Origin of the sequence: Actinomycetospora straminea (genome assembly GCF_028737255.1) — a bacterium.
GTDB lineage: Bacteria > Actinomycetota > Actinomycetes > Mycobacteriales > Pseudonocardiaceae > Actinomycetospora > Actinomycetospora straminea.
In genome coordinates this window covers 1-57,671 of the sequence record NZ_JAQZAN010000009.1, presented here as the reverse complement: position 1 = coordinate 57,671, position 57,671 = coordinate 1, and the positions used below count along the sequence as shown (strand labels likewise).

The 57,671-nt window shown below is 74.8% G+C and carries 49 protein-coding genes and 2 pseudogenes (1 of these 51 running past the window's edge); 32 read left to right on the top strand and 19 right to left on the bottom strand.

The window, feature by feature from the left end; all coding sequences use genetic code 11:
- The 3 genes in view from PH190_RS14080 to PH190_RS14070 are tightly spaced (each overlapping or abutting the next) and all read right to left on the bottom strand, a layout consistent with a single transcriptional unit that may run on beyond the window.
- On the bottom strand, positions 1-979 hold the 5' end (the start) of the coding sequence (locus PH190_RS14080) for a xanthine dehydrogenase family protein molybdopterin-binding subunit (RefSeq protein WP_274232151.1). It extends 1,448 nt beyond the left edge of the window; the window shows 979 of its 2,427 coding nt (coding positions 1-979); it begins with the start codon at positions 977-979; its stop codon lies off the left edge, out of view.
- Positions 976-1,485, bottom strand: a complete 510-nt coding sequence (locus tag PH190_RS14075) for a (2Fe-2S)-binding protein (RefSeq protein WP_274232150.1) — start codon at positions 1,483-1,485, stop codon at positions 976-978. Before PH190_RS14075 ends, PH190_RS14080 begins: the two co-directional genes overlap by 4 nt.
- Positions 1,478-2,377, bottom strand: coding sequence for an FAD binding domain-containing protein (locus tag PH190_RS14070; protein ID WP_274232149.1), 900 nt, complete (start codon positions 2,375-2,377; stop codon positions 1,478-1,480). The genes PH190_RS14075 and PH190_RS14070 overlap by 8 nt, the downstream gene beginning before the upstream one ends.
- Before the next feature lie 307 nt (positions 2,378-2,684).
- Between PH190_RS14070 and kce the strand changes: the two genes are divergently transcribed.
- The 3 genes and pseudogenes from kce to PH190_RS14055 form a co-directional block, all read left to right on the top strand.
- A complete protein-coding gene (gene kce / locus PH190_RS14065) occupies positions 2,685-3,617 on the top strand; it encodes a 3,5-dioxohexanoate:acetyl-CoA acetone transferase (RefSeq protein ID WP_274232148.1) in 933 nt (310 codons plus the stop codon).
- A 15-nt stretch (positions 3,618-3,632) separates the two neighbouring features.
- Positions 3,633-4,259: pseudogene (locus tag PH190_RS30795) on the top strand (LacI family DNA-binding transcriptional regulator); the annotation flags it as partial.
- Between the two features lie 35 nt (positions 4,260-4,294).
- Positions 4,295-4,720, top strand: a pseudogene (locus PH190_RS14055) (substrate-binding domain-containing protein); the annotation flags it as partial.
- Here PH190_RS14055 and PH190_RS14050 read toward each other — a convergent pair.
- The gene (locus PH190_RS14050; RefSeq protein ID WP_274232146.1) at positions 4,680-6,404 is read right to left on the bottom strand and encodes a helix-turn-helix domain-containing protein; all 1,725 of its coding nucleotides are present in this window, start codon (positions 6,402-6,404) and stop codon (positions 4,680-4,682) included. The pseudogene PH190_RS14055 and the gene PH190_RS14050 sit on opposite strands and share 41 nt — an antisense overlap.
- 99 nt (positions 6,405-6,503) lie before the next feature.
- Here PH190_RS14050 and PH190_RS14045 point away from each other — a divergent pair, with 99 nt between their 5' ends.
- Genes PH190_RS14045 through PH190_RS14035 form a run of 3 tightly spaced genes read left to right on the top strand, consistent with a single transcriptional unit; the run spans position 6,504 to position 10,719 of the window.
- Positions 6,504-8,540, top strand: a complete 2,037-nt coding sequence (locus tag PH190_RS14045; RefSeq protein WP_274232145.1) for a hydantoinase/oxoprolinase family protein — start codon at positions 6,504-6,506, stop codon at positions 8,538-8,540.
- On the top strand, positions 8,537-10,486 hold the full coding sequence (locus PH190_RS14040; RefSeq protein WP_274232144.1) for a hydantoinase B/oxoprolinase family protein: 1,950 nt from the start codon (positions 8,537-8,539) through the stop codon (positions 10,484-10,486). Before PH190_RS14045 ends, PH190_RS14040 begins: the two co-directional genes overlap by 4 nt.
- Complete coding sequence (locus PH190_RS14035) at positions 10,483-10,719, top strand: hypothetical protein (RefSeq protein ID WP_274232143.1); 237 nt, start codon at positions 10,483-10,485, stop codon at positions 10,717-10,719. The genes PH190_RS14040 and PH190_RS14035 overlap by 4 nt, the downstream gene beginning before the upstream one ends.
- A 20-nt stretch (positions 10,720-10,739) precedes the next feature.
- Here the strand turns inward: PH190_RS14035 and PH190_RS14030 are convergent, their stop codons facing one another.
- Genes PH190_RS14030 through PH190_RS14010 form a run of 5 tightly spaced genes read right to left on the bottom strand, consistent with a single transcriptional unit; the run spans position 10,740 to position 17,549 of the window.
- Entirely contained in the window at positions 10,740-11,927 is a 1,188-nt protein-coding gene (locus tag PH190_RS14030; protein ID WP_274232142.1) for a xanthine dehydrogenase family Fe-S subunit, read from the bottom strand.
- Entirely contained in the window at positions 11,924-12,757 is an 834-nt protein-coding gene (locus tag PH190_RS14025) for an FAD binding domain-containing protein (RefSeq protein ID WP_274232141.1), read from the bottom strand. The genes PH190_RS14030 and PH190_RS14025 overlap by 4 nt, the downstream gene beginning before the upstream one ends.
- A 7-nt stretch (positions 12,758-12,764) precedes the next feature.
- Entirely contained in the window at positions 12,765-13,544 is a 780-nt protein-coding gene (locus tag PH190_RS14020) for an enoyl-CoA hydratase/isomerase family protein (protein WP_274232140.1), read from the bottom strand.
- Between the two features lie 58 nt (positions 13,545-13,602).
- A complete protein-coding gene (locus PH190_RS14015) occupies positions 13,603-15,984 on the bottom strand; it encodes a xanthine dehydrogenase family protein molybdopterin-binding subunit (RefSeq protein WP_274232139.1) in 2,382 nt (793 codons plus the stop codon).
- Positions 15,981-17,549, bottom strand: coding sequence for a class I adenylate-forming enzyme family protein (locus tag PH190_RS14010; protein ID WP_274232138.1), 1,569 nt, complete (start codon positions 17,547-17,549; stop codon positions 15,981-15,983). Before PH190_RS14010 ends, PH190_RS14015 begins: the two co-directional genes overlap by 4 nt.
- Positions 17,550-17,645: 96 nt before the next feature.
- Here PH190_RS14010 and PH190_RS14005 point away from each other — a divergent pair, with 96 nt between their 5' ends.
- On the top strand, positions 17,646-18,221 hold the full coding sequence (locus PH190_RS14005; protein ID WP_274232137.1) for a PadR family transcriptional regulator: 576 nt from the start codon (positions 17,646-17,648) through the stop codon (positions 18,219-18,221).
- On the opposite strand, the gene PH190_RS14000 is transcribed toward PH190_RS14005, so the two are convergent.
- Together PH190_RS14000 and PH190_RS13995 are read right to left on the bottom strand one after the other, a co-directional pair.
- Positions 18,188-19,414 (bottom strand): acyl-CoA dehydrogenase family protein, encoded by a 1,227-nt coding sequence (locus tag PH190_RS14000; RefSeq protein WP_274232136.1) that lies wholly within the window; start codon positions 19,412-19,414, stop codon positions 18,188-18,190. The two genes, PH190_RS14005 and PH190_RS14000, sit on opposite strands and share 34 nt — an antisense overlap.
- Positions 19,415-19,511: 97 nt before the next feature.
- Complete coding sequence (locus PH190_RS13995) at positions 19,512-20,429, bottom strand: helix-turn-helix domain-containing protein (protein WP_274232135.1); 918 nt, start codon at positions 20,427-20,429, stop codon at positions 19,512-19,514.
- A gap of 119 nt (positions 20,430-20,548) precedes the next feature.
- On the opposite strand from PH190_RS13995, the gene PH190_RS13990 reads away from it, so the two are divergent.
- On the top strand, positions 20,549-20,833 hold the full coding sequence (locus PH190_RS13990; protein WP_274232134.1) for a hypothetical protein: 285 nt from the start codon (positions 20,549-20,551) through the stop codon (positions 20,831-20,833).
- Positions 20,834-20,849: 16 nt separating this feature from the next.
- Here PH190_RS13990 and rpmG read toward each other — a convergent pair whose 3' ends face one another.
- Positions 20,850-21,014 (bottom strand): 50S ribosomal protein L33, encoded by a 165-nt coding sequence (rpmG, locus tag PH190_RS13985; protein WP_274203511.1) that lies wholly within the window; start codon positions 21,012-21,014, stop codon positions 20,850-20,852.
- 60 nt (positions 21,015-21,074) lie between these two features.
- Here rpmG and mrf point away from each other — a divergent pair, with 60 nt between their 5' ends.
- From mrf to PH190_RS13970, 3 genes are read left to right on the top strand one after another with little or no spacing between them, the layout of a single operon-like run.
- On the top strand, positions 21,075-22,361 hold the full coding sequence (mrf, locus tag PH190_RS13980) for a ribosome hibernation factor-recruiting GTPase MRF (RefSeq protein ID WP_274232133.1): 1,287 nt from the start codon (positions 21,075-21,077) through the stop codon (positions 22,359-22,361).
- Positions 22,358-22,729, top strand: a complete 372-nt coding sequence (locus PH190_RS13975; protein ID WP_274232132.1) for a hypothetical protein — start codon at positions 22,358-22,360, stop codon at positions 22,727-22,729. The genes mrf and PH190_RS13975 overlap by 4 nt, the downstream gene beginning before the upstream one ends.
- 20 nt (positions 22,730-22,749) lie before the next feature.
- Positions 22,750-23,637 (top strand): EamA family transporter, encoded by an 888-nt coding sequence (locus PH190_RS13970; RefSeq protein WP_274232131.1) that lies wholly within the window; start codon positions 22,750-22,752, stop codon positions 23,635-23,637.
- 4 nt (positions 23,638-23,641) lie between these two features.
- On the opposite strand, the gene PH190_RS13965 is transcribed toward PH190_RS13970, so the two are convergent.
- The 3 genes from PH190_RS13965 to PH190_RS13955 all read right to left on the bottom strand — a co-directional run bounded on the left by PH190_RS13965 (position 23,642) and on the right by PH190_RS13955 (position 28,383).
- Complete coding sequence (locus PH190_RS13965; protein ID WP_274232130.1) at positions 23,642-26,887, bottom strand: acetyl-CoA carboxylase family protein; 3,246 nt, start codon at positions 26,885-26,887, stop codon at positions 23,642-23,644.
- Positions 26,888-26,936: 49 nt separating this feature from the next.
- Positions 26,937-27,440, bottom strand: coding sequence for a pyridoxamine 5'-phosphate oxidase family protein (locus PH190_RS13960; protein WP_274232129.1), 504 nt, complete (start codon positions 27,438-27,440; stop codon positions 26,937-26,939).
- Positions 27,441-27,510: 70 nt separating this feature from the next.
- The gene (locus tag PH190_RS13955; protein WP_274232128.1) at positions 27,511-28,383 is read right to left on the bottom strand and encodes a 3-methyladenine DNA glycosylase; all 873 of its coding nucleotides are present in this window, start codon (positions 28,381-28,383) and stop codon (positions 27,511-27,513) included.
- Positions 28,384-28,559: 176 nt separating this feature from the next.
- Here PH190_RS13955 and PH190_RS13950 point away from each other — a divergent pair, with 176 nt between their 5' ends.
- The 7 genes from PH190_RS13950 to PH190_RS13920 all read left to right on the top strand — a co-directional run bounded on the left by PH190_RS13950 (position 28,560) and on the right by PH190_RS13920 (position 36,588).
- Complete coding sequence (locus PH190_RS13950; protein WP_274232127.1) at positions 28,560-28,721, top strand: hypothetical protein; 162 nt, start codon at positions 28,560-28,562, stop codon at positions 28,719-28,721.
- Positions 28,722-28,857: 136 nt separating this feature from the next.
- Positions 28,858-29,943, top strand: a complete 1,086-nt coding sequence (locus tag PH190_RS13945; protein ID WP_420791654.1) for a methionine synthase — start codon at positions 28,858-28,860, stop codon at positions 29,941-29,943.
- Between the two features lie 36 nt (positions 29,944-29,979).
- On the top strand, positions 29,980-30,927 hold the full coding sequence (locus tag PH190_RS13940) for an NAD(P)-dependent oxidoreductase (protein ID WP_274232126.1): 948 nt from the start codon (positions 29,980-29,982) through the stop codon (positions 30,925-30,927).
- 90 nt (positions 30,928-31,017) lie between these two features.
- Positions 31,018-31,764, top strand: a complete 747-nt coding sequence (locus tag PH190_RS13935; protein ID WP_274232125.1) for a hypothetical protein — start codon at positions 31,018-31,020, stop codon at positions 31,762-31,764.
- Positions 31,765-31,774: 10 nt separating this feature from the next.
- Positions 31,775-33,922, top strand: a complete 2,148-nt coding sequence (gene ligA / locus PH190_RS13930) for an NAD-dependent DNA ligase LigA (protein ID WP_274232124.1) — start codon at positions 31,775-31,777, stop codon at positions 33,920-33,922.
- A gap of 259 nt (positions 33,923-34,181) precedes the next feature.
- Positions 34,182-35,003, top strand: coding sequence for a 3-keto-5-aminohexanoate cleavage protein (locus tag PH190_RS13925; protein ID WP_274232123.1), 822 nt, complete (start codon positions 34,182-34,184; stop codon positions 35,001-35,003).
- Between the two features lie 187 nt (positions 35,004-35,190).
- Positions 35,191-36,588 carry an FAD-binding oxidoreductase gene (locus tag PH190_RS13920; RefSeq protein WP_274232122.1) on the top strand — a complete coding sequence of 466 codons (1,398 nt, stop codon included), beginning with the start codon at positions 35,191-35,193 and terminating at the stop codon, positions 36,586-36,588.
- Positions 36,589-36,821: 233 nt separating this feature from the next.
- Here PH190_RS13920 and PH190_RS13915 read toward each other — a convergent pair whose 3' ends face one another.
- Complete coding sequence (locus tag PH190_RS13915) at positions 36,822-37,481, bottom strand: ACT domain-containing protein (protein WP_274232121.1); 660 nt, start codon at positions 37,479-37,481, stop codon at positions 36,822-36,824.
- A gap of 182 nt (positions 37,482-37,663) precedes the next feature.
- Here PH190_RS13915 and gatC point away from each other — a divergent pair, with 182 nt between their 5' ends.
- The 4 genes from gatC to PH190_RS13895 all read left to right on the top strand — a co-directional run bounded on the left by gatC (position 37,664) and on the right by PH190_RS13895 (position 41,655).
- Positions 37,664-37,960 (top strand): Asp-tRNA(Asn)/Glu-tRNA(Gln) amidotransferase subunit GatC, encoded by a 297-nt coding sequence (gene gatC / locus PH190_RS13910; protein WP_274232120.1) that lies wholly within the window; start codon positions 37,664-37,666, stop codon positions 37,958-37,960.
- A complete protein-coding gene (gatA, locus tag PH190_RS13905) occupies positions 37,957-39,477 on the top strand; it encodes an Asp-tRNA(Asn)/Glu-tRNA(Gln) amidotransferase subunit GatA (protein ID WP_274232119.1) in 1,521 nt (506 codons plus the stop codon). The genes gatC and gatA overlap by 4 nt, the downstream gene beginning before the upstream one ends.
- Positions 39,474-40,982: an Asp-tRNA(Asn)/Glu-tRNA(Gln) amidotransferase subunit GatB gene (gatB, locus tag PH190_RS13900; RefSeq protein WP_274232118.1), complete on the top strand. Its 1,509-nt coding sequence runs from the start codon at positions 39,474-39,476 to the stop codon at positions 40,980-40,982. The genes gatA and gatB overlap by 4 nt, the downstream gene beginning before the upstream one ends.
- Positions 40,983-41,166: 184 nt before the next feature.
- Positions 41,167-41,655: a hypothetical protein gene (locus PH190_RS13895; RefSeq protein WP_274232117.1), complete on the top strand. Its 489-nt coding sequence runs from the start codon at positions 41,167-41,169 to the stop codon at positions 41,653-41,655.
- A 165-nt stretch (positions 41,656-41,820) separates the two neighbouring features.
- On the opposite strand, the gene PH190_RS13890 is transcribed toward PH190_RS13895, so the two are convergent.
- A complete protein-coding gene (locus PH190_RS13890) occupies positions 41,821-42,999 on the bottom strand; it encodes a PQQ-dependent sugar dehydrogenase (protein ID WP_337993811.1) in 1,179 nt (392 codons plus the stop codon).
- Positions 43,000-43,076: 77 nt separating this feature from the next.
- Between PH190_RS13890 and PH190_RS13885 the strand changes: the two genes are divergently transcribed.
- Complete coding sequence (locus tag PH190_RS13885; protein WP_274232116.1) at positions 43,077-44,006, top strand: 2-hydroxyacid dehydrogenase; 930 nt, start codon at positions 43,077-43,079, stop codon at positions 44,004-44,006.
- A 37-nt stretch (positions 44,007-44,043) separates the two neighbouring features.
- On the opposite strand, the gene ilvD is transcribed toward PH190_RS13885, so the two are convergent.
- Together ilvD and PH190_RS13875 are read right to left on the bottom strand one after the other, a co-directional pair.
- Positions 44,044-45,885: a dihydroxy-acid dehydratase gene (gene ilvD / locus PH190_RS13880; protein ID WP_274232115.1), complete on the bottom strand. Its 1,842-nt coding sequence runs from the start codon at positions 45,883-45,885 to the stop codon at positions 44,044-44,046.
- Between the two features lie 44 nt (positions 45,886-45,929).
- A complete protein-coding gene (locus tag PH190_RS13875) occupies positions 45,930-46,523 on the bottom strand; it encodes a PH domain-containing protein (RefSeq protein WP_274232114.1) in 594 nt (197 codons plus the stop codon).
- Positions 46,524-46,770: 247 nt separating this feature from the next.
- On the opposite strand from PH190_RS13875, the gene PH190_RS13870 reads away from it, so the two are divergent.
- The 9 genes from PH190_RS13870 to PH190_RS13830 all read left to right on the top strand — a co-directional run bounded on the left by PH190_RS13870 (position 46,771) and on the right by PH190_RS13830 (position 57,598).
- Entirely contained in the window at positions 46,771-48,747 is a 1,977-nt protein-coding gene (locus PH190_RS13870) for an acetolactate synthase large subunit (RefSeq protein ID WP_274232113.1), read from the top strand.
- Positions 48,744-49,250 (top strand): acetolactate synthase small subunit, encoded by a 507-nt coding sequence (ilvN, locus tag PH190_RS13865; protein WP_274232112.1) that lies wholly within the window; start codon positions 48,744-48,746, stop codon positions 49,248-49,250. The genes PH190_RS13870 and ilvN overlap by 4 nt, the downstream gene beginning before the upstream one ends.
- A 44-nt stretch (positions 49,251-49,294) precedes the next feature.
- Positions 49,295-50,317, top strand: a complete 1,023-nt coding sequence (ilvC, locus tag PH190_RS13860) for a ketol-acid reductoisomerase (protein ID WP_274232111.1) — start codon at positions 49,295-49,297, stop codon at positions 50,315-50,317.
- Between the two features lie 269 nt (positions 50,318-50,586).
- A complete protein-coding gene (serA, locus tag PH190_RS13855; protein ID WP_274232273.1) occupies positions 50,587-52,149 on the top strand; it encodes a phosphoglycerate dehydrogenase in 1,563 nt (520 codons plus the stop codon).
- Positions 52,150-52,377: 228 nt separating this feature from the next.
- Positions 52,378-53,424, top strand: coding sequence for a 3-isopropylmalate dehydrogenase (locus PH190_RS13850; protein ID WP_274232110.1), 1,047 nt, complete (start codon positions 52,378-52,380; stop codon positions 53,422-53,424).
- A 404-nt stretch (positions 53,425-53,828) separates the two neighbouring features.
- Entirely contained in the window at positions 53,829-54,203 is a 375-nt protein-coding gene (locus PH190_RS13845) for a hypothetical protein (protein ID WP_274232109.1), read from the top strand.
- A 28-nt stretch (positions 54,204-54,231) separates the two neighbouring features.
- Complete coding sequence (locus PH190_RS13840; RefSeq protein WP_274232108.1) at positions 54,232-55,023, top strand: fumarylacetoacetate hydrolase family protein; 792 nt, start codon at positions 54,232-54,234, stop codon at positions 55,021-55,023.
- 47 nt (positions 55,024-55,070) lie between these two features.
- On the top strand, positions 55,071-56,723 hold the full coding sequence (gene lysS / locus PH190_RS13835) for a lysine--tRNA ligase (protein WP_274232107.1): 1,653 nt from the start codon (positions 55,071-55,073) through the stop codon (positions 56,721-56,723).
- A gap of 152 nt (positions 56,724-56,875) precedes the next feature.
- Positions 56,876-57,598: a thermonuclease family protein gene (locus tag PH190_RS13830; RefSeq protein ID WP_274232106.1), complete on the top strand. Its 723-nt coding sequence runs from the start codon at positions 56,876-56,878 to the stop codon at positions 57,596-57,598.
- Positions 57,599-57,671 lie beyond the last annotated feature (73 nt).

Here is a 57,671-nt window from a genome sequence, read left to right as displayed (position 1 = left end):
GGAAGTAGGCGCCGTAGTCGTCGATGATCCGCAGGACGAGGCCGAGCATCTCGCCGTCCTCGGCCAGCGCGAGCTCGGCGTCGTAGATCCGGTCGCAGCCGACGTTGTCGTTCGCCGCGACGTTGTCGGTGCGGTCCTCGAGGTACTGGACGGGCCGGCCGCACGCCTTGCTGAGCGCCCCGGTGATCGAGACGACCTTGGTGATCAGGTGCTTGCTGCCGAAGCTGCCGCCGACCGTGCACGGGATCATGCGCAGCCGGTTGGTCGAGACCCGCAGGATCCCGGCGAACGCCCACGGCAGGAAGTTGATGAAGTTGCTGTTCGAGTACACCGTCATCGACTGGCCGTAGGGGTCCCAGGAGGCCACCGCGCCGGCCGTCTCGATGGGGTGGGCGCCCATCCGGTGCCACCGTGCGCTCGACCGCACCACCGTGTGTGCGCGGGCGAGGTCGCCGTCGACGTCGCCCCAGTCGAGGCTGCGGTGGAAGACGACGTTGGAGTCCAGCGTCTCGTGGACCCGCGTCGCCGACGGCTCCATCGCCGCGACCGGGTCGACCAGCGCGGGCAGGAGCTCGTACTCGACGCGGATCTTCGCGCAGGCGTCCTCGGCGGTGTAGCGGTCGGTCGCCGCGACGGCGGCGACGGCCTCGCCGGGGTACCGCACGCGGTCGACGGCGATGGCGCGCTGCTCGACCGGCTCGGCGCAGAAGGCCGGCATCGGGTCCACGAGCTCCGCGGCCGCCGCGCCGGTGAGGACCACGACCACGCCGGGCAGCGCCTCGGCCTCCGACGTGTCGATCGAGACGATCCGGGCGTGGGCGTGCGGGCTGCGCAGGACCGCGCCGTGCAGCATCCCGGGCAGGACGACGTCGCCGATGTAGCCGGCCCGCCCGGTCAGGAGCTTCGGGTCCTCCTTGCGCGCGACGCTCTGCCCCACCCAGCGGCGGGTCTCGGTGACGGGCTCCTCGACGATGCTCATGCCCGGACCCCGCTCTGCTCGGTCTTCTCGTCGGCCATCAGGCGGCCGGCCGCGCACACCGACCGGACGATGTTCTGGTAGCCGGTGCAGCGGCACAGGTTGCCGCCGAGGGCCTCCTCCACGTCCTCGCGGTCGGGCTCGGGGACGCGTTCGAGCAGCTCGCAGGCGCCCATCAGCATGCCGGGGGTGCAGAAGCCGCACTGCAGGCCGTGCTCCTGCGTGAACGCCTGCTGGATCGGGTGCAGCGTGCCGTCGGCCCCGGCCAGCGACTCCACGGTGCGCACCGACGAGCCGTCGAGCTGCGCGGCGAAGACCAGGCAGGACCGCGTCGCGACGTCGTCGACGAGCACCGTGCACGCGCCGCAGACGCCCTGCTCGCACCCCAGGTGCGTCCCCGGCAGGGCCAGGTCGCCCCGGAGCAGGTCGGCGAGCAGGGTGCGCGGTTCGGTGAGGAGGTCGTGGCGGGTGCCGTTGACGGTGATCCGGATGCGGACCTTGTCAGGCATGGGTGGTCTCCTTCGGCGAGGTCGCGCGGGCGAAGGCGGTGCTCAGGGCCCGGGCGGTCAGCACGCGGGCGAGGTGGCGACGGAAGTCGGCCGAGCCGTGGCAGCTCGGGACGGGGTCCAGGCCGTCGGCGGCACGCGCCGCGGCCTCGGTGAACGGGGACGGCTCGTCGGCGCCCACGACCGCGGACTCGACGGCGGGGACGCGCACGGGCCGCTGGTGGGCGCCGCACAGCGCGACCCGGGCCTGCGCGACCCGGCCGTCGTCACCCAGGCCGACCACCGCCGCGGCCCCGCACACCGGCAGGTCGCCCTGGCGGCGGGTGAGCTCGACGAAGGCGCTGCCGGAGCGGCCGGCCGTGACGGGCACCTCGACCCCGACCACCATCTCGTCGGCGGCCAGCGCGGTGCGGAACGGGCCGGTGAAGAAGTCGTCGGCGGCGACGGTGCGCTCCGCGGCACGGCTGCGGATCTTGACAAGACCGTCCAGGGCGAGCAGGGCGGCCGGGAGCTCGGCGGACGGGTCGGCGAACGCGACGCTGCCGACCACCGTGCCGCGGGCACGCACCGGCGCGTGGGCCACGTGCGCGCCGGCCTCGGCCAGCAGGGGGGCGTGGGCGGCGACGTCCCCCGAGAGCTCGCTCGTGCGCTGGCGGACCGTGGCGCCGAGGCTCAGGGTGGACGACCCGTTGTCGTTGGTGACGCCCAGCGCGTCGAGCCCCCGCACGCGGTTGATGTCGACCACGACGGCCGGGCTGACCTGGCGGGCGTTCATCATCCGCACGAGGCTCTGCCCGCCCGCCAGCACCCGGGCGTCGTCGCCGTGCTCGGCGAGGACGTCGAGGGCCTCGTCGAGATCCCGTGGTGCCGCGTACTCGAACGGCGCAGGCTTCATGAGCACCTCCGGGTGCTGGTGTGCGCGACCGGCGCCCCGGCGGGCGGGTCGGGGAGGGGGAGGCCGGCGGGGTGGTGTGATGTCGGTGCCGGCAGCTCGGACCGCGAGGTGTGCCCCAGGTCACACCGCTGACGATGCTGGCCGGTCCTGCCCGGCTTAAGCAACGTTAAGTTGGACGGCTCGGCCCGCGGCGTCCGAACGGCGCTGCCCGCTGCGACGGCCGGGCTTAACGTTGCTTAACGGCCGACGGCGGCCCGACGCTCACGCCGCCCTCTCTCCCGCTGTCTCGACGTCGGAGGCGGTCGCCATGCCCGCAGCGCGCAAAGTGATCATCACCTGTGCCGTGACCGGTGCCATCCACACGCCGTCGATGTCGAAGTACCTCCCCGTCTCGCCGGGGGAGATCGCCGAGGCCGCCCTGGGTGCCGCGGCGGCCGGCGCCGCGATCATCCACCTGCACGCCCGCGACCCGCGCGACGGCCGTCCGTCCCAGGACCCGGCCCACTTCGTGCCGATCCTCGAGGAGCTCAAGCGCCACACCGACGCGGTCATCAACCTGACCACCGGCGGCTCGCCCCACATGACGGTGGCCGAGCGGATGCGCCCGGCCCGGGAGTTCGCGCCCGAGCTGGCCTCGCTCAACATGGGGTCGATGAACCTCGGCCTCTACCCGATGCTCGGCCGGTTCACCGACTTCGAGCACGCCTGGGAGCGCGAGCACCTGGAGAAGAGCCGGGACCTCGTCTTCAAGAACACCTTCGCCGACATCGAGACCGTGCTGGAGATCGGGCGGGCGGGCGGCACCCGCTTCGAGTTCGAGTGCTACGACACCTCCCACCTCTACAACCTCGCGCACTTCCGCGACCGGGGCCTGACGCAGGGCCCGCTGTTCGTCCAGACCGTGATGGGGCTGCTCGGCGGGATCGGGCCCCACCCCGAGGACCTCATGCACCTGCGCCGGACCGCGAACCGCCTGTTCGCCGAGGGCCACGAGTGGTCGGTCCTCGGCGCGGGCCGCCACCAGATGCCGCTGGCCGCCATCGGTGCCGCGGCGGGCTCGCACGTCCGCGTCGGGCTCGAGGACTCGCTCTGGATCGGCCCGGGGCGGCTCGCCGAGGGCAACGCCGAGCAGGTGACGCGCGTCCGGGACATCCTCGGCGGGCTCGGGCTCGAGACCGCCACGCCGGACGAGGCCCGGTCCGTCCTGGGGCTGAAGGGCCGTGACGCGGTCGGCTTCTGACGGCAGGCTGTCGGCGTGACCGGCGACACACGCCCCCGCGCGGGCGTCCGCGCGTTGCGCGTGTCGGCCGCCGAGGTCGCCCGCCGCACCGGGGTGTCGGCCGCGACCGTCTCCTACGCGCTCAACGGGAAGCCCGGCGTCTCGGCGGAGGTGCGGGCCCGCGTGCTCGCGACCGCCGCCGAGCTCGGCCATCCCCTCGACCGCTACGAGCGGGCGGCCGAGCCCGAGCCCTCCCGCGTGCTCGGGCTCGTCCTCACCGACATCAGCAACCCGTTCTACTCCGAGTTCTCGGCGGGGACGATCGACGTCGCCCGCGCCCAGGGCTACGAGGTCTTCGTCGCCCACACCCAGGAGAGCTCCACGACGCTCGACACCGTGGTCCGGACGATGATCGCCCGACGGGTGGACGGGATGGTCCTGACCTCGCTGCACACCGACGACGGGGACGCCATCCGCCTGCTCCGCCGCGCCGGGACACCGTTCGTGCAGGTGACCCGCCGCATCCCGGGCCTGCGGGCCGACTTCGTCGGCATGGACGAGAAGGCGCTCTCGGTGGACATCCTGGGCCACCTGCTGGGCCACGGGTACACGGACCTCGCGATCGTCACCGGGACCCGGAGCTCGTCGTCCTCCGCGGAGCGGGCCCGCACGTTCGTCGCCACCGCCGCCGAGCTCGGGGTCCCGCTGCCCGCCCACCGGCGGTTCGTCGCGTTCCTCAACGCCGAGGGCGGGCGGCGGGTCGCGCAGCACCTCGTCGACGCCGACGACGTCCCCGCGCCATCGCCTGCGGGTCCGACGCCATCGCCTCCGGGGTCATCGGGACGCTGCGCGAGCACGACCTGCGGGTGCCCGAGGACGTCGCCGTCACCGGCATCGACGGGGTCTTCCCCGGCGCCTCGATGCTGGCCGAGCTCACGACCGTCACGCTCTCCCGGCGCCTCATCGCCCAGGCCGCGGTGGAACAGCTCATCCGGCGCATCGAGGGGCGGGGCGGCGGGGCGCTCACCGAGACGGTGCCCCACACCCTGCGCATCGGGACGAGCTGCGGCTGCCCCCGATCGGTCACGGCCGCGTCGCGCAGGCCTGCACCGCGCGCACCATGAGCGCGACCTGCAGCTCGAACAGGCCGTCCTGACGTCGGGGGTCGCAGCGGGCGAGCTCCGCGACGCGGCGCAGCCGGTAGCTGACCGTGTGGGGGTGCACGTGCAGCGCACGGGCGGTGTCCGCCGTGGAGCACCCGCCGCGCAGCCAGGCCCGCAGCGTCGCGACGAGATCGGTGCCCCGGGTGCGGTCGTGCTCCTCGAGCGCGCCGAGACGGTGGTCGGCGAGCCGGCGCAGGCCGTCGGGGGTGCCGGTCTCGAGCAGGAGCGCCGCGACCCCGAGGTCGTCGAGGTCGAGCACGCCGCCCGCCCCGGCCCCGACGGCCAGCGCGTGGGCGGTGCGGACCGTCCGCCAGGCCGCGGGATAGCCGTCCGTGGCGGTCACCGTCGGCCCGATCACGACGGGCCCGTCGCTCCCGGCGAAGGCCGCCGCGAGCTCCGCCCGATCGCCCTCCGGGACCAGGACGACGAGGGCGCCCTCGTGCTCGCCGACCAGCGGTGACCCACCCAGCAGGGTCGCGGGCGCGACGCCGGCGGGGGCCAGGACGACGGTGTGCGGGCGGCGCAGGTCGTGGTGCAGGGCGTCGGAGCGCGCGAGCAGGCTGCGCTCGTCGCCGGTGCCGGTGACCAGCTCCACCGCGAGGTCGCGGGTGAGCCGCAGCTCGGCCTCGACGGCCTGGCGGTGCGTGAGCAGCTCCAGCGCCACGAGCAGCGAGAAGCGCTCGATCACCGACCGGTCGGCCCACCCGTCGCCTCTCGCCACCCACAGGCGCGCGGCGAGCCCCCCGGCGACGACGATCGGCACCACCCAGGCACACACCGCGTCGCCCAGCGGCGCGCGCACCGTGCTCCGGTGGTCGTCCACGGCGGCCAGCGCCCGCCGCAGCGCCCGGCTCCGCACGACCGGCGGCACCCCGGCCAGCTCCGGCCCGGCCCGGCCGAGCGGGGAGCCCTCCGGGGTCTCCAGGGCCACCGACGCGTCGACCGCGGTGGCGAGGGCGTCGAGGACGCCGTCGAGCCCGGCGTCGTCGAGCAGGAGGCGCATCACGTCGCGGTCCTGCTGCTCGGCCCGCTCCAGGCGCCGGATGGTCGCCTCCTGGGTGGCCCGCAGCGCGGCCGTCGTCAGCACGGTCCCGGCGTACTGGGCCATGAGCTCGGCGGCCGCGAGCTCGTCCGGGGCGAACTCCCGCACGCGGCCCGTGTAGCCGACGAGCACGCCGGCCAGCTCACCGGCCCGCCCGTCCGGCTGCCCGTCCGCCTGCCCGTCCGCCTGCCCGTCGGCGCCGCCGAGCGGCACGGCGAGCACCGATCGGATGCCCTCGGCCAGGGCGAGCTCGCGCCACGGCCAGGTCGCCTCGGTGGCGCCCACGTCGGGCAGCAGCACCGTGCGCCGCTCGCGGACGGCGCGGGCGGCGGGCAGGTCGGACTCCCGCCGCCGGGGGTGGACCAGCAGCGGTGCCTGCGCCTCGAGGTCGCGGCGGTAGCGCTCGGTCAGCGCGTGACCGGCCTCCAGGACGAGTCGCTCGCCGGAGGCGTCGAGCAGCATCACCGAGCACGAGTCGGTGCGCACGAGGGTGCAGGTGTGCCGTGCGATGCGGCTCAGCAGGGCCTCGCGGGGCTCGTCCGCGTTGAGCGCCCGCAGGATGTCCGCGGCCGCCGTCATCCACTGCGCGTGCGTCGCGAGCACAACGAACCCCCGTCCCCGTTGGTCGGGCAGCCATAGCGTAGCCGCGGACCCCGGACGACCCTGTGCTCCACGTCACGCGTCGACGAGGGGGTCGCCCTGGTGTACCGGGTCGGGATCGACATCGGCGGCACGTTCACGGACGGCGTCGCGGTCGACGAGGACACCGGCGCCGTGACGACCTGCAAGGTGCCCACCACCCCCCACGACCAGTCCGAGGGGTTCCTCGCCGGGATCCACGCGCTCGGCATCCCGATGGCGGAGATCTCGCTGGTCCTGCACGGGTGCACCGTCGGGCTCAACGCCGTGCTCACGCGCACCGGCGCGACGATCGGCGTGATCACCACAGAGGGGTTCCGCGACGTCCTCGCCATGGGCCGGGGGCAGCGGCCCAGCGGCGACCAGTTCAACCCGCGCTGGCAGCGGGCGTTCGGCGACGCCCGCGAGCCTTTCTGCCCGCGCTGGCTGCGCCGCACGGTGGCCGGGCGGGTCGACCGCACCGGGCGCGAGGTCGTCCCCCTCGACGAGGAGGGGCTGGCCCGGGAGGTCCGGTTCCTCGTCGGCCGCGGCGTCGAGGCGATCCTCGTCTGCTTCCTCAACGCCTACGCGGACGACAAGCACGAGCGGCGCGCGGCCTCGATCGCCGCCGAGCTGGCGGACGTGCCGATCTGGACGTCCACCGGCGTGCACCCGTGCTTCAAGGAGTACCCGCGCTTCTCGACGGCGGTGGTCAACACCTACGTCGGGCCGCCGGTGCAGCGCTACCTCGACCGGGCCGAGCGGCGCCTCGCCGACGCCGGCTACAGGGGGCCGCTCATGGTGATGCAGTCCAACGGCGGGGTGCTCCCGGTAGGCACCGCTCGCGACCGCCCGGCGTACACGCTGCAGTCCGGGCCCACGGGTGGCGTCACCGGTGCCCAGCGGGGCGGGCGGCGCCTCGGGGCGCCGGACCTCATCACCCTGGACATCGGCGGGACCAGCGCGGACTGCGCGGTCGTGGTCGGCGGGGAGCCGGTCGTCACCACCGAGCTCGAGATCGAGCACGACGTGATCATCGCGTTGCCGGCGATGGCCGTGCACTCGATCGGCGCGGGCGGCGGCTCGCTCGCCTGGGTGGACCGGCGGGGGGCGCTGCGGGTGGGGCCGCGCAGCGCGGGCGCGGTCCCCGGCCCGGCCTGCTACGGGCGTGGCGGCACCGAGCCCACGGTGACCGATGCGCTGGCGGTCCTGGGCATCCTCGACCCGGCTCGCTTCATGGGCGGGTCCTCGACCTTCGACACCGCCGCGGCGCGCGCGGCGTTCACCCCGATCGCGACGGCCACGGGCCTGACCACCGAGGCCGCCGCCCGGGCCGTCCTTGACATCGCGACCGCCGCGATGGTCGAGGCGGCCCGCGAGGTGTCGGTCTACAACGGCATCGACCCGCGCCGGTTCGGGCTCTACGTCTACGGGTCGGCGGGCCCGGTGTTCGGCGCGCGCATCGGCCGGGCGCTGGGCAGCGCGTCGGTGATCATCCCGCCGCAGCCCGGGGAGCTCAGCGCCTACGGGCTGGCGCTCGCCGACCTGCGCCTGGACGTCGGCGAACCCGTCGTGCGGGCCCTGGGCGCGCTCGCGCCCGACGAGCTGGAGGCGGCCTACACGCGCCTGCGCGACGAGGCCGAACGGACGCTGGGCCGGGAGGCGGTCACCCACACCCGCTGGCTCGACGGCCGCTACCAGGGCCAGACCTGGGAGACCAACGGCGTCCCGGTGCCCGAGCGGCCCCTCGACGACGCCGCGATCGACGAGCTGCGCACCAACTTCGACGCCACCCACCGCCGCACCTGGGGCTACGCCGTCCCGCGCGCGGACGTGAAGGCGACGATGGCCCGCGTCACCGCCACCGTCGCGCTCGGGACGCCCGACGCCCCGGCGCCACCGCCGGTCGCCGGGGGCGGTGCGCCCGACCACGCGCGCGTGCACCTCGACGGGCGGTGGCGCGACGTCCCGGTGGTGGCGCGCGACGGGCTGGCGGTGGACGCGCGGGTCGAGGGCCCGGCGCTGGTCGTCCAGCCGACGGCGACGACGGTGCTGGAGGCGGGCGACGTGCTCACGGTGGAGGCGACCGGTCACCTGACCATCGAGTGGGAGCGGGCATGAGCGACCAGGTCGCCCTCGAGATCATCCGCAGCGCCTTCTTCGCGACCGTGCGCCAGGCGGGCCGGATCATCCTGCGGTCGAGCTTCTCGCCGATCATCCGCGACGCGTTCGACTTCTGCGTCACCCTGATCGGGCCCGAGGACCTCGAGCGCGGCCTCGCGCACGACGTCGTGGCGATGAACGAGAGCCTCGCGCACTTCTCGGGCGTGATGCCGTTCATGGTGCGCAACCTGCTCTGGGAGTACGGCGTCGAGAACCTGCGCCCCGGGGACCTGCTCGCGATCAACAACCCGTTCAAGGGCGGCAACCACGTCTACGACAACGGGTTCTACAAGCCCGTCTTCGTCGGCGACCGGCTGATCGGCGGCGTGGCCGTCAAGGCTCACCTGATGGACATGGGCGGGGTCACCGCGGGCGGCTACTCGACGCGCAAGCGCTCGCTGTTCGAGGAGGGCGTCGTCATCGCCGGCGTGCCCGTCTACAAGGACGACCGGCCGTGGACGCCGGGCTTCAACCTGTACTTCGACAACTCCCGGCTGCCCGACAACATGATCGCCGACCTGCAGGCCATGCACAGCGCCTGCACGTTCGCCGAGGAGCGCCTGCTCGCGCTGGCCGAGACCCACGGCGTCGACACCGTGCACGACGCCATGGCCTACACGCTCGACTACGCCGACCGCTCGATGCGCGAGGGCCTCCGGGCGCTGCCCGACGGTGACTTCGTCGGCGAGGACGGCATCGACGCCGACGCGTTCCACGACGAGCCGTACGTCGTGCGCGCGACCGTCCGCAAGCGCGGCGACGAGATCGAGGTCGACTTCTCGGGCACGACCCGGGAGGCGGCGTCGTCGGTCAACTGCTCGGTGTTCGACGCCGCGAACGGCGTCTACACCGCGCTGAAGTTCCTCTGCGACCCGCACAACCCGAACAACGCCGGGGCGTTCCGGTGCATCACCGTGGTCGCGCCCGAGGGCACGTTCATCACCGCGCGGCCGCCGGCCGCGACCACCATGTACTTCGACGCGGCCGAGGCGGTGTTCAACGCCGTCACCAAGGCGATCATCTCCGGGGCCCCGCCCGAGTCGGGCTTCGGCGGGCACTACGGGTCCAACATGGGGCTGTTGATGACGGGCAGCACCGCGGCCCCGCCGGCCGGGCCACGGCGCCACGGCGGCGACGGCGTCGCCGAACGCCTCGCCGCGGCGACCCAGTCGATCCCGGTCGTGCTGGAGGACGGCGCGGGGTCGGGGCGCAAGCTGTTCGTCGCGCCGATGCTGGCGCTCGGGGGCTTCGGGGGGTCGCCGGAGGGCGACGGCGAGAACTTCGTGTCGATGAGCCAGCAGAACCTCATGGACATGTCGATCGAGTCGATCGAGGAGGACCATCCCATCGTCGTCCTACGCAAGGAGTTCGTCGCCGACACCGCCGGGCCGGGCGCGCACCGGGGCGGAGCGGGCGTCGTCTACGACCGGATGCTGGTCGGGGACGCCGACGTGTACCCGATGCTCCTGCACCTGCGGATCCTGCCGTGGGGCGCCGACGGCGGAGGCCCGGGCCGCCCCGGCGGGGCCTGGATCGGGGAGCCGGACGGGGGACCCGCCGCCGAGCGCTGGCTGGGCGCGGCCGACGAGGACGTGCGGCCGCTGGGCGGGTACTTCGCGGACTCCGGGACGGCCGCGGCGCCGCACGAGGGACGGTGGCACGCGGGGAACGCCGACATCGCCGCCGCCCCGGGCACGCTCCTGCGCGTGCGCACCCCGGGGGCCGGGGGCTGGGGGCCGGCGTGGACCCGCGATCCGGAGGCCGTCCTGCGCGACGTGCGCGACGGCTTCGTGACCCTCGAGGGCGCCCGGGCCGACTACGGCGTGGTGATCTCCGGCGACGTCGACGAGGGCCCCGACGAGCTGGCGGTGGACCGGGAGGCGACGGCGGTGTTGCGCTCGTGACGATGTTGTTCGGCCGGCCGGCGGAGCCGGAGCGCGCCGTCGTCCGCACCGACCTCGACGAGACGTGCCCGGCGTGCGGCAGCACGGCGGTGCAGGGCTACCCGCTGCTCGAGGTGACCGGGTGGTGCCTCGTCGCCCGCTGCGCCGACTGCCTGCACGTGCTGCGCCGCGAGGCCAGCCCGACGCCGTTCGGCTTCAGCTACGTGCCCTACAGCGTCCACCTCCGGCGATGATGTCGCCTGCGGGTCGGCGGTTACTGGCTCGTATCCCTCGCCCGACGAGCGATACGAGCCAGTAACCGCCGGACACCGGCCTGGACAGCCGCCAGGGCGAGGCGCAGCGGGCTGGTCCTCGTCGTCGGCGCCTCGCCGGTGCGCGCGGCCTCGTCGACGGCGGCCGCGAACTGCTCGAACAGCCGCCGCGACACGTCACCGGCCAGGGCGCGGCCGAACTGGGCCACGCGGCCGCTCAGGTGCACGTCGGCGTCGGCCCACAGCACCGTGCCGCCCCCGTCCCCGGGTTCCGCGGCGAGCCGGATGACGGCCTGCGTCGACGACCCGCCCCGGTCCGCGCCCTGCGCGAGCAGGCGCAGGCGGTGCGTGGCGGGGTCGCGCTCGACGACGTGGGCGAGCCCCTCGAAGCGCAGCGACACCGGCCCGAGCGCGACGACCGCGCGCCCCCGGTAGCGGTCGTCGCCGAGGTCCTCGGTCATCGCCGCGCCGGGCAGGCAGGCGACGAGCCGCTCGGGGTCCGACACCACCGCCCACACGTCGTCCACCGACGACGACAGGGCACTGCGCACCTCGACCGTCACCGTCGGCGGGCCGGACGGCACCGTGATCTCGGCGGGCGAGGTGGGGGATTTCCTGACGTCTGACGCCAGCGTGGACGCCACGCTGGCACCCCCCGAGCGCCCGACGAGCGCGGGGGGCGCGGCGGCGCGGGGCGGGGGGACGCCGTCGGGGTGGGTGCGCGCGACGTCGTCGACGGCCGCGAGGATCCCGCGGTAGCCGGTGCAGCGGCACAGCACGCCGGACATGTCCTCGGGCAGGGTCGCCGGGTCGTAGGTGCCGCCGGCGAGCAGGTCGTAGGCGCTCATCAGCATCCCCGGGGTGCAGAACCCGCACTGCAGCCCGTGGTGGTGGGAGAACGCCTGCTGCAGCGGGTGCTGGTCGGCGGCGGTCCCGAGCCCCTCGACGGTGGTGAGCGCGGCGCCCTCGCACTGCACGGCGAAGAGCAGGCACGCGCGCACCGCCTCGCCGTCGAGGAGGACCGTGCACATCCCGCAGACGCCGTGCTCGCAGCCGACGTGGGTGCCGGTGAGCCCGAGGTGGTCGCGCAGGACGTCGGAGAGCGTGGTGCGCGGGGCGACGGTGACCGTGACCGCCCGCCCGTTGACGGTGAGGGCCACGTCGGCGGTGGCCTCGGCCTCGACCCTCATGCCTGCGCCTCCCGGTGCGCTCGGACGATCTCCCGCGCGGCGAGCACGCCGAGCAGGCGGGCGCGGTAGCCGCGCGAGCCGTGCGCGTCCCCGTCGGTGTCGACGACCTCGGCGGCGAGCGCGTCGGTCGCCGGGCGCAGGCCGGCCTCGGTCGGGTCGGGGTCGAGCGTCAGCTCGCGGACCACGGGCCGGTCGGACACCCCGAACGCCGCCAGCACGGCCTCGTCGCCCCGGACCCGCACCGCCACCCCGGCGAGGGCGTAGTCCCCGTGCCGGCGGGCGATCTCGGCGAACCCGAAGCCCTCGCCGGCCCGCGCGACCGGGAACCGGACCCCGGTCACCAGCTCGTCGGCGCCCACCGCCGTCGTCATGGCCCCGGTGACGAACTCGCGCGCCGGGACGACCCGCTCGCCGCGCGCGCCGCGGACCGTCACCGACGCCCCGAGGCACGCGGCCACGGCGGGCAGCTCGGCGGCGGGGTCGGCGTGCGCGAGGCTGCCGCACACCGTCCCGCGGCTGCGCAGCTCGCGGTGCCCGACGAACGGCATCGCGCGTCCGATCAGGGGGACCGCGCGGGCGACGTCGGAGCGCTCCACCGTCCGCTGGCGCACCGCGGCGCCCACGTGCAGCTGCCCGTCCTCGATCACCAGGGAGTCCAGCCCCGGCAGTCGCGTGATGTCCACCAGCGTGCCCGGGCGCCCGAGGCGCATCGCCAGCACCGGGACCAGCGACTGCCCGCCCGCGAGCACCTTGGCGTCCCCGCCGGCGAGCACGTCCACGGCCTCGTCGACGGTGTCGGGGCGGCAGTAGGCGAACGGTGCGGCCTTCATCGCCGGGTCACCGGCCCGTGAACGTCGGCGTGCGCTTCTCGCCGAACGCGGCGACGCCCTCGGCGAAGTCGTGGCTCGCGCGCAGCATGGCGTAGGCCTTCCGCTCGAGCTCGATACCGGAGTAGAGCGGCGCGTCGACGCCCCGGTCGAGCACCTCCTTCGCCGCGCGCAGGGCGAGGGGCGAGAAGCCGAGCATCTTGGTGACCAGCGCCTCGGTCGCCTCGTCCAGCGCCGCGCGATCGGGGTGCAGCTCGGCGACGACGCCCCAGTCGGCGGCCTCCTGCCCGGTCATGCGCCGGGCGGTCATGACGTGGTGCTTGGCCCGCGAGATCCCGATCAGCCGCGCCAGGCGCTGGGTGCCGCCGGAGCCGGGGATCATGCCGAGGTTCATCTCGGGCAGGGCGAAGCGGCTGCGCTCGGTGGCGAGGCGGATGTCGCAGGACAGCACCAGCTCGAGGCCGACGCCGAACGCGTAGCCGTCGACGGCGACGATCACCGGCTTGGGGCTGCGGGCCGGCGCGGTGACGTTGTGGCCGAGGTCGGTGAAGTCGATCGGGTCGACCTCCATGAACCCGGCGATGTCCCCGCCCGAGGAGAAGTGCTCGCCGTCGGAGCGGATGACGACCACCTGCACGTCGGGATCGCGGTCGATCTCGGCGAAGCGCTCGGCCATCAGCTCGCGCATCTCCCACGTGATCACGGTGTAGCGCCCGTGGGACAGCGTGACGTCCGCGACGCGCCCGTCGTGCGAGCGCTCGAGCCGGACCTCGCCACCGGTCAGTGCCATGGGAACCCTTCGTCGTCGGTACGTGAGCGGAAATCCCGGCCATGGCCGGGATTTCCGCTCACATGAGGAGGTCGTGGATCACCGAGCCGTGCAGGGGCAGGTGGTCGATCGGGATGCCGGCGGGGTGAAGGGCGTCGGCGACGGCGTTGGCGTAGGCGACCGGGAAGCTCATCGAGCTGCCCTCGCCGCAGCCCTTGGCGCCGAGCGGGGTGAGCGGCGACGGCGAGGACACGTGGTCGGAGACCAGCGGGAACGCGGTCTCGGCGCTCGTGGGGCAGAGGTAGTCGAGGAACGTCGCCGACGTCGGCTGGCCCGCGGGGGAGTAGCGGAACTCCTCGTACGCCGCCCCTCCCAGCCCGTGCACCAGCGCCCCGAGCACCTGGCCCTCGAGCAGCACCGGGTCGAGGACCGTGCCGGCGTCGTGCACGGTCGCGACCCGGTCGAGGGTCACCTCCAGGGTGTCGGCGTCGATGCGCACCCCGACCATCTCGGCGACGAAGCCGTAGCAGAGCGACGAGTTGATCCGGTCCTCCGCGGTCGCCGCGACGGCCTCGGGCGGCACGAACTCGCCCTCGGTCGCCAGCCGCGCCGGGGCGCCCGCGGGCAGCGCGCCCGGGTCCCAGTGCACGACCCCCGCCGCGTGCCGGAACAGGCACGACGCGCCGGACGCCGGGTCGCGCACCGACCCGTCGGCCAGCTCCAGCCCGTCGGGAGCGACCCCGAGCAGCACCGACGCCCCCGCCCGCACCGTCTCCGCCAGCCGGTCCACGGCCGCGATCACCGCGCTCGTCACCAGCGGGGCGAAGCGCGACGAGTAGCTGCCCGACGTCACCGTCCACGGCGTCGACGCCGTGTCCATGTCGACGACCACGCGCACCTGCTCGACGGGCAGCCCCAACCGGGTCGCCGCCACGCGGCGCGCGACCGTCGCGTGCCCCTGGCCCTGCGGGACCGAGCCGAGCAGCACCGTCACCACGCCCTGCAGGTCCACCGACGCGCGGACGATCTCGGTCGACCCCGACTTGTCCCGCCCCGGCTTGCGCTCCGACGCCGGGGTCGCGAGCCCGACGTAGCCGATGTTGGTCCCCGACGGGTCGACGACCAGCGCCAGCCCGACCCCGTAGAACGCCCCCTCGGCGCGCGCGGCCTCCTGGCGCGCGCGCAGCTCGTCGTACCCGCCCTTGGCCAGCAGCAGGTCGAGCGCGGCGGCGTAGTCGCCGGAGTCGTAGAGCCCGCCGGTCGGCGTGCGGTGGGGGAAGGCGCGCACGAGGTTGCGGCGCCGGACCTCGGCCACGTCGAGCCCGGTGCGCGCGGCGACGGCGTCCATCAGCCGCTCGAGGCCGAAGTAGAGCTGCTGGCCGCCGAAGCCGCGGTTGAGGCCGGTCGGCGCGCGGTGGGTGACGACGGCGCGGGCGCGGATCGCCACCGCGGGCACGTCGTAGGCGCCGGTGATGTTGCCGAAGCAGCGGTACAGGGTGCTCGGCTCGGGCGGGCGCAGGTAGGCGCCGACGTCGTCGACGAGGTCGACGTCCAGTGCCTCCACCGCCCCGTCGCCCGACACCGCGGCCGCGAAGGACATGACCCGCCCCGCCCCCGACGAGCTCGCCAGCAGGTGCTCGACACGGTCCTCGGTCCAGCGCACCGGCCGCCCGGCGTGCTTCGACGCGAGCGCCATCAGCACGACGTAGGGGTAGATGCCGGACTTGATCCCGAAGCTGCCGCCGATGTCCGCGGGCACGTGCAGCCGGAACCGTGAGATCGGGACGCCCAGCGCGCCGGCCGCCACCGGGACCATCGTGAACGGGCCGTGGAAGTTCGCCCAGCACTCCACCGAGGGCCCGTCGGCGCCGTCGGTCCAGTGCGCGACGACCCCGTAGCACTCCATCGGCACCGACGAGTAGCGCGGGAACGTGTACTCGCCGCGCACGACGTGCGCGGCCCGCGCGAACGCCCCGGCCACGTCGCCGAACGAGAACGTGCGGTCGGTGGCGACGTTCGTGCCCGCCTCCGGGTGCACCAGCGGCGCGCCGTCGCGCAGCGCCGCCCGCGTGTCGACCACGACGTCGAGCGGCTCGTAGTCGACCTCGACCAGCTCGCACGCGTCCTCGGCGACGTAGCGGTCGCGCGCGACCACGACCGCCACCGGCTCGCCGACGTAGCGCACCGCGTCGACCCCGCTGGGCAGGTAGGGCATCGGCGTCGTGGTCGAGAGCGGGAACGGGCGCACGGCCGCGCGCACCTCGTCGGGCCCGATCACCGCGGCGACGCCGGGGTGCGCGCGGGCGGCGGCGAGGTCGACCCCGCGGACGCGGGCGTGCGGGTGCGGGCTGCGCACCACGGCGGCCACGAGCGTGCCGGGCAGGGGATCGAGGTCGTCGACGAACCGCCCGCCGCCGGTGACCAGGGCGGCGTCCTCGTCGCGCGCGGGCGTCCAGGTCACGGCGAACCCCGATCCGAGCGAAGGGCCCGTTCGCGCGGCACCGCCGCGGTGTCGGCGAGCGCGGTGTAGTCGCCGCCGACCAGCACGCGGCGCAGCGTCTTGCCCACCGCCGAGCGGGGCACGGCGTCGAGGGCGATGACGCGCTTCGGCCGGCGCAGCGACGGCAGGACCCGCCGGGCCCAGGCGTCGGCCGCGGCGACGGCCTCCTCGGGCGTCACGTCCGGGCCCGGGACGACGAACGCGGTCACCGCCTGGCCCCACCGCTCGTCCGGGAGCCCGACGACCACGACGTCGGCGACCTCGGGGCAGCACACCAGCGCGGCCTCGATCTCGTCCGGGTAGACGTTCTCGCCGCCCGTGTTGATCATGTCGTCGACGCGGCCGGACACCCACAGGTCGCCCTCGTCGTCGGCCACGGCGAGGTCGCCGGTGAAGTACCAGCCGTCGCGGACGGCTTTCGCGGTCGCGTCGGGGCGCAGCCAGTAGCCGCGGAACGCCTCGGGGCTCGCCATCGACACGACGACCTGGCCCTGGTCGCCCGGAGCGACCTCCGCGTCGGGCGACGCCCCGGGCGAGGGGTCGACGAGCCGGACGCGGCTGAACATCCCCGCGCGGCCCGCGCACCCGGGCTTCGCCGCGACGTCCGGGCCGATGGTGAACGTGTAGATCTCGGTCGAGCCGAAGTGGTTGACGAACGCCTCCGGCGCCACGGCCTCGACCAGCTGCTTCGCCAGCGCCGGCGCCATCGGCGCGCCCGCGTACGCGAGGCGCCGCACCCCGGCCAGGCCCGCCGGGTCGGCGTCGCGCAGCAGCGACCAGTACATCGTCGGCACGAGGTAGAGCGAGGTGACCCGCTCGCGCGCGATCAGCTCGGCCGCCTCCGCGGCGTCGAACCGGGCCTGGGGCACCCAGGTGCCGCCCACCACGATCGAGGCGAGCAGCGTCCGCACGCCCATGGTGTGGAACAGCGGCATCACCCCGAGCGCGACGTCGCCGGTGCGGCCGCCGGTCTGCACGAGGTGGGCGACGGCGGCGGCGTGCTCGGCGCGGTGGGTCCGCGGGACGCCCTTCGGCCGGCCGGTGGTGCCCGACGTGTAGAGCATGACGCTGACGTCGTCGGGGCCCGGCGGGTCCGACGGCGGGGTGTCGGGCTGGTCGCGGGCCCGGCGCCCGACGTCGTCGAGGTCGAGGTGGGCGACCGGGCGGATGCGCTCGTCGCGCAGGGCGGCGTCGGTGTTCTCCGCGGTCGCGGGCTCGCTGATCACGAGCGCCGGCGCGGCGTCGGCGAGGCAGTGGGCGAGCTCCGGGACACCGAACCGCGGGGAGAGCGGGGTGGCGACGGCGCCGAGGCGCTGGGCCGCGAGGTGCAGCGACGCCGCCGGCTCGCCGCCGGTGAGGACGAGGGCGACGCGGTCGCCGCGGCGCACGCCGAGGCCGAGCAGCGCGTGGGCGAGGCGGGCGGTGCGGGCGTCCCACTCGGCGAAGGTCATCGGGTGTGGTCCGCCGACCGCGCGCCGCGTCGGGTACCGCTCGACCGTCCAGGCCCAGACCGTCGCGAGGTCCACCGATCCCGCCTCCCGATCATGCTCCAGCGCATACCGTCTGTTTCGGACCGTATGAGACGTAGGCCGACGGGGCAAGGCTCGGTACGCTGCGCGACCGTGGCCGACCGGCTCTCCCCGACCTCGTACGTCGTCCTCGGGACGATCGCCCTGCGCGGGCCGTCGACGTCGTACGACCTCAAGCGCGCGGTCGGGCGCTCCATCGGCTACTTCTGGCACTTCCCGCACGCGCAGCTCTACTCCGAGCCGCAGCGGCTGGTCGAGCTCGGGCTGCTCGAGGCCGAGACGGAGGCCGAGGGCCGCCGCCGGCGGACGTTCCGGCTCACCGACGCCGGTCTCGCCGAGCTGCGGGCGTGGCTGGCGGAGCCGACGCCCGAGCACTTCCAGATGCGCGACATCGCCGAGCTCAAGCTGTTCTTCAACGAGGTCGGCGAGACCCGGGACGTCGTGCGCCTCGCGCGCGAGCAGGTCGCCGCGCACCGCGAGCGCATCGCCGTCTACGAGGACATGCAGGCCCGCTACGCCGACCTCGACGCCGTCGCCAAGCGCATGATCACGCTGCGGCTGGGCCTGGAGATGGAGCACGCCGCGCTGCGGTTCTGGTCGTCGCTGCTGGAGGAGGTCGGCCCCTCCGCCGTCCGTCAGGTCATCCCGGACGCGGCCAGCGGGTCGTAACCCGGTGTGCGGAAGAGGTCCTGGAGCTGGCGACGTCGCACGCCGATGTTGCTGCCCTCGATCACCGGGTAGGCGAGCGCCTCGTGGAGGTACTCGACGATCGGGAACCGCTCGTCGTACGCGGTGACCCCGACGAGCTTGACCAGCTCGTTCACCACCTCCACGCCGGTCTCGGAGCCGAGGACCTTGGCGTGCAGCGCGAGCTCCGGCGCCGCGGGGTGCTGAGCCATGACGGCGTCGAGCGCCCGCCAGGTCAGGAGGCGGACGGCCTCGATCCGGCCCTTGGCGTCGGCGAGGACGTCGGACACCGCCTGGTGCTGGATGATCGGCACCGGGCCGCCGCGGGTCTCGGTGGTCGCGAAGCGCAGGGCGACGTCGAAGGCCCCGCGCATGGCGGCGACGGCGAAGATGCCGATGGAGGCGCCGCTGGGCAGGAAGGCGTTGCGGGTCAGCCCGACTCCCTGTCCCTCCGCGCCGAGGAGGTTGGCGCGCGGCACCCGGACGTCGTGCAGCCGGACGCGGGAGGTCAGGCAGCCGCGCAGGCCGGGGAGGTCGTAGTGCTCCTCGACCTCGACGTGGCCGGCGAGGTGCTCGCGCTCGGCGACGATCAGGGAGATGCCGCCCGGGGCCCGGCAGACGATGGTCATGAGGTCGGGGCCGTCGCCGTCCCACCCCGACAGGTGCGACGCCCACGCCTTGCGCCCGTTGATCACGTAGTGGTCGCCGTCGGGCGTCGCGGTCGTGCGGGTGCCGGTGGGCGCGTCGAAGTTGGCGCTGCCCTCGGGCTCGCTGTACGCCATCGCCGCCAGCGGTGCGCCGGCGTCGGCGAGGAACGGCGCGACGAAGCGCCGGACCTGCTCCGGCGTGCCGGCCTCGTAGACGGGTGCGAGCGCGATCAGCGGGCCGGCCATCGAGATCGTGAAGTCCGGGCTGTGCACCGCCCACTCCTCGATGAAGATCGCCGCGTCGACCCCGTTGGACGCGGCCCCGCCCACCGGGGCCGGGATCAGGCCCTTGAGGAACCCCTGCCCGACCGCCTTCTCGAACACCGGACGCGCCAGCACCGCCCGGGCCAGCGGGTCGGGCTCGGCGCGCACGGCCGCCGCGAGGTCGCGGAGGTGCTCCTCGGCGAAGCCGCGCGCCGCGGCCTTGAGCTGCTCTTGCTCGGGGGTCAGCAGGAACGACACCGCCATGACGACTCCTCGGGTGCGGGGGCTCCAGCCTGGGGTCGTGCGGGGCGTCCGTCTCGGCCGTCCGTGCAGCGTCCGGTGCCGTTCGTGCACCCCGGGGTCAGGGGCGCATCTCCCGCGGCGAGACCCCGAAGTGGCGCCGGAACGCGCGGCTGAACGCCGTCGGGTCGTCGAAGCCGTGCGCGGCGGCGATGACGGTGACGGTGGCGGTGGTGTCCGGGTCGGCGAGCAGCGCGGCGCACCGCTCGAGACGCAGGGTGCGGACGGTCGCGGCGAACGACGCGTCGGCGTCGGCGAACAGGTTGTGCAACGTCCGGGGCGAGATGCCGAAGCGTCGGCACACCCCGTTCACGGTGAGGTCGCGGTCGCCGAGGTGGCGCTCGACGTGGGCCACGATCGCGGCGCGGGTGACGCCCGGCGGCCTCCCCGGGGTGGTGGCCGGGTTCGCCGTCGCGGCGGCGACGGCGGTGGCGAAGGAGTCCGCGAGCTCGGCGGTCCCGGGGGTGGTCGCGTCCACCGACCAGAGCGCGCGCATGAGGGCGGTGACGGCGGCGCCGGCCCCGGTCGCGGGGACGGGCCGGCCCAGGTCCGGGCGTCGTCCCCGCAGGGGCGCGTCGAGATCGGCGTGCGGCACGCGGAAGGAGAGCATCTGCCACGGCTGGTCGAGGTGGAAGAAGTAGGGCTCGGCGGTGTCGACCACGACGAACTCGCCGGGGCGGACGACCGCGGTGCGGTCCGCCACCGTGGTGATGCAGCGGCCGGCGAGCTGCAGGTTGACGAAGTAGTACGCCCCGTCGGTCCGGGCCACCTCACGCGGGCCGTGGTCGGTGCGCTGTGGCCGCGACCGGAGGCGGGCCCGGTTCGTCCCGGCGAGACGCCGGGTCTCGACCTTCGCCGCGAAACCCTCCTCGTCGAGCGTGCGGTGCGGGGTCAGGGGTACGAAGGCCTGACAGATGACCTCGTGCCAGTAGCCGAACTGCTCCCGCGTCGGCAGTGCGGCGATGTCCCAGACCCCCACGACACACCGCCTCTCACCGCCCTCGGGGTGGACGGTACGACGCCGGGTGTCACGAGCGAAGGGCACGAGCGGGAGCATCGGGGATGGTGGCCCGGGTCCGACCCGAGACGGAGGCGTCCGTGACCGATGACGACCTGGTGGCCGGCGAGCCCCGCGCGGTCCTGCGGGACGCGCTCGCCCACCTCTCCACGACACGCCACGACGACGGCTCGGTGGAGCTCGTCGGCGAGGTGCCGCCCGAGCTCGCGGACCCCCTCGTCCGCGCTCTGGAGCGCGTCGCCGACGAGCTGCGCGCCGACGACGAGCGCCGGGGCGCGGCGCCCCGCAGCGGCGGGCGGCTGCACGCCGACACGCTGATCGCGCTGCTGCTGCGGGTCACCGACACCCCGACGGACCGAGCCTGACCGGCCTCGGCGAACCTCAGCGCTCCTCGCGGAAGTCGACGTGACGCCCCACGCGGGCGTCGTACTTGCGCAGCACGAGCCGGTCGGGGTCGTTGCGCCGGTTCTTGCGGGTGACGTAGGTCGTCCCGGTGCCGGCGGTCGAGCGCAGCTTCACGATCGGTCGGACGTCGTTGCGGGCCACGGCTTCCCCTCCTTGTTGAACATGATTATCGTTCACGGTAACGCACGGGAGAGGAGCGGTATGCCCGAGGGACACGGGACGGGACTGACGCTGGTCACCGGCGCCGACCGCGCCGCGACGGCCGCGGTGGCGGCGGCGGTGCGCCCGGCGGGCGGGGTGCTCGTCGCCCACGACCTGCGCGGACTGCGCGAGGGCGTGGTGCACCGCCGCCTCGTCGACGACGACGGCGCCCGCGACGCGGTGCTCGAGCTCGCCCACGGCTGCGTCGCCTGCACCCTGCGCGAGGACCTCCTGCCGATGCTCCGGCGCCTCGCCCGCGACCCGGCCGTGCGGGACGTCGTCCTGCTGCTCGACCCCGGAACGGAGCCGGAGGCCGTCACCGAGGCGCTGCACACCCTGGTGCCCGCGGGTGCCGACGGGCCGCTCGCCGACGTGCTCGCGCCGCGCGGGGTCGTCGGCGTGCTCGACGCCGCGACCTGGCTCGACGACGCCGGCGGCGACGACGCCCTGGTCGACCGCGGACTCGGGCTCACCGCCGACGACGAGCGCACGGTGGCCCAGGTGGTGGTGGGGCAGGCCGAGCACGCCGACGTGCTCGTCGTCGCCGGCCGCTGCCCGTCGCCGTGGGACCGCGTGCGCCTCGACGCCGTCCTCGACCGCCTCGCCCCGCGCGCGGTGCGCCTCACGGTGGCCGACCCGCCCGCGAGCGCCCCGGCGGTCGCCGCGGACCTCGGCGTCGAGGTCGTCGCGCGCCTCGCCGACCGGCCCGCCGACGCCCGCCGCGGCGTGCCCGTCGACGCCCACGCGCCGCTGCTGCGCGGGCAGCCGCCGCTGGCGGGCGACGCCGGGGTCTCGCTGCTGCACGTCGGGCACCGCCGCCCGTTCCACCCCGAGCGCCTGCACGCCGCGGTCGACGTCCTGCTCCACGGCACGATACGGGTGCGCGGGCGGGTCTGGGTCGCCTCGCAGCCCGAGCACGTGCTGTGGCTCGAATCCGCCGGCGGCGCGCTGCAGGTCGGGCACGCGGGCCGGTGGTTGGCTGCGGACGACGGCGCCCGGACCTGGGACGACGTCGACGACGAGCGCCGGGCCGCGGCCGCCCTGCGCTGGGACGAGCGCTTCGGCGACCGCGAGCAGCAGCTCGTCGTGCTCGTCCACGACGCCGACCCCGCCCGCATCGTCGAGGCCCTCGACGCGGCGCTGCTCACCGACGCCGAGCTCGCCCGCGGGGAGGCGGCGTGGCGCCGGTTCCCCGACCCGTTCGGGCACCGGCACGCCGACCCGTGCGACGACCTGCCCGGCGGCGTCGACAGCGAGCCCGGACGTCGCGAGGGGGGCGCGGGGTGAGCGACCCCACGAGCGGCACCGTCGGCTTCACCGCCGTCTACTGCGGCAGCGACGCCTGCCCCCACCACCAGCGCCCCGCGCCCGACCGCGACGCCGTCGGCGAGGCGCTGCGCGGGACCGTCCGCCGGTGCCCGCACGGGATCCTCGTCTCGGCGGCGTGCCTGACGACCGCGGCCTGCGCCCACGGCACCGCCCCGCACGGCGCGGGCGGGCTCGTGCTCGTGCAGCCCTGCGACCACACCCGCGCGCCCACCGGCCCCGCCGTCGTCGCCGGCCCGCTGCACGAGCCCGCCGACGTCGACGACCTCTGCACCTGGCTCGCCGGCGGCGTCGAGCACCCGCCACCGGAGCACCTGCGCGCGGTGTAGGCCTGTGGCAGCGTCGGGGCGTGACGGACGTCCGCGACCCGAGCGCCCCGACCGGCCCGACCGCGGCGGCCCGGGCCCGCGCGGGCGCGGTCGTGATGGTGCTCGTCGGGCAGTTCTCCGTGCAGTTCGGTGCGGCGGCGGCCACAGGGCTGTTCGCCCGGGTCGGGCCGGTCGGCGCGGTGTCGCTGCGGCTCGCCTTCGCGGCGCTGGCGCTCCTCGTGGTCTGCCGGCCCCGCCTGCGCGGACGCAGCCGCCGCGACTGGGCCCTGGTCGTCGGCTTCGGCGTGGCCCTCGCGGGCATGAACACCCTGATCTACGAGGCGATCGCGCGCATCCCGCTCGGGGCGGCGGTGACGATCGAGGTGCTGGGCCCGCTGGTCCTCTCGGTCGTCGCGTCGCGGCGGGCGACGAGCTGGCTGTGGGCGGCGCTCGCCCTCGCCGGCGTCGCGCTGCTCGGCCGCGCCGGGCTCGCGGGCCTCACGGTCACCGGGGCGCTGTTCGCCCTCGGCGCGGCGACGATGTGGGCGGCCTACATCCTCGCCTCGCACCGCGCCGGCGGGCGCTTCGACCGCCTCGACGGACTCGCGCTCGCCATGGCCGTCGGCGCCGTGCTCACCCTCCCGCTCGGGGTCGTCGCCGGCGGCACGGCGATGGTCGACCCGGTCGTGCTCGGGTGGGGCGCGGCCGTGGCGCTGCTGTCCTCGCTCGTGCCCTACAGCCTCGAGCTGCTCGCGCTGCGCCGCCTGCCGACCGCGGCGTTCTCGGTGCTCATGAGCCTCGCGCCCGCGGTCGCCGCCACCGCCGGGTTCGTCGTGCTGGGCCAGGAGCTGACGCTGGTCTCGGCCCTGGCGATCGGGATGGTCGTGGTGGCGAGCATCGGGGCGGTGCGGCAGGCGCGCCCCGGATAGGCGCTCACCACGTGTCCACGACGGGGTGGCGGGGCGGCCGGTCGTCGCCGGCGGTGTCGAGCGCGGCGAGGACGACGTCGCGCGTGGCGGCCGGGTCGATGACGTCGTCGACCTCGAACACGCTGGCCACCGAGAGGCCCTTGCCGCGCTCGTAGTACTCGCCGACGAGCTCGTCGAACCGCCGCCGCCGCGCGTCGCCGGTGAGCCCCTCGAGCTCCTGGCGGTAACCGAGGTGCACGGCGCCCTCGAGCCCCATGCCGCCGAACTCCGACGTCGGCCACGCCGCGGTGATCACCGGGCGGTGCAGGTGCCCGCCGGCCATCGCCATCGCGCCCAGCCCGTAGCCCTTGCGCAGCACGACGCACACGAGCGGCACCCGCGCGTTGGCGCCGGCGACGAACATCCGCGAGAACTTCCGCACGGTCGCCGTGCGCTCGGCGTCGGGACCGACCATGAAGCCCGGGGTGTCGCACAGCGAGACCACCGGCAGCCCGCGCGCGTCGCAGAGCTGCAGGAAGCGCGCGGCCTTCTCCGCCGCCGGCGCGTCGATGGCGCCGCCGAGGTGGCGCGGGTCGTTCGCGAGCACGCCGACCGGACGGCCGCCGAGGCGGGCGAGCGCGGTGACGATGCCGACGCCGAACTCCGGGCGCAGCTCCAGCACGGTGCCGGGGTCGGCGAGGGTGTCGAGCACCGGGCGGACGTCGTAGACCCGCAGCCTGTTCACGGGGACGGCGTGGCGCAGGGCGCGCTGGTCGTGGGGCGTCACCGCGGCGGTCGGCCCGGCACTCGGCCCGGCGCAGAGCCCCAGGTAGCGCCGCGCGACCTCGACCGCGGCCGCCTCGTCGTCGACGAGCACGTCGAGCACGCCGTTCGGCCCCTGCACGCTCGCCGGCCCGACGTCGCCGGGCGCGACCGACCCGAGCCCGCCGCCGGCGATCATCGCGGGCCCGCCCATGCCCAGCGACAGGTCGCGGGTCCCGACGAGCAGCTCCGCGCAGCCGGCCAGCGCGGCGTTGCCGGCGAAGCAGTACCCGGCGACGACCGCGACCGACGGCACCCGCCCGGACAGCCGCGCGAACAGGGCGAACGTCTCGACGTCCAGGCTCGCGACGGCCGTCGTGTCGGTGTCGCCGGGCCGCCCGCCGCCGCCCTCGGCGAAGAGCACGACGGGCAGGGCGTGGTCGAGGGCGAGCCGCAGCAGCCGGTCGGTCTTGGCGTGGTTGAGCACGCCCTGGGTGCCCGCGAGCACGGTGTAGTCGTAGGCGAGGACCGCGACGCGGCGGCCGTCGACCGTGCCGGTACCGGTGACGATGCCGTCGGCCGGGGTGCGCGCGACGAGGTCGTCGACCGTCCGCCGCCGGCGCTGCGCGGCCACCGTCAGCGCGCCGTACTCGACGAAGCTGCCGTCGTCGAGGAGGTCCGCGAGGTTCTCCCGGGCGGTGCGCCGCCCGACCTCGCGGCGCCGGGCGACGGCCTGCGGGCGCGCCTCGTCGGTGGTGACGCGGTGGCGCTCGAGGGTCTCGGCGAGGTCGGGGCGGACGTGGTCCGGGTCGAGGGCGGCGGCGTCCTCGACGGCCACGGCGTCCGCGTCGCCCGGGCGCACCACGGCGAGCACCGCGCCGGCGGTGACGTCGTCCCCGACCGCGACGCGCACCTCGTCGACCGTGCCGGCCTCGGGGGCGGCGACGACGTGCTCCATCTTCATCGCCTCGAGCACGAGCAGCGGGGCGCCGGCGCCGACGGCGGTGCCGGCGGGCCGCTCGACGGCCACGACCACGCCGGCGGTGGGGGCGCGGACGGTGAGCGCGTCCTCGTTGTCCGGGAGGTCGTCGGGGAGGTCGTCGGGGAGGTCGTCGGGGAGGTCCCCGGCGGGCGGCGGGTCGGCGAGCTCCGCGGCGTGGCGGTCGACGAACCCGGTGTCGAGGGCGCCGGGCTCGTAGCGGTCGAGCAGCGCGGTGAGCACGCCGAGGTTGGTGGCGACGCCCGCGACGTCGAAGGCGCGCAGGGCCCGGGCGGTGCGGGCGAGGACCGTCGCGGGCCCGGCCGCCGGGTCGTGGACGACGACCTTGGCCAGGAGCGAGTCGTAGCGCGGGCTGACCGCGTACCCGGGGCGGCCGTGGGTCTCGATCCGCACGCCGCGCCCGGTCGGGGGCACGAAGCGCTCCAGCGTGCCGGCATGCGGGATGACCGCGCCGTCGGCGCCGAGGGTCTCGGTGCACACGCGCGCCTGCACGGCTGTGCCGCGGGCCGCCGGTACCGGGTCGAGCCCGGCCGCGCGCAGGTCCGCGCCGTCGGCGAGGTGGAGCTGGGCGGCGACGAGGTCGATCCCGAGCACCTCCTCGGTGACCGTGTGCTCGACCTGCAGGCGCGGGTTGACCTCGAGGAACGCCGCGGTGGCCCCATCGACGGTGGCCTCGTCGCCCGTGGCCCCGCCGACGAGGAACTCGACCGTCGCGAGCCCCCGCAGCCCCACCGGCGCGACGACCCGGAGCGCGGCGTCGTGCAGGCGCTCGCGCACGGCGTCGTCGAGGCCGGGCGCGGGCGCGATCTCGACGAGCTTCTGGTGCCGGCGCTGGGCGCTGCAGTCGCGGTCGCCGAGCACCACGACGTCGGTCCCGTCGCCCGCGACCTGCACCTCGACGTGGCGGGCCCGGGGCAGGAGGCGCTCGACGAACACCGCGGGGTCGCCGAACGCCGCGGCCGCCTCGGAGGAGGCGCGGTCCAGGGCGTCGGCGAGCTCCGCGGGGTCGTGCACCGCCCGCATGCCGCGCCCGCCGCCCCCGGCGACGGCCTTGACCATGACCGCGCCGCCCGGCCCGAGACCCTCGAGGAACGCCCGCGCCCGGTCCGGTGCCGCCGCGTCCAGGACCTCGACGCCCACCGACCGAGCGTGCTCGCGGGCGCGGGCCTTGTCGCCGCAGAGCTCGAGCACCGCGGGGGAGGGGCCGACGAAGGTGATCCCGGCGTCGGCGCAGGCCCGCGCCAGCGCCGGGTTCTCGGACAGGAACCCGTAGCCGGGGTGCAGGGCGTCCGCGCCGGACTGCGTCGCCGCGGCCACGACGGCCGCCACGTCGAGGTAGGCGGCGGGCCCGGCGCGGGGGAGCTCGACGGCGTCGTCCGCGGCGGCGACGTGGCCGGTGGCGCGGTCGTCGGCGGGGGCGATCGCGACGGTCGCGACGCCGAGGTCGGCGGCGGTGGCGAGCACGCGCAGCGCCACCTCGCCCCGGTTGGCGACGAGCAGGCGGATCACGGCACGAGCCCGGGGCGTCCCACGGCCCGGACCCTACGACGCCGTGCGGTCAGCCCTGGGCGCGTCCGGCGCGCTCGGCGAGCTCGGCGAGGAAGCGCGGGATGCGTCCCGCGCCGAAGTCGTGGAAGCGCGCCCAGGCCGGCGTGATCGCGATCCGGGCCATCTGCGGGTACATCGCCCGCACGGCCTGCTCGAACCCGGCGGCCGACTCGGGGTCCATGCTGATCCGGGACGCGGCGAGGTACTCCTCGACGACGCCGTCGACGAGCGTGACCTCCGCCCGCCCGCGGATCGACAGGGCCCGCGCCCCGCCCGGGGTGTCGCCGCGGTCGATGGAGACGGCGACGTCCGGACGGGCCGCCAGCGCCGCGACCTTCGGCGACGTGGTGGCGGTGGACACGGCGACCTGGGTCCCGGTCCAGAAGAAGCCGACCGGGATCACGCGTGGCGTGCCGTCCCCGCCGGTGTAGGCGAGGTGGGCCATGGCCGTCGTCGTCAGCAGCTCGTGCGCGCCCGGGACGGACAGTTCGGCGTCGATCTCGTGCTGGTCCACGGTGTTCTCCTCGTCGGTCGCTGCGTCGTGTCCCCCGGGGACGGAGCCGGCCGCGCGTCCTCGACAGGTCTCAGCAGACGGCGAGCAGGCGGGCCCGGATCGCCGCGCCGCGGTCGGCGAACCCGCGCTGGGCGGCGGCGTACTCGGCCTTGCCCTCCGGGGTCTCGATGGGCACGGGCGCGTAGCCGTGGTCGGCGAGGTCGTAGGGCGAGGCGCGCATGTCGAGCACCCGGATGTCCCGGGCGAGGGTGAAGGCGTCGAGCAGCAGCTCGCCGGGCACGAGCGGGCCGAGCTTGTCCGCCCACTTGTAGAGGTCCATCCCCGCGTGCAGGCACCCGGGCTGCTCGAGCTCGACCTGGCGCTCCCGGGTCGGGGAGACGGCGTTGCGCGGGGCGGCGTCCGCGGTGAAGAAGCGGAAGGCGTCGTAGTGCGAGCACCGGATCCGGTGCGCCTCGACGACCGCGTCGGTGCCGGCCGCGCCGAGGCGCAGCGGGACCGGGTGCCGGGTCTGTCCGTCGCGGTAGACCATGGCCCACTCGTGCAGCCCGAAGCAGCCGAGCTGGGCCGGGCGCCCGGACGTGGCCCGCAGGAGGCCGGCGACGAAGGCGATCGTCGCGGCGCGCTCGTCCCGCAGCGTCGCGTCGTCGACCCGCACGCCCCGCGCGTCGCGGGTGTAGTGGCGCCAGGTCGCGCGCTCGTCGGCGTCGGCCAGCACCACCCCCGCGCCCGGGTGCCAGCGCCGCAGCCGCGACGGGCGGGTGGGGTAGTAGGTGTAGAGGAAGTCCTCGACGGGGTGCGCCTCGCCGCGCGCCCTCCGCGCCCGGTGCCCGGCGGTCAGCGCGTCGGCCCGCGCCGCGTGCGCGTCGGCCCGCGCCCGCCACTGCGCCGCGTCGAGCACCTCCGCCGCGTCGAGCACCTCCGGCCCCTGCACCACACGCGCCATGCTGCCAGCGTCGGCGGGGCCCGGGGTGTGCCAGCGGTGCGGCCTCGCTGGCACTCAGAGCCAGGATCGCCACATCCTCGCGGTGGCGACACGCCGGGTCGGCCGCATCGATCCGGCGGTGGCGGCGCGGTGTGACGCGGGTAACCGCCCGCACCGCCACCGAAGGAGGTCCGGACATGACCCAGCCGAACGAGACCGACCGCGCCACCGTCGTCCCCGACGCCGCGCCACTGCGCGGGGAGTCGCCCGAGGGCGAGCAGCCCGACCCCGAGGACGTCCTGCCCGTCGGGGAGGCCAGCGAGACCGAGCACCTCGTCGACCGCGACGACCAGGGCTGAGCGCCCCGCCCCTGCGTTCCGGCGGAGGGCGCCCCTCGCCCGTCTCGTCGAGCGAAGGAGCCCTTCGCTCGGAACCCCGGAGGCGCCCCACCCCCGGCCCGGCGCGCCCCCGCCGGCCGGGTGGATCCTGGTGGGTGTGAGCGAGACCAGTGCACCGACCGACGCCGTGCCCGCGGGCGGGTCCCGCGAGCCGCAGCCCGGCGACCGGGCCACGGGGCTCGGCTCGTGGCCCGGCACCGACCTGCACGAGGCCGCGCGCACGATCGTCGGCGAGCTCCCCGGCCTGCCCCACGTCCCCGAGCTGCCCGCGCGCGGCGTCGGCGCGGACATGGTCGGGCGCACCGCCGGGCTGCTCGTCGACCTCGCCGTCGAGGTGTGGCCCTCGGGCTACCGCGTCGCGCGGCGCGCCGGCGGCGACCACCGGCGCGCCGTCGAGCTGCTCGCCCGCGACGTCGACGCTCTCGACGAGGCGCTGGGCGAGGCGGGCGCGACCCCGCCCGCCGTGAAGTGCCAGGTCGCGGGTCCGTGGACGCTCGCCGCCGGCGTCGAGCTGCGCTCCGGGCACCGCGTGCTCACCGACCGCGGCGCGCTCGCCGAGTTCGCCGCGAGCCTCGGCGAGGGCCTGCGCACCCACGTCGGCGAGCTCGCGCGGCGCACGCAGGCGCCGGTCGTCGTGCAGATCGACGAGCCGACGCTGCCCGCCGTCCTCGCCGGCTCGCTGAAGACGCCGTCGGGGTACGGCACGGTCGGCGCGGTGCCCGGCGCCGAAGCCCGCGCGCTGCTCGAGGGCGCGGTCACCGCGGCCCGGCAGGCGGGCGCCGCGGAGGTCGTCGTCCACTGCTGCCACCCGACCCCGCCGCTCGCCCTGCTCGGCGCCACCGGCCCCGACGCCGTCGCCGTCGACCTGGGCGCGCTCGGCGGCGCCGACGCGCCGACGGAGGTCCTCGACGCCCTGGGCGAGCTCTGGGAGGGCGGCACGGAGCTGTGGCTCGGGATCGTGCCGTCGACCGATCCGCCGGCCAAGCCCGAGCTCGGCGACCTCGCCCGGCCCGCCCTCGACCTCGCCGACCGCCTCGGCGTCGACCGTGCCCACCTCGCCGACCGGGCCGTCGTCACCCCGGCCTGCGGTCTCGCCGGCGCGAGCCCGGGCTGGGCGCGGCGGGCCACGAGCACGACTGTCGAGCTGGCGCGGGCCTTCGCCGACCCGCCGGACAGCTGGTGATCGCCGAGTGATCGCCGGGGTCCGATACTGACCGGCGTGCGGATCGGACTGGTCGGCGGCGGGTTCGCCGCCCTGCGCGGGGCCCTCGGGACGGCGTTCGACGAGGCCGGCTGGGACGGCGTCGAGATCGTCGACCTGCCCGTCGAGGTCCCCGACGGCGGGCTGGCGGCCGTCGACGTCCTCTGCCCGATGGGCAGCACGATCTCCGCCGCGCTCATGGACGCGACGACGCCGCGCATGGTCCAGCAGTTCGGTGTCGGGCTGTCGGGGGTCGACCTCGACGCCGCCGCCGCGCGCGGGCTGCCGGTCGACAACGTCTCGGGCGCCGAGTCCGGCAACGCCGTCGCGGTCGCCGAGGTGGCCCTGCTGCTCCTGCTCGCGCTGCTGCGCCGCTACGAGGAGGCGCGGGCGAACGTGGCGAAGGAGCTGGTGGGCGAGCCGTCCGGGCGCACGCTGGCCGGGCGCACGGTCGGCGTGCTGGGCGTCGGCGACATCGGCGGCGAGGTCATCACCCGGCTGCGCGCCTTCGACGCCCGGCCCGTCGGGATCGGCCGCCGCCCGCGCGCCGAGACCCCGCGGGCGGCGGAGCTGCTCGACGACGGGCACTACCACCGCACCGACGACCTCGCCGCGGCCCTGGCCCGCTGCGACGACCTCGTCGTCGCCTGTCCCCTGACCCCCGAGACCCGCGGGATCGTCGACGCCGGGGCCCTCGCCGCCCTGCGCCCGGCCGGTCACGTCGTCAACGTCGCCCGCGGTCCCGTCGTCGACCACGACGCCCTGCTCGCGGCCCTGGGCTCCGGGCACCTCGCCGGCGCGGGCCTCGACGTCACCTGGGTCGAGCCGATCGACCCCGATGACCCGCTGCTCGCCCACAACGTGCTCGTCACCCCGCACGTCGGCGGCGTCACCGAGACCTCCTACGCCGGCATCGCCCGGGGGTTCGTCGCGTCGGTGGAGCGCCACCTCGGCCGCCACGGTTAGTCACGGTTGGCGCACCATCGCCGACGATCATCGCCACGATCGGACGACTACGAGTACCCTGCGTGCGCATCGCGCCCGGAGGGAGGCGTCGTGCAGCACCGATGGTCGACACCCGCCGGGGCGGTCTGCGCGCTCGCCTGGGCCGCCGCCCTGCCCGTGGCGGTCACCGCGGTCGCCCGCCGCGACCTCGCCCTCGACACCCCCCGCGGGGCGTGGCACGCCGTGCTCGTCGTGTCCCTGCTCGCCGTGGCGGGCCTCGCGGTGGTCGCGGCCGTGCGGCGCGATCCCCGCCCCGGGAAGCGGCTGGTGGTCGCCGGCGTCGTGTGCGGGATCGCCTGGGGTGCCGCGCTGCGGGGGTTCATGGCCACGGTGGCCGGCGCGGAGTCGGAGGTCTCCTGGCTCGGCACGTTCGGCTTCATCCTGCTCACGAGCGCCGTCGTCGGCGGCCTGCTCGGGTACGCCGAGCACCGGCGTCGCCTCGGCCGCCCGCGCCGCCGTCTCACGCTCGCGCCGCTGGTCTTCGGGCTCGACCCCTCCGCGCTGTTCCTCGTGCTGCCGGCGATGGCCGGCGGCTGGGCGCTGGCCGGGCGCGGGACCCCGCGCCGGCGGCGGTGGGCGTGGTCGGCGATGGCCGTCCCGGTCGTGGCCTTCGTGGTCGCCGTGGCGCTCGTCGGTGACGTGCCCCAGCTCCTCACCCCGGCCGGTGTCGCCGCGGTGGTCCTGCTGTTCGCGTGTCTCGCGGTGCTGACGCTGGCGTGCTCGATCCCCTTCCGCGCCGCGCCACCACCGGGCCCCGACACGGTCGAGCCACGGTTCACCGTCGGGGTGCCCGGCTAATCTCGGCGCTGTGACCAGCACGGACCAGAGCCCAGAACTGAGTGGAGTGCCCACCGACGCCGCCCAGCGCCACCGCGAGCTCGCGGAGGTCGTGGCCGACCACCAGTTCCGCTACTACGTGCTCGACGCCCCGATCGTCACCGACGGGGAGTTCGACGAGCTGTTCGGCGAACTGCAGCAGCTCGAGGAGGCGCACCCGTCGCTGGTCACGCCGGAGTCGCCGACGCAGCGGGTCGGGGGCGGGTTCTCCACCGACTTCGTCGCGGTCGACCACCTCGAGCGCATGCTCTCGCTCGACAACGCGTTCACGGGCGAGGAGCTGCGCGAGTGGGTGCTGCGGGTGCAGCGCGAGCTCGACTTCCCCACCGAGGAGCTGCTCTACCTCTGCGAGCTCAAGATCGACGGGCTGGCGGTGAACCTGCTCTACGAGGACGGCCACCTCACGCGGGCCCTCACGCGCGGCGACGGGCGCACCGGCGAGGACATCACGCTGAACATGCGCACGCTGGCCGACGTGCCCACCGAGCTGACGGGCACCGACGAGTTCCCGGTGCCCGAGCTCATGGAGGTCCGCGGCGAGGTCTTCTTCCGGCTCGCCGACTTCGAGGAGCTCAACGCCGGGCTCGTCGCGGCCGGCAAGCAGCCGTTCGCCAACCCGCGCAACTCCGCGGCCGGCTCGCTGCGGCAGAAGGACCCGCGGGTGACGGCGACGCGACCGCTGCGGCTCATCTGCCACGGGCTGGGCCGGCGCCGCGGCTTCACGCCCGAGCGCCAGTCGCAGGCCTACGACGCGCTCGCGGCGTGGGGGCTGCCGGTGTCGGCGCACACCCGGGTGCTCCACGGCGTCGACGCGGTCATCGAGCACACCCGCTACTGGGGCGAGCACCGCCACGACGCCGAGCACGAGATCGACGGGGTGGTCGTCAAGGTCGACGACGTCGCCCTGCAGCGGCGGCTCGGGTCGACGTCCCGGGCGCCGCGCTGGGCGATCGCGTTCAAGTACCCGCCGGAGCAGGCCACCACGACGCTGCGCAACATCAGCGTCAACGTCGGGCGCACGGGGCGCGTCACGCCGTTCGCGGAGATGGACCCGGTGCTGGTCGCGGGCTCGACGGTCTCGCTCGCGACGCTGCACAACGCGGGCGAGGTCGAGCGCAAGGGCGTGCTCATCGGCGACCGGGTGATCATCCGGAAGGCCGGCGACGTCATCCCCGAGGTGCTCGGGCCGGTGGTCGAGGCGCGCACCGGGGACGAGCGCGCGTTCGTCATGCCCACCCACTGCCCGGAGTGCGGCACCGAGCTGCGCCAGATGCGCGAGGGCGACAAGGACCTGCGCTGTCCCAACGCCCGGTCCTGTCCCGCGCAGCTGCGCGAGCGCCTGTTCCACGTCGCGGGACGCGGCGCCTTCGACATCGAGGTGCTCGGCTACGAGGCGGCCACCGCGCTGCTCGACGCGGGCGTGGTGCAGGACGAGGGCGACGTCTTCCGGCTCACCGAGGACGACCTCGTCCGGGTCGACCTGTTCCGCACGAAGGCGGGCAACGTCTCGGCCAACGGGCGCAAGCTGCTGACCAACCTCGAGACCGCGAAGCACCGCCCGCTGTGGAAGGTGCTGGTCGGGCTGTCGATCCGCCACGTGGGGCCCACCGCGGCCCAGGCGCTCGCGCGCCACTTCCGGTCGATCGACGCCATCGACGCGGCCAGCGAGGAGGAGCTCGCCGCCGTCGACGGTGTCGGGCCGACCATCGCGCACGCCGTGCGGGAGTGGTTCTCGGTCGACTGGCACCGCGAGGTCGTGGAGAAGTGGCGCGCGGCGGGCGTGGAGCTCGCCGAGGAGATCGACGAGTCGACGCCGCGCACGCTCGAGGGGCTGTCGATCGTCGTGACGGGGTCGCTGCCGACGTTCTCCCGCGACGAGGCCAAGGAGGCGATCCTCGCGCGCGGCGGGCGCGCGGCGGGGTCGGTGTCGAAGAAGACGGCGTTCCTCGTGGTCGGCGACGAGCCGGGCTCGAAGTACGACAAGGCGGTCGCCGCCGGGGTGCCGATCCTCGACGAGGACGGGTTCCGGGTGCTGCTCGCCGAGGGCCCCGAGGCGGCGGCGGGCGCCGCGGTCGACACGTCGGGTGACGGGGCCGCTGGCGGGGCCGCCGACGCCTGAGAGGCCCGCGACCCCGGGGCGTGCACGGATGAGAGGCGTAGCGTCCGATCGGGAGTCCCCGCATGCATCCGCACGTGCATCGGGCACACTCACACCGTCGGGTGACCGACCGTACGACCGTCCGGGTGGCTCTCGCGATCCGACGGGCCCGCGACCCGGGACGCCGTCGGCTCGCCGTTGCCCTCGTCGTGCGCAGCGTCGAAGCTGAACACCCCGGGCACGTGACGGGGTCGGGAGAGGGAGAGGGGAGGACGCCGCGGTGCTGCAGTGCTGCCCCAACGGTGCCCGCCCCGCCGACGTCTACCCGGCGGTCCCGATGAGCCCGCGCCACCTCGCCCGCGACGCCCGCGCGGTGTCCCTGCTCGGTGTCGAGAGCCTGCACGTCCACCCGCGTGACCGCGACGGTCAGGAGAGCCTCGACCCGCGCGTCATCGGCACGGTCGTCGACACCATCCGCCGCGAGGCCCCCGAGCTCGAGATCGGCGTCACCACCGCGCGCTGGGTCGAGCCCGACCCCCTCAAGCGCACCGAGATCATCGGCCAGTGGGGCCGCCTGCCGCGGCACGCCCGCCCGGACGTCGCGTCGGTGAACGTGCACGAGCGCGGCTGGCAGCGGGTCTGCGCGGCCCTCGACGCGGTGGACATCGGCGTCGAGCTCGGCGTGTGGACCACCGGCGACGCCGTGCAGCTCAAACAGGCCGGCCTGCCGCGGGGCACGGTCCGGGTGCTCGCCGAGGTCACCGTCACCGACCCGGACACCGCCGTCGCCGAGGCCGTCCGCATCCTCAAGGCCCTCGGCCCCGTGCCGGCCCCGATCCTCCTGCACGGCGAGGAGGCGGGCGCCTGGCCGGTGCTCGAGTACGCCAAGCGCAACAACCTCGACACCCGCATCGGCTTCGAGGACACGCTCAAGGGCCCCGACGGCACCTGGCTCGCCACGGGCAACGAGGAGCTCGTGCGCTACGCGCTGGGCCACGACGTCGGCGGGCGCTACGAGCGCCGCCGCGGCGGCGGGGTGCGCGGCGGCGGGCTGCGCTCGTCGAGCCTGTGGCCGGGCTCGCGCGCCGAGCACCGCCGCTGACGCCGCTCCGCGCGCGCCCGTTCACCCTTCGCCGTTCCGCCGCACACCGAATGCGTCGGAATACGTCGCGTCACTGATTCGTCGCTCGATTCCGAGAACGGCACCGGAATGACACCTCCGCAGCAGCGCGCGGATACGGAGAGGCTCGTACCGTCGTCCATCCCGGTCACGGCGGAAGGAGCCCACGATGACCCAGATCATGTCCCGCTTCGACGATCTGCGGGCGGCGCTCGCGGGCACCGTCGTCACCCCGGACGACCCGGGCTACGACGAGGCCCGGCAGGTGTGGAACGGCGAGTTCGACCGGAGGCCGGCGGTCATCGCCTACTGCGAGAGCGCCGAGGACGTCGCCCGCGCGGTCGCGTTCGCCCGGGAGGCGCCGCTCGAGATCTCGGTCCGCAGCGGAGGGGCCCACTCCGGATCGGGCATGAGCGTCGGTGACGCCGGCATCGTCATCGACCTGAGCCGGATGAACGACGTGGTGGTCGACCCGGTCGCCCGGCGGGCCGTGGTCGGCGGCGGCGCGCTGCTGCGGGAGGTCGACGCCGCGACCCAGGCCCACGGGCTCGCCGTGCCGACGGGGGAGATCGGCCACACCGGCTTCGCCGGGCTCTCGCTCGGCGGCGGCATGGGCTGGTTGACGCGCTTGCACGGACTCTCGCTCGACAATTTCCTCGCGGTGCAGGTGGTGCTCGCCGACGGGAGCATCGTGCGCGCCGCACCGGACGAGAACCCCGATCTCTTCTGGGCGCTCCGCGGTGGCGGCGGGAACTTCGGGATCGCCACCTCGATCGAGATCGCGCTGCACGAGGTCGGGCCGCAGGTCGAGCTCGGACTGATCTTCTACGCGATGGAGGACGCCGCCGACGCGTTGCGGGTCGCCCGCGAGGTGATCGCCGATCTGCCACCGGACGTCGCGTTCCAGGTGGTCGCCCTGAATGCGCCGCCCGAACCGTTCGTGCCGCTGGAGCATCACGGCCGGCTCGGTTTCGCGCTCTGCGTGGTCGGGTTCGGTGGCGAGGCGAGCCACCGCCCGGTCGTGGACCGGGTGCGCGACGCATTGCCCCCGCCGTTGTTCGAGCTGGTCACCCCGATGCCCTACACCGCCCTGCAGCAGATGTTCGACGAGGCGTTCGCCTGGGGCTCGCACGGCTACGTGAAAGCCCTCTACCTCGAGGAGTTCACCGACGAGGCCATCGACGTGATCGTCACGCGGACCGCCGGCACGGCCTCGGGGCGGTCGTCGGTGCACTTCTACGTCCTGAGCGGGGCCTACTGCGCGGTGGCGGACGACGCCACGGCCTTCGGCGGCGGGCGGACACCGCGGCTGTGCGTGTTCGTCGTCGGGCTGGCGTCCGACTCGACGGTGCTCGCCGACGAGCGTGTCTGGGTGCGCGGCTTCTACGACGCGATCGCGCCGCACGCACTGGGACGGGGCGCGTACGTCAACGAGCTGATGGCCGACGACGTGCACCGTGTGCCGGCGTCCTACGGCGACAAGTACGCCCGCCTGCAGCAGATCAAGGCGCAGTACGACCCGGAGAACGTCTTCCACCGGAACACGAACATCCTCCCGACGCCCTGACCGGCGCGAGGGCGTGTCTGACGGATCGAGGCGTTTGTCAGGTCACTTGCCGGGGCGTCGACCGGGCAACCGCCGAGACATAGGTGCAAGATCGCGTCGAGTCCGACGGTCCGACTCGACGCGATCATGTGCCTATGTCCTCGGAGCCCTCGGTCACGCCGTCGGGGTGCGTGGGTCTGCCTCGACCTCGCGCCCTGACCAGGCCCACGACCACGACCCGTCAGACATCGGCCCTAGCCGGTGATCGTCGCGACGATCCCGGCCAGGTGGGAGAGGCGGGCGAGCTCGGACGGCCGGAAGGCGGGACCCCCGGGGCGGCCGACGACGACGGCGCGCTCCGGGCGTCCGAGCGGGGCGGCGGCGAGCTCGGTGTCGAGGTCGGTCCAGGCCCCGGGCACCGTGTGGCCGCCCAAGGGGTCGAGCACGGTCGCCTTGTCCAGCGGCAGCCAGGACAGCTCGACGGCCTCGGTCTCGGGGGCGGCGTCGCTCGCCGCGACCCGGCGCACGCGCGCGCCGTCGCCGGTGCTCTCGGTGACCAGCGCCCAGGCCGAGCGGAACAGCCGTGGCACGCCCTCGGCGAGCAGGGACACGCCCTCCTCGGGCCGCGCCGCGATCGCCTCGACGAGCTCCAGCTCCCGGGTGGTGTCGAGCGCGCCCGCGAACGGCCGCACCGACTCCACGACGACGCCGCTGACCGCCTCCGCGGCCGTGATGAGCACGTCCGGCGGGCGGGAGCTCGGCATGTCGACGACGAGGTCGTCCACCGCCGAACCGGCCCCGCGCTCGACGACGTCGACGGAGAGGATGTCCGCACCCTCGGCGCCGAGTGCGGAGGCGAGTGCCCCGAGCATGCCCGGACGGTCGGGCAGCACCACGCGCAGCAGGTAGGTCACGACCCTCCTCGATCCGGGACCGGCGCATCCTCCCAGGCGTACCCCCACCGGTGCGAGCAGTGATCAGGGCTGACCGCCGGTGACCCCGTCGTGGCCGGTCCTAGACTGGGTGTTCGCGCTCCCGGGAGTCGACGCGGACCGGAGCCCGACCCCGAACGACGTGCGCACGACCCCGGAGGAACATGTCCGACATCACGCGCGACGACGTCGCCCACCTCGCCCGGCTGGCCCGGCTCGCCGTCTCCGACGCCGAGCTCGACGTGTTCTCGGGGCAGATCGACGCCATCGTCGACACGGTGTCGAAGGTCGGCGAGATCCCCGACGACGTCCCGCCGACCGCGCAGGTGGTGCCGCAGACGAACGTGCTGCGCCCGGACGAGACCGAGCCGTCGCTGCCGCGGGACGTCGCGCTCGCCGGCGCGCCCGCCGCCGAGGAGGGCCGCTTCCGCGTGCCGCGCATCCTGGGGGAGGAGCTGTGAACGAGCTGATCGATCTCGATGCCGCCGAGCTCGCGCGCCGCATCCACGGCCGCGAGGTGTCCTCGGTCGAGGTCACGCGCGCCCACCTCGAGCGCATCGACGCCGTGGACGGCCCCGCGGAGAGCGGTGTGCACGCCTTCCTGCACGTCGACGCCGAGGGCGCGCTCGCCGCCGCCGAGGCCGCCGACCGCGCGATCGCCGACGGCACGGCCGCGTCGGCGCTGGCCGGGGTGCCGATCGCGCTCAAGGACAACCTGACCACGACGGACATGCCGACGACGTGCGCGTCCCGGATCCTCGAGGGCTGGCGCCCGCCCTACGACGCGACAGTCGTGACCCGGCTGCGCGCCGCGGGCCTGGTGCCGCTGGGCAAGACCAACCTCGACGAGTTCGCCATGGGCAGCTCGACCGAGAACTCGGCGTTCGGCCCCAGCCGCAACCCGTGGGACCTCACGCGCATCCCCGGCGGCTCGGGCGGCGGGTCGTCGTCGGCGGTCGCCGCCGGCGAGGCGCCGCTCGCGCTCGGCTCGGACACCGGCGGCTCGATCCGCCAGCCCGGCGCGGTCACCGGCACCGTCGGGGTCAAGCCGACCTACGGCACGGTCTCGCGCTACGGGCTCGTCGCGTTCTCGTCGTCGCTGGACCAGATCGGCCCGTGCGCGCGCTCGGTGCTCGACGCCGCGCTGCTGCACGAGGTCATCGGCGGGCACGACAGGAACGACCAGACCTCGGTCAGCGCGCCGCTGCCGCCCGTGGTCGAGGCCGCGCTGGCGGGCGCCCGCGGCGACCTCGCCGGGGTGCGGATCGGCGTCGTCACCGAGTTCTCCGGCGAGGGCTACCAGCCCGGCGTGCTCGCGGCGTTCACCGACGCCGTGCGGGCGCTCGGGGAGCTGGGCGCCGAGGTCGTCGAGGTCTCGTGCCCGTCGTTCGCCTACGCGCTGCCGGCGTACTACCTCATCGCCCCCAGCGAGGCGTCCAGCAACCTCGCCCGCTTCGACGCCATGCGCTACGGCCTGCGGGTCGGCGACGACGGCGAGCACGCGAGCGACGAGGTCATGTCGCTGACGCGCGAGGCCGGCTTCGGCGCCGAGGTGAAGCGCCGCATCATGATCGGCACGCACGCGCTGTCGGCCGGCTCGTACGACGCGCTGTACGGCAAGGCGCAGAAGGCCCGCACGCTCATCGTCCGCGACTTCACCGCCGCGTTCGAGACCTGCGACGTGCTCATCTCGCCGACGACGCCGACCACCGCGTTCCCCATCGGCGAGCGCGCGGACGACCCGCTGGCGATGTACCTCGCCGACCTCTGCACCATCCCGTCCAACCTCGCGGGCAACGCGGCCCTGTCGGTGCCTTGCGGGCGCTCGGCGGACGACGGCCTGCCCGTCGGCCTGCAGGTCATGGCGCCGGCGCTCGCCGACGACCGCGCCTACCGGGTGGCCGCGGCCTACGAGGCCGCCCAGGGCGCCACCACGCCCCGCATCCCCGAACTGCGCGCCCTGGAGGCCTCCCGATGACGGCCACCGTCGAGTCCGCCCCGTACACGGTGGAGGAGGTCTGCGAGCACTTCGACCCCGTCATGGGTCTCGAGGTGCACGTGGAACTCAACACCGCCACCAAGATGTTCTGCGGCTGCGCCAACCGGTTCGGCGCCGAGCCCAACACGAACGTCTGCCCGGTGTGCCTCGGCCTGCCCGGCTCGCTGCCGCGGGTCAACGGCACCGCCGTCGAGTCCGCGATCAAGATCGGCCTGGCGCTGAACTGCCAGGTCCGGGAGCGCTCCGGGTTCGCCCGGAAGAACTACTTCTACCCGGACATGCCGAAGAACTTCCAGATCTCCCAGTACGAGGACCCGATCGTCTTCGACGGCCACCTCGACGTGCCGCTCGACGACGGCTCGACCTGGCGGGTGGAGATCGAGCGCGCGCACATGGAGGAGGACACCGGCAAGTCCCTGCACATCGGCGGGGCCACCGGGCGCATCCACGGTGCGGACCACTCGCTGCTCGACTACAACCGCTCCGGCGTGCCGCTGATCGAGATCGTCACCAAGCCGATCATCGGGGCCGGGGTGCGGGCGCCCGAGGTCGCGCGGGCCTACGTGACGGCGCTGCGCGACGTGCTGCGCGGGCTCGGCGTCTCCGACGTGCGCATGGACCAGGGCTCGATGCGCTGCGATGCCAACGTCTCGCTCATGCCCAAGGGCACCTCGACGTTCGGCACCCGCACCGAGACCAAGAACGTCAACTCGCTGCGGTCGGTCGAGCGTGCCGTGCGCTACGAGATGGGCCGCCACGCCGGCGTGCTGCTCTCGGGCGGGTCGATCCGCCAGGAGACCCGGCACTTCGACGAGCAGTCCGGCACGACGTCGCCGGGCCGCCCGAAGGAGACGTTCGCGGACTACCGGTTCTTCCCGGAGCCCGACCTCCCGCCGCTCGAGCCGTCGCGCGACTGGGTCGAGACGCTGCGCGCGGGCCTGCCCGAGCGCCCGTGGGAGCGCCGCGCCCGCATCCAGACCGAGTGGGGCCTGTCCGACGAGGAGCTGCGCGACCTCGTCAACGCCGACGCGCTCGACCTCGTCGCCGACACCGTCGACGCCGGCGCGCCGCCGGAGTCCGCCCGCTCGTGGTGGGTGTCGTACCTCACCCAGCAGGCCAACGCCGCCGGGGTGACGCTGCCCGAGCTCGCGATCACGCCCGCGCAGGTCGCGCGCGTGGTGGCGCTCGTCGCCGAGGGCACGCTGACCAACAAGCTGGCGCGCCAGGTCGTCGACGGGGTGCTGGCCGGCGAGGGCGAGCCCGACGACGTGGTGGCCGGGCGCGGCCTCGCGGTCGTCAGCGACGAGAGCGCGCTGACCGCCGCGGTCGACGAGGCGCTCGCGGCGCAGCCGGACATCGCCGAGAAGATCCGCGCGGGCAAGACGAAGGCCGCCGGTGCGATCGTCGGCGCGGTGATGAAGGCCACCCGCGGGCAGGCCGACGCGGCTCGTGTGCAGGAGCTGGTGCTCGAGCGCTGTCGCTGAGGCGACCCGCCCGAGATCTCGATCATGTTTTTCGTGATCTACCCGTAACCCGGACGAGTTCCCTCCGTTGGGCGATTCAGGGAGCAGCGTGTAGCGGCTTCTCGACCGGACGTCACAGTGGATCGCTGCTGTACGACCGTCCGGTTCATCCCCCCGAGACCGAACGATGTACAGGAGGGTCCGCATGGGTGCACACCGTGCCCGTACGACCAGCACGGTCGGCAAGGTCGCCGGCCGGGGCGCACTGACCGCCGCCGCCGCACTCGCCCTCACCGGCGGGACGGCGTCGCTCGCCTTCGCCGACGAGGCACCGAGCTGGGACAACACGTCGAGCACGGTCACGGACGTCGTGTCCGGCACCGCCGACAGCGTCGCGGAGCTGCCCGAGACCGACGTCCCGACCACCGTCAAGGGCGGCGAGGAGTTCCTCGGCGGCGAGGCCTCCGAGGTCCAGCACGGCGTGGACCGCATCGCCTCGGCGGGGACCTCGGACCTGCAGACGCACCTCAACGACGCGGGCGTCCCGGTCGGCAGCTCCCTGACCGACGGCGAGCAGGAGATCTCCGGCTCCGTCTCCGAGGTCACCGGCCAGGTGCACGACGCCACCGGCGCCGGCGCGGCCCAGCTCGACGAGGCCCTCGCCCAGGGCTCGAGCGTGCTCTCCTTCGGCTGAGCGCACCCCGCCCGGTCCGCTCCCCAGATCGGGCGAGCCCGCGGCCCCGTTCCTCCGGACCACCCCCCGGAGGAGCGGGGCCGCAGTGCGTCCGGGGGTTGTCAGCGAAGTGCCGTCGCAGACACTCAGTGTCCGTATCGGTACTTCGATCACCGGGCGGACCGGCTAGTCCGCCCCGCTCGCCCCGCCCGACGGCGGCCGGATGCGCACGACGCGGTCGTCGGTCGGCGTGACCGGCCCGCCGCCACCCTTGTTGGCCGTGGTGAACCAGATGAGGCCGTCGGAGGCGACGTCCGTGGCCGTGATGCGCCCGTAGGTGCCGGCCAGCACCGACTGCGGGGTGCCGACGAACGAGCCCTGCGGCGTCGGGCGCAGCACGAACATCGCGCTCGCGCCCTCCAGCCCGACGACGAGCGTGCCCGGCAACCCCGCGCACCCGGCCACCCCGGGCCGCTCCGGCCACGTCCAGGCCGGCGAGGTCGCCGCCCCCGGGCCGGGGGGCTCGCCCGGGCGGACGGCGAGGAGCACGTCGCGGGGACCGGCGCGGTCGGTCACCCAGCTGACCCCGGTGGCGGGGTCGGCGCAGACGTCGCCGGGCGCGTGCAGCCCGCTGCCGACGATCGGCGAGGCGGGGTTCGGCGTGCCCGGGGCGGGACGCCCGAACGGGTCGATGCGCAGGAGCTTGCCCGCGAGCGAGGTCGGCGAGGCCGCCGCGGCCCGGTCGCCGCCGTCGCCGGTCGCGACCAGCAGGGTGCCGTCCGGCTCGACGCCGACCGCGCCCCGGTTGCCCGACGCCCCGCGCGGGATGCCGCCCAGCACGGTCTTCGGGACGTCGCCGGGCGCGATGCGCACGACCGCGTTGCTGCCGCCCGTGGTGGCGTAGGCGTAGAGGAGCTGGTCCTCGGCGTAGGTGGGGGAGAGCGCGAGGCCGGTGAGCCCGCCGTCCCCGGCGGCGTCGACGGGGACGGTCGCGACCGGCTCCGGCGGCTCCTCGGGCGCGACGCGCAGGATGCGCCCGGTGGTGCGCTCGGCCACCAGCGCGGCCTGCCCGCCGGGCAGGGTCACGACGGCCGACAGCGGGGCGAGGCAGGTGGCGACCACCTGCGGGTCCGGGTCCACGCACGGCGGGGGCACCGACGGGCCGCCGGAGTTCGGCGCGGGCGTGGGCTCGCCGGTCTCGGGCAGCTCGGGCTGCGGGGCGCGCTCGGCGCCGAGGTCCGGGCGCTCGCGCCACGGCGCCTGCCCGGCGTCGGGGAACTGGGCGCACCCGGCCAGCAGCACCGTCACGACCGCCAGCACCGTCAGGGTCGCGAGGAACCTCGCGCGGGCGACGGACACGGGCACGGGTGGACACAGTAGGCGTCCGCGGCTGTGCCGGCCGTGAGACGGGGTGCCCCGGGGTGGACTACCCTCCGCGCACCGTGGCCCAGGAACCCGTGACCGTCCTCGTCCCGCACGCCGAGGGCGAGGAGGCGCTCGCCGACATCGAGGGCCTCGAGCTCGTGCGCTACGACGAGCAGGCCGAGGCGCTGCCCGACGCCGCCGACCGGGCCGCCGTGCTCATCCCCGGCTTCCTCGCCACCACCGACGCGCTGAAGCTCGTGGAGCGCTGCCCGCGATTGCGGCTGGTGCAGCTCCTGTCGGCCGGCGCGGAGATGTGGGTGGGGCGCCTGCCCGACGGCGTCCGGCTCTCCGACTGCCAGGGCGCGCACGGCGGCGTCACCGCCGAGTGGGTACTCGCCGCGACGCTCGCGGTGCTGCGCGAGATCCCGCCGTTCGTCCGCGCGCAGGACGAGGGCCGCTGGGACCAGCACATCACCGACACCCTCACCGGCAAGCGCGTCCTGCTGGCCGGCGCGGGTGACCTCGCCGAGCAGACCGCCCGCCGCCTCGAGACCTTCGACGTCGCCGCGATCACGCGCGTCGGGCGCCGGGCACGCGACGGGGTGCACGCCACCTCCGAGCTGCCCGACCTCCTGCCCGACCACGACGTCGTCGTGCTGCTCGTGCCGCTGACCGACGAGACGCGCGGGCTCGCCGACGCCGACTTCCTCGCGGCCATGCCCGACGGCGCGCTGCTGGTCAACGCCGCGCGCGGGCCCGTCGTCGACACCGACGCCCTGCTCGCGGAGCTGCGCGCCGAGCGCCTGCGGGCCGTCGTCGACGTCGTCGACCCCGAGCCCCTGCCCGCCGACCACCCACTCTGGTCGGCGCCGAACCTGCTCATCACCCCGCACGTCGGCGGCAGCGTCCCCGGGCACCTGGAGCGCGCCTACCGCGTCGTGCACACCCAGCTCCAGGCCGTCGCCCGGGGCGAGGACCCGCCGAACCTGGTGGTCGACGGGTACTGAGCCGCACCGGCACCCGCCGAGGACGAGGCGGGACGCGTCAGATGCTGCGGACCGCGCCCGTCGCGCCCGAGGTCACGAGCTTGGCGTAGGCGCGCAGGGCGCTGGTGAGCGTGCGGTGGCGCTCGACGGCGGGCTGCCAGGGGCGCTCCGAGGCGTCCATCTTGGCGCGGCGCTCGGCGAGCACGTCGTCGTCGACCAGCAGCTCGATGCGCCGGCTGTCGACGTCGAGGAGGATCTCGTCGCCGTCCTGCACCAGCCCGATCGTCCCGCCGGCCGCGGCCTCGGGGGAGACGTGTCCGACGCTGATGCCGGACGACCCGCCCGAGAACCGGCCGTCGGTGACCAGCGCGCACACCGCGCCGAGGCCCGCGCCCTTGAGGAACGCGGTCGGGTGCAGCATCTCCTGCATCCCGGGGCCGCCCGCCGGGCCCTCGTAGCGCACGACGAGCACGTCGCCGGGCTGCACCTGCTTGCCGAGGATGACCGAGACGGCCTCCTCCTGGCTCTCGACCACCCGCGCGGGGCCCCGGAAGAAGCGCCCGTCCTCGGGCAGCCCGGCGCTCTTGATCACCGCGCCGTCGGGGGAGAGGTTGCCGCGCAGCACCGCCAGCCCGCCGTCGGCCGAGAACGCGTGCTCGGCGTCGCGGATCACGCCCGTGGCGGCGTCGGTGTCGAGCGAGGACCAGCGGTTGGTCGTCGAGAAGGGCTCGACCGTGCGCACCCCGCCGGGCGCGGCGTGGAACAGCTCGAGCGCCTGCGGCGACGGCCGGCCGCCGCGGATGTCCCAGTGCCCGAGCCACTCCTCGAGCGACGGCGCGTGCACCGCGTGGACGTCGCGGTGCAGCAGCCCGGCGCGGTCGAGCTCGCCGAGGATCGCGGGGATGCCGCCGGCGCGGTGCACGTCCTCCATGTGGTGGTTCGAATTCGGCGCGACCTTCGACACGCACGGGACCCGACGGCTGACCGCGTCGATGTCGGCGAGCGAGAAGTCCAGCTCGGCCTCGTGGGCGGCGGCGAGGATGTGCAGGACCGTGTTGGTCGAGCCGCCCATGGCGACGTCGAGGGCCATCGCGTTCTCGAACGCGTGCTTCGAGGCGACGTTCCGCGGCAGCACCGACTCGTCGTCCTGCTCGTAGTACCGGCGGGCGAGGTCGACGACCGTGCGCCCGGCCTGCAGGAACAACTCGCGGCGGGCGGCGTGCGTCGCCAGCGTCGAGCCGTTGCCCGGCAGCGAGAGGCCGAGGGCCTCGGTGAGGCAGTTCATCGAGTTCGCGGTGAACATGCCCGAGCACGACCCGCACGTCGGGCACGCCGAGCGCTCGACCTCGGTCAGCCCCTCGTCGCTGACCTGCGACGACGCCGACGCGGAGATCGCGGTGATGAGGTCGGTCGGCGCCTGCGCGACGCCGTCGACGACCACGGCCTTGCCGGCCTCCATCGGCCCGCCCGACACGAACACCGTGGGGATGTCCAGCCGCATGGCGGCGTTGAGCATGCCCGGGGTGATCTTGTCGCAGTTCGAGATGCACACCAGGGCGTCGACGGCGTGGCCCTGCACCATGTGCTCGACCGCGTCGGCGATCACCTCGCGGCTGGGCAGCGAGTGCAGCATCCCGCCGTGCCCCATCGCGATGCCGTCGTCCACCGCGATCGTGTGGAACTCGCGCGCGACCCCGCCGGCCTCGCGCACCGCGCCCGCCACCAGCTCGCCCAGCTCCTTGAGGTGCACGTGCCCGGGCACGAACTGGGTGTAGGAGTTGGCGATCGCGACGAGCGGCTTGCCGAAGTCGGAGTCGGTGAGGCCGGTGGCGCGCCAGAGGGCCCGGGCCCCGGCGGCGTTGCGGCCCTGGGTGGTGACGCGCGAGCGCAGCGGCGGCACGGCTGACCTCTCAGGGGTGGATCAGTGGTGGGGTGACGGCGAGGCTACGCCCGCTCCTCGGGCGCCTCGGCGGGGTCCGGGTCAGCACTCTGTCCCGCACCCTGCCCAGCACCCTCCTCCGCCTGCCGCTCGCGGAGCCGGGCGATGCGCAGGCGTGTGGCCTCGAGCTCGCGCTCGCGGTCGCGCGCGTCCGCGACCTCCTCCGGGGTCGGCATGTCGATGCGCCCGCCGCTCGCCGCCGCGATCCGGCCCAGGTCGCGCGTGCGGACGCCCACCAGCGCGACCTCGTCCTCGTCACGGCGCACGGCGCGCACCCAGCCCCGGTCGACGACCCGCAGCGTCGCCACCTCGTCCCACCCGACGCGGCGCGTGCCCCACGCCAGCAGCACCCGCAGCGCCTCGTCGTCGACGACGGTCCGGGTACGCAGCAGCCAGAACGCGAGCACGAGCGGGACCAGGAACACCAGGAACCAGGCGCCGCCCTGGAACGCGATGGGGGAGAGCCCGAGGGCGACGAACCCGACGGCCACCAAGGCCGGCAACGGCACCGGACGGAAGGTCGCGGGCCCGCTCGGTGCGGTCGGTCCGGTCCGGGGCGTCGCGCCGCTCGTCTCCTCGCTGGTCTGCTCGCTCGTCACACACCGATGGTGCCACCGGCGCAGCAGGGGGACCCGGTTTGACGACCCGTCGACCGGCCACCTACCCTCGCCGACGTGATCCAGCGGCGAATTCTCGTACTCCCGGGGCGCGTCAGCGCCTGACGGGCCGTTCGAGCCCGCCGCGAGAACTGCTGACGCGCCTGCCCTCTCCGCCCCGAGGCGGTGGGGGCTTTTTCATGTCCGGCTCCTGTGACGCACCCGGCGACCCTCCCGAGGCAGACACCCGATGACCCACGCCAGACCCACCACGGCCCCCGGCACCCCGGGGCCGGCGGCGAACGGCGCCGCGCGGCGACCCGCACCGCGTACCGGCGTCCCCACCGAGCAGCAGGACACCGTCCTCCAGACCCCCGTCGCGCCGGACGCCCCGCGTCCCACCCGCGTCGACCCCGAGCCCGCGACCGGCGCGCAGTCGCTGGTCCGCGCGCTCGAGGCCGTCGGCTGCGACGTCGTCTTCGGCATCCCGGGCGGGGCGATCCTCCCGGCCTACGACCCGCTGTTCGACTCGCAGCTCGTGCGCCACATCCTCGTGCGTCACGAGCAGGGCGCGGGCCACGCCGCCACCGGCTACGCCCAGGCGACGGGCCGCGTCGGCGTCTGCATCGCGACCTCCGGGCCGGGCGCGACCAACCTCGTCACCCCGCTCGCGGACGCGATGCTCGACTCGGTGCCGCTCGTCGCGATCACCGGACAGGTGGGCCGCAAGCTCATCGGGACCGACGCGTTCCAGGAAGCCGACATCTGCGGCATCACGATGCCGATCACCAAGCACAACATGCTGGTCACCGACCCCGCGGACATCCCGCGGGCGATCGCCGAGGCGTTCCACATCGCCGCCACCGGGCGTCCCGGCCCGGTCCTGGTCGACCTGCCCAAGGACGTCCTGCAGGCGCAGACCACCTTCAGCTGGCCGGTCGAGACCCGGCTGCCCGGCTACCGGCCGACCACCCGGCCGCACAGCAAGCAGATCCGGGAGGCCGCCCGCCTGATCGGCGAGGCGCGTCGTCCCGTCCTCTACGTCGGCGGCGGTGTGATCAAGGCCGAGGCCTCCACCGAGCTCCTCGACCTCGCCGACGAGACCGGCGCGCCCGTGGTCACCACCCTCATGGCCCGCGGCGCCTTCCCCGACGGCCACCGCCAGAACCTGGGGATGCCGGGCATGCACGGCACCGTCGCCGCCGTGGCGGCGATGCAGAAGGCCGACCTGCTCATCGCCCTCGGGGCGCGCTTCGACGACCGGGTCACCGGTGACCTGTCGACGTTCGCCCAGGGTGCGAAGATCATCCACGCGGACATCGACCCGGCCGAGATCGGCAAGAACCGCCCCGCGGACGTCCCGATCGTCGGCGACGCCCGCGAGGTCGTCACCGAGCTCACCGCCGCGCTGCGCAGCTCCGCGGTCGACCGCGACACCCGCCACGAGCAGCTGCGCGGGTGGTGGGAGCAGCTCGAGATCTGGCGGCAGACCTTCCCGCTCGGCTACGACGACCCGGCCGACGGGACGCTCTCGCCCGAGTACGTCATCGAGCGGATCGGCGCCATCGCCGGCCCGGACGCCGTCTACGCGGCGGGCGTGGGCCAGCACCAGATGTGGGCCGCGCAGTTCATCGCCTACGAGAAGCCGCGCACGTGGCTCAACTCCGGCGGCGCCGGGACCATGGGCTACGGCGTGCCGGCGGCCATGGGCGCGAAGGTCGGCTGCCCCGACACCACGGTGTGGTGCATCGACGGCGACGGCTGCTTCCAGATGACCAACCAGGAGCTCGCCACCTGCGCGATCGAGGGCATCCCGATCAAGGTCGCGGTCATCAACAACGGCAACCTCGGCATGGTCCGCCAGTGGCAGACGCTGTTCTACGACGAGCGCTACTCCAACACCGAGCTCGGGACGCACAAGCACCGCGTGCCCGACTTCGTCCTGCTCGCGCAGGCGCTCGGGTGCGAGGGGCTGCGCTGCGAGTCGAAGGACGACGTCGACCGCGTGATCAACCAGGCGATGGCGATCACCGACCGGCCCGTCGTCATCGACTTCGCCGTCGGCGCCGACGCGCAGGTCTGGCCGATGGTCGCCGCGGGCACCGGCAACGACCAGATCATGGCCGCCCGCGACATCCGCCCGCTGTTCGACGACCCGGAGGCCGTGCAGGCCGAGGAGGTCTCGCGGGCCGACCGTCCCGTCGACGGCGAGGAGCCGGTGCGATGACCACCACCCACACCCTCTCGGTCCTCGTCGAGGACAAGCCCGGTGTGCTCGCGCGCATCTCGGGGCTGTTCTCCCGGCGCGGCTACAACATCCAGTCGCTCGCCGTGGGCCCCACCGAGGAGGAGGGGATCTCGCGCATGACGATCTGCGTCACCGTCGACGACTTCCCCCTCGAGCAGGTCACGAAGCAGCTCAACAAGCTCGTGCACGTCATCAAGATCGTCGAGCTGGAGCCGTCCTCGTCGGTGCAGCGCGAGCTCGTGATGATGAAGGTCCGCGCGGACGCCCACGTGCGCTCGCAGGTCCTCGAGGTCACGCAGATGTTCCGCGCGAAGGTCGTCGACGTCTCGCCGGAAGCGGTCACCGTCGAGGCCACCGGCACCGAGGACAAGCTCGAGGCGCTGCGCCGGATGCTCGAGCCCTACGGCATCCGCGAGATCGTCCAGTCGGGGATGGTGGCGCTCTCCCGTGGCCCGCGTTCCATCGCCGCCCACCACCGTTAAGTTCAGGTCGTCCAGCCGTACCCGGAAGGAAGTAGTCCCGCATCATGAGTGCCCCGACCACCGGCAACGCCGAGGTCTTCTACGACGACGACGCCGACCTCTCGATCATCCAGGGGCGCAAGGTCGCCGTCATCGGCTACGGCAGCCAGGGCCACGCCCACGCGCTGTCGCTGCGCGACTCGGGCGTCGACGTGCGGGTGGGCCTCCCGGAGTCGTCGAAGAGCCGCGCCGCGGTCCAGGAGGAGGGCCTGCGGGTCGTCACGCCGGCCGAGGCGGCCGCCGAGGCCGACCTGATCATGATCCTGGCGCCGGACACCAAGCAGCGGTTCATCTACGCCGACGACATCGCGCCGAACCTCGAGTCGGGCAACGCGATCTTCTTCGGGCACGGCTTCAACATCCGCTACGACCTCATCCAGCCGCCGAAGGACATCGACGTGGCCATGGTCGCGCCGAAGGGCCCGGGGCACCTGGTGCGCCGCCAGTTCGTCGACGGCAAGGGCGTGCCGTGCCTCATCGCGGTCGAGCAGGACGCGACGGGCGGCGCCCAGGCGCTCGCGCTCTCCTACGCCGCGGCCATCGGCGGCGCGCGCGCCGGCGTCATCAAGACGACGTTCACCGAGGAGACCGAGACCGACCTCTTCGGCGAGCAGGCCGTGCTCTGCGGCGGCACGTCGGCGCTGGTGCAGGCCGGGTTCGAGACGCTCGTCGAGGCCGGCTACCAGCCCGAGATCGCCTACTTCGAGTGCCTCCACGAGCTCAAGCTGATCGTGGACCTCATGTACGAGAACGGCATCTGGGGCCAGCGGTACTCGATCAGCGACACCGCCGAGTACGGCGACCTGACCCGCGGGCCGCGCATCGTGAACAACGCGGTCAAGGAGGAGATGCGCAAGATCCTGGGCGAGATCCAGGACGGCACCTTCGCCCGCGAGTGGGTGGCCGAGGACGACAACGGCCGCCCGAACTTCACCAAGCTCGAGGAGGAGGGCAAGGCCCACCAGATCGAGCAGGTCGGCGCCAAGCTCCGCGGCCTCATGCCCTGGATGGCGCGCCCGACCAGCTGAGGCTCGCCGAGTCCGGAGCGAACGGGTATCTCGCTGCTTCTACGCGCGCGACGGTCCCGTTCGCTCCGGGTCGCGGCCCAGCGGGCTCGGCCTGTGAACCGGTTCACGAGCGGTCGGTATGGTCCCGGTGAGTGCGGGACAGTGACCCGCGAGCACGTCGGCGTGCGCCCGCGGAGCAGGTGCCACGGTCGTCGGCGTGCCCGTCCCAGCCGCCGACCTCCGGGAGCGAACGCATCGTGACCACCGCCGCCAGCAAGCCCGTCGTCCTGATGGCCGAGAAGCTCGCGCCGTCGACGCTGGAGGTGTTCGGCGACGAGGTCGAGATCCGCTCCGTCGACGGCACCGACCGGGCGGCCCTGCTCGAGGCCGTGGTCGACGCGGACGCCCTGCTGGTGCGGTCGGCGACGCAGGTCGACGCGGAGGTCTTCGCGGCCGCGAAGCAGCTGAAGATCGTGGGGCGCGCCGGGGTCGGGCTCGACAACGTCGAGGTGCCCGCGGCGACGTCCCACGGCGTCATGGTCGTCAACGCGCCGACGTCGAACATCGTCTCCGCCGCCGAGCACGCGATCGCGCTGCTGTTGGCCACCGCGCGCCACATCCCGCAGGCGGACGCGAGCCTGCGGAACGGCAAGTGGGAGCGCAGCAAGCTCTCCGGCGTCGAGATCCAGGGCAAGACCGTCGGCGTCATCGGCCTGGGCAAGATCGGGCAGCTGTTCGCGTCGCGCATCGCGTCGTTCGGCACGCACGTCATCGCCTACGACCCGTACCTGCCGCAGAGCCGCGCCACCCAGCTCGGCATCGAGCTCGTCGAGCTGGACGAGCTGCTCGCCCGCGCCGACATGATGACGATCCACCTGCCCAAGACGCCCGAGACGCAGGGCCTCATCGGCAAGGAGGCGCTGGCGAAGACCAAGCGCGGGGTCATCATCGTCAACGCCGCGCGCGGCGGGCTGGTCGACGAGGACGCGCTGGCCGAGGCCGTGCGGTCCGGCCACGTCGCCGGCGCCGGGATCGACGTCTACGTCACCGAGCCGACGACGTCGTCGCCGCTGTTCGAGCTGCCGCAGGTCACCGTGACCCCGCACCTCGGTGCCTCCACCGCCGAGGCCCAGGACCGGGCGGGCACCGACGTCGCCCACTCCGTGCTCGCCGGGCTGCGCGGCGACTTCGTGCCCGACGCGGTGAACGTCTCGGGCGGCGCGGTCGGCGAGGAGGTCCGGCCGTGGCTCGGCATCACCCAGAAGCTCGGCACCCTGCTCTCCGACCTCGTCGGTGCGCCGGGCGAGCTGCAGGTGCTGGTGCGCGGCGAGCTCGCCCACGAGGACGTCTCGGTGCTCTCGCTCGCGGCACTGCGCGGGGTGTTCGGCGAGGTCGTCGACGAGCCCGTCACGTTCGTCAACGCCCCCGCGCTGGCCGAGGAGCGCGGCGTCGGCGTCACCATCGAGACGGCCACCGAGAGCCCCAACCACCGCAGCATGGTCACCCTGCGGGCCGTGCGCGACGACGGCGAGGCCGTCACCGTGTCCGGCACGCTCACCGGCGAGGACCTCGTCGAGAAGCTCGTCGAGATCAACGGCCGCAGCTTCGACCTGCGCGCCGAGGGCCACGTCCTGCTCTTCGAGTACTCCGACCGCCCGGGCGCCATGGGCACCGTCGGGACCAAGCTCGGCGAGTCGGACATCAACATCGAGGCCGCACAGCTCTCCCAGCTGCGCGACCGGTCGTCGTCGATCATGCTGCTGCGCGTCGACCGGTTCGTGGCCCCCGAGGTCCTGGAGCCGATCGGCACCACCCTCGAGGCGCGGACGACGCGGCTGATCAGTTTCGGCTGATCCGCTCGGAGCGAGCGGTGGTTCGGCTGATCACTCGGGTGATCACGTTGCTCCCGGCGGGGGAGCGGTCCGCCGCCCAAACTCCGCCGGGCGCAGCAACCCCGACCGAGGGCGTATTCCTACGATTCGGCGATCCGGTTCCGTGATCGACCGACACGCCTAGTAGTCTCCGCGGGTCGGCCCCGGTCACCCCGTCGCGGGGCCACGCGCTCGTGGAGGTTGGTGCGGATGCGACTCGCGGTGGTGCCCGGCGACGGCATCGGACCCGAGGTCATCGGCGAAGCGCTCAAGGTGCTCGACGAGGTCGCCCCGTCGGTCGAGACGACCCAGTACGACCTCGGTGCCGCGCGGTGGCACTCCACCGGGGAGCTGCTGCCGGAGTCCGTCCTGTCGGAGCTGCGCGAGCACGACGCGATCCTGCTCGGCGCGGTCGGCGACCCGTCGGTGCCCAGCGGGATCCTCGAGCGCGGGCTGCTGCTGCGCCTGCGCTTCGAGCTCGACCACCACGTCAACCTGCGCCCCGCCCGGCTCTACCCGGGCGTGCGCGGGCCGCTGTCGGGCAACACCGAGATCGACCTGGTCGTCGTCCGCGAGGGCACCGAGGGCCCGTACGCGGGCACCGGCGGCCTGCTGCGCAAGGACACGCCGCAGGAGATCGCGACCGAGGTCAGCGTCAACACGGCGTTCGGCGTCGAGCGGGTCGTGCGCGACGCCTTCGCCCGCGCCGCCGCCCGCCCGCGCCGCAAGCTGACGCTGGTGCACAAGACCAACGTGCTGACCCACGCCGGCTCGCTGTGGTCGCGCGTCGTCGAGGAGGTCTCGCTCGAGCACCCCGACGTCTCGGTCGACTACCAGCACGTCGACTCGACCACGATCCACCTGGTCACCGACCCGTCGCGCTACGACGTGATCGTCACCGACAACCTGTTCGGCGACATCCTCACCGACCTCGCGGCGGCCGTGACCGGCGGCATCGGGCTCGCGGCGTCGGGCAACCTCGACGTGTCGCGGGCCAACCCGAGCATGTTCGAGCCGGTGCACGGCTCGGCGCCCGACATCGCGGGCAAGGGCATCGCCGACCCCACCGCGGCGATCCTCTCGGTGGCGCTGCTGCTCGACCACCTCGGCGAGCCGGAGCTGGCGCGCCGGGTCGAGGCGGCCGTGGCCTTCGACCTCGCCACCCGCGACCACGCCAACCCCGGCGGCACCCACGCGGTCGGCGACCGCCTCGCCGCCCTCGTGTCCTCGGCCGCGGGCACCCGGACCCCGGCGTAGGCCCGGCCCCGTGCCAGCCTGGCGTCCTGAGCTGGCGATCAGATTCAGCACGCCGATAGGGTCAGGAAATCCACCTCGATCATGAGCGTTCGGTGGTGGGCACTCGTGGTCGCCGCGGTCGAGGCCGCGTGTGGGATCGGGGCTGCGGCGTACTTCGTCGTGCTCGGTCTGAGCGCCGAGGGACCCGACCGGACGGCGTTCGACCGGGCTTTCCCGTTCCTGCTGGCGGCCCTCGCCCTGGGCGTCCTGGGGACGATGGCGTGGCGCAGCCTGCGACGAGCCCTCTCGCTTCCCGGTGATCGTGGGGGCTTTCCCAACGTTGGACGCCAGCGTGGACGCCAGGCTGACACACCCCGTGTGCCGCCGCCCGCGTCGGAGCCCCCGGAGCCCCCGGAGCCGGCCACGTGGAGCAGTTCGCCGACGACCTGCCCGCGCAGGTCGACGACCTCGCCCGCCTCGTCGGCGACGCGCTGACCGTGCGCCTCGAACACGTGGAGGTCACCGACGAGGGCCGCCACCACCTGCAGCTGCGCCTCGGCGACGCCGTCGAGGACCTCGACTACCCCGGCCACCCCAAGTACCTCAGCACCGTCGTGCACGTCGCCGTCGCCCGCGCGGCCCTCAGCAACGGCACCAGGCTCGCCGGGCTCTGGGTCGACCAGGGCGTGTGGCTCGCCGTCCCGCGCGCGGGCCTCGAGGAGCTCAACCGCGATGCCCCCGACCACGAGCGCTGGACCTGGGTCGACGAGGACGAGCCGGTGGCCGCGGGCGCGCCGTGAGCGCGCGCGGGGGATAGGGTCCGGCGCCGTGCGCCTCGCCCGGATCGCCCACGCCGACGGAGTCTCGTTCGCGGCCCTGCAGTCGCCGACCACCGCCGGCGGTGAGCCCGAGGGCGGCGACGTGTGCGCGGAGATCGCCGAGCACCCCTTCGGCGACCCCACCTTCACCGGGCGCACCTGGCCCCTCGCCGACGTCCGGCTGCTCGCGCCGATCCTGCCGACCAAGGTCGTCTGCATCGGCAAGAACTACGCCGACCACGTCAGCGAGATGGGCGGCGAGACCCCGCCCGCGCCCCTGATCTTCATGAAGCCCTCGACCACCGTCATCGGCCCGGGCCTGGCGATCCAGCTGCCGCCGGACTCCCAGCGCGTCGACTACGAGGGCGAGCTCGCCGTGGTCATCGGCATGCCGTGCCGGGACGTCCCCGAGGCCCGCGCCCGCGACGTCGTCCTCGGCTACACCGTCGCCAACGACGTCACCGCCCGCGACCTGCAGCAGGCCGACGGCCAGTGGACCCGCGCGAAGGGCTACGACTCGTTCTGCCCGCTGGGGCCGTGGATCGAGACGACCATCGACCCCGGCGACCTCGCGATCCGCACCGAGCTCGACGGCGAGGTGCGCCAGGAGTCGCGCACCCACCTGCTGCTCCACCCCGTCGAGGAGCTCATCGCCTACATCTCGCGGGTCATGACGCTGCTGCCCGGCGACGTGATCCTCACCGGCACGCCGGCCGGCGTCGGGCCGATGAGCGCGGGCCAGCAGGTCAGCGTCACCGTCGAGGGCATCGGCACGCTGACCAACCCGGTCCAGGCGCGGTAGGGCCCCGTACCCTGGACGGGACCGATCCAGGGAAGGGGAACGCGCAGGTGGCGCAGGAGTCGGGGCCGGAGCCGGACTGGGTGTCGCGGATGGCCGACGAGGTGATCGAGGCCGCCGCGCGACGGAGTCCCGGGCAGAAGATCGTGTGCGCGTCCGGGCTGAGCCCTTCGGGGCCGATCCACCTGGGGAACCTCCGCGAGGTCATGACCCCGCACCTCGTCGCCGACGAGATCCGCCGCCGCGGGCACGACTGCGAGCACCTCATCTCGTGGGACGACTACGACCGCTTCCGCCGCGTACCCGCCGGCATCGACCCGTCGTGGGACGAGCACATCGGCAAGCCGCTCTCGGAGGTCCCCGCCCCGATCGGCAGTCCCTTCGCGAACTGGGCCGAGCACTTCAAGGCCCCGATGATCGCCGCGCTCGCCGACCTCGGCGTCCCGTTCCGCGGCATCAGCCAGACCGAGCAGTACACCTCGGGCGCCTACCGCGACCAGGTCCTGCTCGCCATGCGCGACCGACAGAAGATCGACGGCATCCTCGGTCGGTTCCGGACGAAGAAGAAGGACAGCCCGGAGGCGCCAGGGGACGACGACGAGGACGGGGCATCGGGCCGCGAGTACTACCCGTTCAAGCCCTACTGCGGCGGCTGCGGGCGCGACGACACGACGATCACCGCCTACGACGACGACACCACGGCGATGACCTACACCTGCGCGTGTGGGTTCTCCGAGACGGTGGCGCTGCGCGAGTTCACCCGCGGCAAGCTCGTCTGGAAGGTCGACTGGCCCATGCGCTGGGCCTACGAGGGCGTGCACTTCGAGCCGTCGGGCGTCGACCACTCCTCGCCCGGCTCGTCGTACCAGGTCGGCGGGCTGATCGTCGACGAGGTCTTCGGCGGCGAGCAGCCGATCGGCCCGATGTACGCGTTCGTGGGGATCACGGGCCAGGCGAAGATGTCGAGCTCGCGGGGCTCGGTGCCCACGCCGGGCGACGCCCTGGAGATCCTCGAGGTGCCGGTGCTGCGCTGGCTGTTCGCCCGCCGCCGGCCCAACCAGGCGATCAAGGTCGCGTTCGACCAGGAGATCCACCGCCTCTACGACGAGTGGGACGCGCTCGAGCGCAAGGTCGCGGCGGGCACCGCGGGCGGCATCGAGACCACGGGTCACGTCCGGGCCGTGAGCACCGCCGAGCGCGGGCTCCCGCGTACCGAGCAGCCCGTCGCGTACCGGACGCTGGCGTCGGTCGTCGACGTGACGGCGGGCGACGCGACCCAGCTCGAGCGCATCCTCGCCGGCCTCGGCGCGACCCTCGACGGCGCGCGCCCCCGCCTCGACCGCGCCGCGCACTGGGTCGAGGGCTACATGCCCGACGACGCCCACACGCGCCTGCGCGACGAGCCGGACACCGAGCTGCTCGCCGCGCTCGACGACCAGGACCGCGAGGCCGTCGCCATGCTGCGCGACCACCTCACCGACGACTGGTCGCTCGACGGCCTGACGACGCTGGTCTACGGCGTGCCGAAGAAGCAGGCCGGGCTGCCGCTGGACGTCAAGCCGACCGACGAGCTCAAGGCCGCCCAGCGCCGCTTCTTCGTCGTCGTCTACCGGCTGCTGGTCGGCGCCGACACCGGGCCTCGCCTCCCGACGCTGCTGCTCGCCGCCGGTCCCGAGCGCGTCCGGTACCTACTGGCGGTCTGAGGGCGGGTTCGCCGCTCAGTTCGCCCGTTCGGGCGGATAACGCCGACCGGTCGGCGGGCGACAGGTGGGCAGGACGCGCGAGCGGCCGGGGCGACGCGAGGCCCGGGCCCGGCGTCCCCGAATCCGCGACGACTCTGCCCGGGGGGAGACCTGTGTCCGCGAAAGGCCTGTTCGGTGGGGCGCTCGTCCTGATCGCCGTGATCGGGGGGTGCCACTCCGCGATGGACGACGCCACCCCCACGGGGTCGTCGTCGCGGTACTCGTCCGCGCCGGCCTCGCCGTCCACCGCCGCCCCGCTGCCCGCCCGGGCCTCGGCGCCGAGCAGCGCGACCGAGGCGGCGATGAGTGCTTCGCGGGTCGCACGGGTCATCGACGGCGACTCGTTCGTCCTCGACGACGGCCACGAGGTGCGGGTGCTCGGCATCGACTCCTGCGAGATGTCGAGCGATCGGGGGGACGACGCGAAGTCCGCCGCCGAGGCGTACCTGACGGGGACGACGATCACGCTGATGGCCGAGCCGGGGGTCGACCGTGACTCCTACGGCCGGCTCCTGCGCTACGTCCGGATCGGCGACGGCAGCGACCTGGGCGAGTCGATGGTCGTCAGCTCGCACACGGCCGTCTACGCGGGTGACAACGACGCGTCGCCGCAGCGCCTGGCGGACCTCCGGGCGCTCGACGCCGGCGGTCGGGACTGCGACGAGCCGGAGTACACGCCGGCCCCCGACCCCGACCCGGTGTACGTGCCCGACACCGCGGACGACGACGACACGGCCGTCCACACCCCGCGGCGACGCACCGGCAACACCGGTCACCCGTGCCTGCCCGGCGAGCGGGACGGCGACGGCGACGGCTACTGCAAGGAGGGCCGGTAGGGGCGCCGACCTCGGCCCGCTAGGGCGTGTCTGATGAATCATCGGGCGTGACTCTGACAAGATCTCGTTGTGC

Excerpts from the sequence above, each read along its gene's own strand:
- serA (WP_274232273.1), top strand. The coding sequence starts at position 50,587 with ATGGCCGAGAAGCTCGCGCCGTCGACGCTGGAGGTGTTCGGCGACGAG.
- PH190_RS14020 (WP_274232140.1), bottom strand. The coding sequence starts at position 13,544 with ATGGCACTGACCGGTGGCGAGGTCCGGCTCGAGCGCTCGCACGACGGG.
- PH190_RS13920 (WP_274232122.1), top strand. The coding sequence starts at position 35,191 with ATGACCCAGATCATGTCCCGCTTCGACGATCTGCGGGCGGCGCTCGCG.
- PH190_RS13870 (WP_274232113.1), top strand. The coding sequence starts at position 46,771 with ATGACCCACGCCAGACCCACCACGGCCCCCGGCACCCCGGGGCCGGCG.
- gatB (WP_274232118.1), top strand. The coding sequence starts at position 39,474 with ATGACGGCCACCGTCGAGTCCGCCCCGTACACGGTGGAGGAGGTCTGC.
- PH190_RS13955 (WP_274232128.1), bottom strand. The coding sequence starts at position 28,383 with ATGGCGCGTGTGGTGCAGGGGCCGGAGGTGCTCGACGCGGCGGAGGTG.
- ilvN (WP_274232112.1), top strand. The coding sequence starts at position 48,744 with ATGACCACCACCCACACCCTCTCGGTCCTCGTCGAGGACAAGCCCGGT.
- PH190_RS14030 (WP_274232142.1), bottom strand. The coding sequence starts at position 11,927 with ATGAGGGTCGAGGCCGAGGCCACCGCCGACGTGGCCCTCACCGTCAAC.
- mrf (WP_274232133.1), top strand. The coding sequence starts at position 21,075 with ATGCCCGAGGGACACGGGACGGGACTGACGCTGGTCACCGGCGCCGAC.
- PH190_RS13950 (WP_274232127.1), top strand. The coding sequence starts at position 28,560 with ATGACCCAGCCGAACGAGACCGACCGCGCCACCGTCGTCCCCGACGCC.
- PH190_RS14025 (WP_274232141.1), bottom strand. The coding sequence starts at position 12,757 with ATGAAGGCCGCACCGTTCGCCTACTGCCGCCCCGACACCGTCGACGAG.
- PH190_RS13895 (WP_274232117.1), top strand. The coding sequence starts at position 41,167 with ATGGGTGCACACCGTGCCCGTACGACCAGCACGGTCGGCAAGGTCGCC.
- PH190_RS14075 (WP_274232150.1), bottom strand. The coding sequence starts at position 1,485 with ATGCCTGACAAGGTCCGCATCCGGATCACCGTCAACGGCACCCGCCAC.
- gatC (WP_274232120.1), top strand. The coding sequence starts at position 37,664 with ATGTCCGACATCACGCGCGACGACGTCGCCCACCTCGCCCGGCTGGCC.
- ilvC (WP_274232111.1), top strand. The coding sequence starts at position 49,295 with ATGAGTGCCCCGACCACCGGCAACGCCGAGGTCTTCTACGACGACGAC.
- PH190_RS14000 (WP_274232136.1), bottom strand. The coding sequence starts at position 19,414 with ATGGCGGTGTCGTTCCTGCTGACCCCCGAGCAAGAGCAGCTCAAGGCC.
- PH190_RS13850 (WP_274232110.1), top strand. The coding sequence starts at position 52,378 with ATGCGACTCGCGGTGGTGCCCGGCGACGGCATCGGACCCGAGGTCATC.
- kce (WP_274232148.1), top strand. The coding sequence starts at position 2,685 with ATGCCCGCAGCGCGCAAAGTGATCATCACCTGTGCCGTGACCGGTGCC.
- PH190_RS14070 (WP_274232149.1), bottom strand. The coding sequence starts at position 2,377 with ATGAAGCCTGCGCCGTTCGAGTACGCGGCACCACGGGATCTCGACGAG.
- PH190_RS14040 (WP_274232144.1), top strand. The coding sequence starts at position 8,537 with ATGAGCGACCAGGTCGCCCTCGAGATCATCCGCAGCGCCTTCTTCGCG.